At 57.5% G+C, this 40,969-nt stretch carries 49 protein-coding genes, 4 tRNA genes and 2 rRNA genes (2 of these 55 only partly in view); 1 reads left to right on the top strand and 54 read right to left on the bottom strand.

All coding sequences use genetic code 11. From position 1 onward, the window contains the following. Positions 1-514, bottom strand: the 5' end (the start) of a protein-coding gene (locus KU43P_RS24380) for an MFS transporter (protein WP_317660054.1). Its footprint begins 881 nt before the window's first position; 514 of the gene's 1,395 nt are visible here — the first part of the coding sequence; its start codon is at positions 512-514; its stop codon lies beyond the left edge, outside the window. A gap of 129 nt (positions 515-643) precedes the next feature. Between KU43P_RS24380 and uvrA the strand changes: the two genes are divergently transcribed. Then, positions 644-3,478 (top strand): excinuclease ABC subunit UvrA, encoded by a 2,835-nt coding sequence (gene uvrA / locus KU43P_RS24385; RefSeq protein ID WP_317660055.1) that lies wholly within the window; start codon positions 644-646, stop codon positions 3,476-3,478. Between the two features lie 69 nt (positions 3,479-3,547). Here uvrA and bfr read toward each other — a convergent pair whose 3' ends face one another. From bfr to KU43P_RS24650, 53 genes are all read right to left on the bottom strand, one after another. Next, positions 3,548-4,012, bottom strand: coding sequence for a bacterioferritin (gene bfr, locus KU43P_RS24390; protein WP_016393397.1), 465 nt, complete (start codon positions 4,010-4,012; stop codon positions 3,548-3,550). A 163-nt stretch (positions 4,013-4,175) separates the two neighbouring features. Next, the gene (locus tag KU43P_RS24395) at positions 4,176-5,615 is read right to left on the bottom strand and encodes a catalase (RefSeq protein ID WP_317660056.1); all 1,440 of its coding nucleotides are present in this window, start codon (positions 5,613-5,615) and stop codon (positions 4,176-4,178) included. Between the two features lie 171 nt (positions 5,616-5,786). Beyond that, complete coding sequence (gene rplQ / locus KU43P_RS24400; RefSeq protein ID WP_003255451.1) at positions 5,787-6,173, bottom strand: 50S ribosomal protein L17; 387 nt, start codon at positions 6,171-6,173, stop codon at positions 5,787-5,789. Between the two features lie 42 nt (positions 6,174-6,215). Then, positions 6,216-7,217 (bottom strand): DNA-directed RNA polymerase subunit alpha, encoded by a 1,002-nt coding sequence (locus KU43P_RS24405; protein WP_003255452.1) that lies wholly within the window; start codon positions 7,215-7,217, stop codon positions 6,216-6,218. Positions 7,218-7,239: 22 nt separating this feature from the next. Continuing rightward, complete coding sequence (gene rpsD, locus KU43P_RS24410) at positions 7,240-7,860, bottom strand: 30S ribosomal protein S4 (protein ID WP_008089778.1); 621 nt, start codon at positions 7,858-7,860, stop codon at positions 7,240-7,242. Between the two features lie 15 nt (positions 7,861-7,875). Then, the gene (gene rpsK, locus KU43P_RS24415) at positions 7,876-8,265 is read right to left on the bottom strand and encodes a 30S ribosomal protein S11 (protein ID WP_003255454.1); all 390 of its coding nucleotides are present in this window, start codon (positions 8,263-8,265) and stop codon (positions 7,876-7,878) included. Positions 8,266-8,283: 18 nt separating this feature from the next. Next, positions 8,284-8,640 carry a 30S ribosomal protein S13 gene (gene rpsM / locus KU43P_RS24420; protein WP_003255457.1) on the bottom strand — a complete coding sequence of 119 codons (357 nt, stop codon included), beginning with the start codon at positions 8,638-8,640 and terminating at the stop codon, positions 8,284-8,286. A 131-nt stretch (positions 8,641-8,771) separates the two neighbouring features. After that, positions 8,772-8,888 (bottom strand): 50S ribosomal protein L36, encoded by a 117-nt coding sequence (gene rpmJ / locus KU43P_RS24425; RefSeq protein WP_002555468.1) that lies wholly within the window; start codon positions 8,886-8,888, stop codon positions 8,772-8,774. A 28-nt stretch (positions 8,889-8,916) separates the two neighbouring features. Next, complete coding sequence (gene secY / locus KU43P_RS24430; RefSeq protein WP_003255459.1) at positions 8,917-10,248, bottom strand: preprotein translocase subunit SecY; 1,332 nt, start codon at positions 10,246-10,248, stop codon at positions 8,917-8,919. Continuing rightward, on the bottom strand, positions 10,249-10,683 hold the full coding sequence (rplO, locus tag KU43P_RS24435) for a 50S ribosomal protein L15 (RefSeq protein WP_008089796.1): 435 nt from the start codon (positions 10,681-10,683) through the stop codon (positions 10,249-10,251). A 3-nt stretch (positions 10,684-10,686) separates the two neighbouring features. After that, positions 10,687-10,863 (bottom strand): 50S ribosomal protein L30, encoded by a 177-nt coding sequence (rpmD, locus tag KU43P_RS24440; protein ID WP_008089798.1) that lies wholly within the window; start codon positions 10,861-10,863, stop codon positions 10,687-10,689. Between the two features lie 2 nt (positions 10,864-10,865). Then, the gene (gene rpsE / locus KU43P_RS24445) at positions 10,866-11,366 is read right to left on the bottom strand and encodes a 30S ribosomal protein S5 (protein ID WP_003255465.1); all 501 of its coding nucleotides are present in this window, start codon (positions 11,364-11,366) and stop codon (positions 10,866-10,868) included. 3 nt (positions 11,367-11,369) lie between these two features. Then, entirely contained in the window at positions 11,370-11,720 is a 351-nt protein-coding gene (rplR, locus tag KU43P_RS24450) for a 50S ribosomal protein L18 (RefSeq protein WP_009397496.1), read from the bottom strand. Positions 11,721-11,730: 10 nt separating this feature from the next. Continuing rightward, positions 11,731-12,264, bottom strand: coding sequence for a 50S ribosomal protein L6 (gene rplF / locus KU43P_RS24455; protein WP_009681972.1), 534 nt, complete (start codon positions 12,262-12,264; stop codon positions 11,731-11,733). A gap of 12 nt (positions 12,265-12,276) precedes the next feature. After that, a complete protein-coding gene (rpsH, locus tag KU43P_RS24460; RefSeq protein ID WP_008089805.1) occupies positions 12,277-12,669 on the bottom strand; it encodes a 30S ribosomal protein S8 in 393 nt (130 codons plus the stop codon). A 209-nt stretch (positions 12,670-12,878) separates the two neighbouring features. After that, positions 12,879-13,184, bottom strand: a complete 306-nt coding sequence (gene rpsN, locus KU43P_RS24465) for a 30S ribosomal protein S14 (protein WP_012316516.1) — start codon at positions 13,182-13,184, stop codon at positions 12,879-12,881. 13 nt (positions 13,185-13,197) lie between these two features. Next, entirely contained in the window at positions 13,198-13,737 is a 540-nt protein-coding gene (rplE, locus tag KU43P_RS24470; protein ID WP_012316517.1) for a 50S ribosomal protein L5, read from the bottom strand. Positions 13,738-13,757: 20 nt separating this feature from the next. Further along, positions 13,758-14,072: a 50S ribosomal protein L24 gene (gene rplX / locus KU43P_RS24475; protein WP_003255476.1), complete on the bottom strand. Its 315-nt coding sequence runs from the start codon at positions 14,070-14,072 to the stop codon at positions 13,758-13,760. Positions 14,073-14,083: 11 nt separating this feature from the next. Continuing rightward, positions 14,084-14,452 (bottom strand): 50S ribosomal protein L14, encoded by a 369-nt coding sequence (rplN, locus tag KU43P_RS24480; protein WP_008089810.1) that lies wholly within the window; start codon positions 14,450-14,452, stop codon positions 14,084-14,086. Between the two features lie 23 nt (positions 14,453-14,475). Then, positions 14,476-14,742: a 30S ribosomal protein S17 gene (gene rpsQ / locus KU43P_RS24485; RefSeq protein WP_008089812.1), complete on the bottom strand. Its 267-nt coding sequence runs from the start codon at positions 14,740-14,742 to the stop codon at positions 14,476-14,478. Between the two features lie 2 nt (positions 14,743-14,744). Then, positions 14,745-14,936, bottom strand: a complete 192-nt coding sequence (gene rpmC, locus KU43P_RS24490) for a 50S ribosomal protein L29 (RefSeq protein WP_002555481.1) — start codon at positions 14,934-14,936, stop codon at positions 14,745-14,747. Beyond that, positions 14,936-15,349, bottom strand: a complete 414-nt coding sequence (rplP, locus tag KU43P_RS24495) for a 50S ribosomal protein L16 (RefSeq protein ID WP_003255479.1) — start codon at positions 15,347-15,349, stop codon at positions 14,936-14,938. The genes rpmC and rplP overlap by 1 nt, the downstream gene beginning before the upstream one ends. A gap of 12 nt (positions 15,350-15,361) precedes the next feature. After that, positions 15,362-16,048: a 30S ribosomal protein S3 gene (gene rpsC, locus KU43P_RS24500; RefSeq protein ID WP_003255481.1), complete on the bottom strand. Its 687-nt coding sequence runs from the start codon at positions 16,046-16,048 to the stop codon at positions 15,362-15,364. Between the two features lie 13 nt (positions 16,049-16,061). After that, a complete protein-coding gene (gene rplV, locus KU43P_RS24505) occupies positions 16,062-16,394 on the bottom strand; it encodes a 50S ribosomal protein L22 (RefSeq protein WP_003103908.1) in 333 nt (110 codons plus the stop codon). An 11-nt stretch (positions 16,395-16,405) separates the two neighbouring features. Next, positions 16,406-16,681: a 30S ribosomal protein S19 gene (rpsS, locus tag KU43P_RS24510; protein ID WP_003255482.1), complete on the bottom strand. Its 276-nt coding sequence runs from the start codon at positions 16,679-16,681 to the stop codon at positions 16,406-16,408. A 16-nt stretch (positions 16,682-16,697) separates the two neighbouring features. After that, positions 16,698-17,522, bottom strand: a complete 825-nt coding sequence (gene rplB / locus KU43P_RS24515) for a 50S ribosomal protein L2 (RefSeq protein ID WP_012316518.1) — start codon at positions 17,520-17,522, stop codon at positions 16,698-16,700. A 14-nt stretch (positions 17,523-17,536) separates the two neighbouring features. After that, positions 17,537-17,836, bottom strand: coding sequence for a 50S ribosomal protein L23 (rplW, locus tag KU43P_RS24520; protein ID WP_003255484.1), 300 nt, complete (start codon positions 17,834-17,836; stop codon positions 17,537-17,539). Next, positions 17,833-18,435 carry a 50S ribosomal protein L4 gene (rplD, locus tag KU43P_RS24525; RefSeq protein WP_003255485.1) on the bottom strand — a complete coding sequence of 201 codons (603 nt, stop codon included), beginning with the start codon at positions 18,433-18,435 and terminating at the stop codon, positions 17,833-17,835. Before rplD ends, rplW begins: the two co-directional genes overlap by 4 nt. A 12-nt stretch (positions 18,436-18,447) precedes the next feature. Then, positions 18,448-19,083 (bottom strand): 50S ribosomal protein L3, encoded by a 636-nt coding sequence (rplC, locus tag KU43P_RS24530; protein ID WP_003257089.1) that lies wholly within the window; start codon positions 19,081-19,083, stop codon positions 18,448-18,450. Between the two features lie 80 nt (positions 19,084-19,163). Further along, positions 19,164-19,475: a 30S ribosomal protein S10 gene (gene rpsJ, locus KU43P_RS24535; RefSeq protein ID WP_003186070.1), complete on the bottom strand. Its 312-nt coding sequence runs from the start codon at positions 19,473-19,475 to the stop codon at positions 19,164-19,166. Positions 19,476-19,616: 141 nt separating this feature from the next. Next, positions 19,617-20,810, bottom strand: coding sequence for an elongation factor Tu (tuf, locus tag KU43P_RS24540; protein WP_010951775.1), 1,194 nt, complete (start codon positions 20,808-20,810; stop codon positions 19,617-19,619). Between the two features lie 27 nt (positions 20,811-20,837). After that, positions 20,838-22,985: an elongation factor G gene (gene fusA / locus KU43P_RS24545; RefSeq protein ID WP_317660057.1), complete on the bottom strand. Its 2,148-nt coding sequence runs from the start codon at positions 22,983-22,985 to the stop codon at positions 20,838-20,840. A gap of 30 nt (positions 22,986-23,015) precedes the next feature. Further along, a complete protein-coding gene (gene rpsG / locus KU43P_RS24550; RefSeq protein WP_003246741.1) occupies positions 23,016-23,486 on the bottom strand; it encodes a 30S ribosomal protein S7 in 471 nt (156 codons plus the stop codon). 106 nt (positions 23,487-23,592) lie between these two features. Then, the gene (rpsL, locus tag KU43P_RS24555) at positions 23,593-23,964 is read right to left on the bottom strand and encodes a 30S ribosomal protein S12 (RefSeq protein ID WP_003255492.1); all 372 of its coding nucleotides are present in this window, start codon (positions 23,962-23,964) and stop codon (positions 23,593-23,595) included. Positions 23,965-24,175: 211 nt separating this feature from the next. Beyond that, on the bottom strand, positions 24,176-28,375 hold the full coding sequence (gene rpoC, locus KU43P_RS24560) for a DNA-directed RNA polymerase subunit beta' (protein WP_317660058.1): 4,200 nt from the start codon (positions 28,373-28,375) through the stop codon (positions 24,176-24,178). Positions 28,376-28,439: 64 nt separating this feature from the next. Further along, complete coding sequence (gene rpoB / locus KU43P_RS24565; RefSeq protein WP_317660059.1) at positions 28,440-32,513, bottom strand: DNA-directed RNA polymerase subunit beta; 4,074 nt, start codon at positions 32,511-32,513, stop codon at positions 28,440-28,442. After that, on the bottom strand, positions 32,513-32,683 hold the full coding sequence (locus KU43P_RS24570) for a hypothetical protein (RefSeq protein ID WP_317660060.1): 171 nt from the start codon (positions 32,681-32,683) through the stop codon (positions 32,513-32,515). Before KU43P_RS24570 ends, rpoB begins: the two co-directional genes overlap by 1 nt. 49 nt (positions 32,684-32,732) lie before the next feature. Beyond that, positions 32,733-33,098 (bottom strand): 50S ribosomal protein L7/L12, encoded by a 366-nt coding sequence (gene rplL / locus KU43P_RS24575; protein WP_003255496.1) that lies wholly within the window; start codon positions 33,096-33,098, stop codon positions 32,733-32,735. Positions 33,099-33,176: 78 nt separating this feature from the next. Beyond that, positions 33,177-33,677 (bottom strand): 50S ribosomal protein L10, encoded by a 501-nt coding sequence (gene rplJ, locus KU43P_RS24580; RefSeq protein WP_009681245.1) that lies wholly within the window; start codon positions 33,675-33,677, stop codon positions 33,177-33,179. Positions 33,678-33,874: 197 nt separating this feature from the next. Continuing rightward, positions 33,875-34,570, bottom strand: coding sequence for a 50S ribosomal protein L1 (rplA, locus tag KU43P_RS24585; protein WP_176518112.1), 696 nt, complete (start codon positions 34,568-34,570; stop codon positions 33,875-33,877). Continuing rightward, the gene (rplK, locus tag KU43P_RS24590) at positions 34,570-35,001 is read right to left on the bottom strand and encodes a 50S ribosomal protein L11 (protein ID WP_003255500.1); all 432 of its coding nucleotides are present in this window, start codon (positions 34,999-35,001) and stop codon (positions 34,570-34,572) included. Before rplK ends, rplA begins: the two co-directional genes overlap by 1 nt. Before the next feature lie 118 nt (positions 35,002-35,119). Next, on the bottom strand, positions 35,120-35,653 hold the full coding sequence (gene nusG, locus KU43P_RS24595) for a transcription termination/antitermination protein NusG (RefSeq protein ID WP_003255501.1): 534 nt from the start codon (positions 35,651-35,653) through the stop codon (positions 35,120-35,122). A gap of 9 nt (positions 35,654-35,662) precedes the next feature. Next, positions 35,663-36,031, bottom strand: a complete 369-nt coding sequence (gene secE, locus KU43P_RS24600) for a preprotein translocase subunit SecE (RefSeq protein ID WP_008089117.1) — start codon at positions 36,029-36,031, stop codon at positions 35,663-35,665. A 44-nt stretch (positions 36,032-36,075) separates the two neighbouring features. Continuing rightward, positions 36,076-36,151, bottom strand: a tRNA-Trp gene (locus tag KU43P_RS24605). A 54-nt stretch (positions 36,152-36,205) separates the two neighbouring features. Further along, positions 36,206-37,399 carry an elongation factor Tu gene (gene tuf, locus KU43P_RS24610; protein WP_010951775.1) on the bottom strand — a complete coding sequence of 398 codons (1,194 nt, stop codon included), beginning with the start codon at positions 37,397-37,399 and terminating at the stop codon, positions 36,206-36,208. A 79-nt stretch (positions 37,400-37,478) separates the two neighbouring features. Next, positions 37,479-37,554: transfer RNA gene (locus KU43P_RS24615), tRNA-Thr, on the bottom strand. Positions 37,555-37,583: 29 nt separating this feature from the next. Further along, positions 37,584-37,657: transfer RNA gene (locus KU43P_RS24620), tRNA-Gly, on the bottom strand. Positions 37,658-37,681: 24 nt separating this feature from the next. Continuing rightward, positions 37,682-37,765: transfer RNA gene (locus tag KU43P_RS24625), tRNA-Tyr, on the bottom strand. Positions 37,766-37,917: 152 nt separating this feature from the next. Then, on the bottom strand, positions 37,918-38,343 hold the full coding sequence (locus KU43P_RS24630; RefSeq protein ID WP_317660061.1) for a hypothetical protein: 426 nt from the start codon (positions 38,341-38,343) through the stop codon (positions 37,918-37,920). A 7-nt stretch (positions 38,344-38,350) separates the two neighbouring features. Continuing rightward, positions 38,351-39,100, bottom strand: a complete 750-nt coding sequence (locus tag KU43P_RS24635; RefSeq protein WP_317660062.1) for a pantothenate kinase — start codon at positions 39,098-39,100, stop codon at positions 38,351-38,353. Then, on the bottom strand, positions 39,090-40,049 hold the full coding sequence (birA, locus tag KU43P_RS24640) for a bifunctional biotin--[acetyl-CoA-carboxylase] ligase/biotin operon repressor BirA (protein WP_317660063.1): 960 nt from the start codon (positions 40,047-40,049) through the stop codon (positions 39,090-39,092). Before birA ends, KU43P_RS24635 begins: the two co-directional genes overlap by 11 nt. A 157-nt stretch (positions 40,050-40,206) precedes the next feature. Next, positions 40,207-40,322, bottom strand: a 5S ribosomal RNA gene (rrf, locus tag KU43P_RS24645). 136 nt (positions 40,323-40,458) lie between these two features. Further along, positions 40,459-40,969 (bottom strand): 23S ribosomal RNA (locus tag KU43P_RS24650) (it continues 2,381 nt past the right edge of the window).

Consider the following 40,969-nt stretch of genomic DNA (forward strand, 5'->3'; position numbering starts at 1 on the left):
GGAACAATCCTGACAAGCCAAAGGCACGCGTCAGCAAGGGGCCAATCACCATCGCCACCGCGAACGACAGGCCGATGCTCATGCCGATCATGGCCATGGCCTTGGTCCGGTGCTGCTCGCGGGTAAGGTCGGAGAGCAGCGCCATCACGGCGGCGGAAATTGCCCCGGCGCCTTGCAGGATGCGGCCGGCGATCACGCCCCAGATGGAATCGGCTTGTGCCGCCAGCACGCTGCCCAGGGCGAAGATCACCAAGCCCAGGTAGATGACCGGGCGCCGGCCGATACGGTCGGAAATCATCCCGAACGGGATCTGCAGAACAGCCTGGGTCAGGCCATAGGCGCCAATGGCCAGGCCGATCAGCGCGGGCGTGGCGCCGGCCAGGTCCATGCCGTAGGTGGCCAGCACCGGCAAGACCATGAACATGCCCAGCATACGAAAGGCAAAGACCAGGGCCAGGCCGCCAGCGGCGCGGGTTTCGCCGCCACTCATGCGCTCGTTGTGGGTGTCGTGCATGGATTAACCTCGTGTGAACCGGCGGCGATTCTATCAGTCCGACAGCTTGACGGCATCTACGCGACGCTTTGCCGCGTACTGGCAGGGCGCCGTATACTTCCTTGTTTATGCCCGCCGAGCGAGGCCGCAGTGGACAAGATCCTGATTCGTGGGGCACGTACCCACAACCTGAAGAACATCGACCTGACCCTGCCGCGCGACAAGCTGATCGTGATCACCGGCCTGTCCGGGTCCGGCAAGTCGTCGCTGGCGTTCGATACACTGTACGCCGAAGGCCAGCGACGCTATGTGGAATCGCTGTCGGCTTATGCCCGGCAATTCCTGTCGATGATGGAAAAGCCCGACGTCGACACCATCGAAGGCTTGTCGCCGGCCATTTCCATCGAGCAGAAGTCGACCTCGCACAACCCGCGTTCGACGGTCGGCACCATCACTGAGATCTACGACTACCTGCGCCTGCTCTATGCTCGCGTCGGTACGCCACGCTGCCCGGACCACGACATTCCGCTGGAAGCGCAAACGATCAGCCAGATGGTCGACCTGGTGCTGGAGCGGCCAGAGGGCAGCAAGCTGATGCTGCTGGCACCGGTGATTCGCGAGCGCAAGGGCGAGCACCTGGCCGTGTTCGACGAGCTGCGCGCTCAGGGCTTCGTGCGTGCGCGGGTCAACGGCAAGCTCTATGAGCTGGACGAACTGCCCAAGCTGGACAAGCAGAAAAAGCACAGTATCGACGTGGTGGTTGACCGCTTCAAGGTGCGCGCCGACCTGCAGCAGCGCCTGGCCGAATCGTTCGAGACCGCGCTCAAGCTGGCCGACGGCATTGCCCTGGTGGCGCCGATGGACGACGAAGAAGGCGACGAAACAATCTTTTCCGCACGCTTCGCATGCCCGATCTGCGGCCATGCGATCAGCGAGCTGGAGCCCAAACTGTTCTCCTTCAACAACCCAGCCGGCGCCTGCCCGACCTGTGATGGCCTGGGTGTGAAGCAGTTCTTCGACACCAAGCGCCTGGTCAACAGTGAGCTGACCTTGGCAGAAGGCGCGATCCGCGGCTGGGACCGGCGCAATGTCTATTACTTCCAAATGCTCGGCTCACTCGCCGCGCATTACGGCTTCAGCCTGGAGGAGCCGTTCGGCGAACTGTCGGCCGAACACCAGAAGGTGATCCTGCAAGGCAGCGGCAAGCAGAGCGTTGACTTCAAGTACCTGAACGATCGCGGCGACATCGTCAAGCGCTCGCATCCGTTCGAAGGCATCGTGCCGAACCTTGAGCGCCGCTACCGAGAGACCGAATCCGCCACCGTGCGCGAAGAGCTGGCCAAGTTCCTCGGCACCCAGCCCTGCCCCGATTGCCGTGGCACTCGCCTGCGCCGTGAGGCGCGGCATGTGTGGGTAGGCGAAAAAACCCTGCCGGCAGTCACCAACCTGCCTATCGGCGAGGCCAGCAACTATTTCGGCGAACTGACCCTTACTGGGCGGCGTGGCGAGATCGCTGCCAAGATCCTCAAGGAAATCTGCGAGCGTTTGCAGTTCCTGGTCAACGTCGGCCTCGATTACCTCACCCTCGACCGCAGCGCCGATACCCTTTCGGGCGGCGAAGCTCAGCGTATCCGCCTGGCCAGCCAGATTGGCGCCGGCCTGGTGGGCGTCATGTATATCCTTGATGAACCGTCCATCGGTCTTCATCAACGAGACAACGACCGCTTGCTGGCCACCCTCAATCACCTGCGCGACCTGGGCAACACGGTGATCGTGGTCGAGCATGACGAGGACGCTATTCGCCTGGCCGACTACGTCGTCGACATTGGCCCGGGTGCCGGTGTACACGGCGGCCAGATCGTTGCCGAGGGCACGCCGCAAGAGGTCATGGACCACCCTGATTCCCTGACCGGCAAATACCTGTCGGGGCGCAAGAAGATCGTCGTGCCGGCCAAGCGCACCCCGCGCGACAAGAAGTTGCAGCTCAAGCTCAAGGGCGCACGGGGCAACAACCTGCAGAACGTCGACCTGGAGATCCCGATCGGCCTGCTCACCTGCGTGACCGGGGTATCCGGTTCGGGCAAGTCGACGCTCATCAACAACACCCTGTTCCCGCTCGCCGCCACCGCGCTGAACGGTGCAAGCAGCCTGGAGGCCGCGCCGCACAGCAGCATGGATGGCCTGCAGCACCTGGACAAGGTGGTCGATATCGACCAGAGCCCGATCGGCCGCACGCCGCGTTCGAATCCGGCTACCTATACCGGCATCTTCACCCCGATTCGCGAACTGTTCTCCGGCGTGCCGGAATCGCGCTCACGCGGCTATGGCCCGGGGCGTTTCTCGTTCAACGTCAAGGGTGGCCGCTGCGAGGCCTGCCAGGGTGACGGCTTGATCAAGGTGGAGATGCACTTCCTGCCGGACATCTACGTGCCATGCGACGTGTGCAAGAGCAAGCGTTACAATCGCGAAACCTTGGAGATCAAGTACAAGGGCAAGAACATCCACGAGGTGCTGGAAATGACCATCGAGGATGCCCGCGATTTCTTCGACGCGGTACCTGCCTTGGCCCGCAAGCTGCAGACCCTGATGGATGTAGGCCTGTCGTACATCAAGCTGGGGCAGTCGGCGACCACCCTCTCGGGCGGCGAGGCGCAGCGGGTGAAGCTGTCTCGCGAGCTGTCCAAGCGCGATACGGGCAAGACCCTCTACATCCTCGACGAACCTACCACCGGCCTGCACTTTGCCGACATCCAGCAACTGCTCGACGTGCTGCACCGCCTGCGGGACCACGGTAACACCGTGGTGGTGATCGAGCACAACCTGGATGTGATCAAGACTGCCGACTGGCTGGTGGACCTGGGGCCTGAGGGTGGTTCCAAAGGTGGGCAAATCATTGCCAGCGGCACGCCGGAAGAGCTGACCAAGATGAAGCAGTCCTACACCGGGCACTACCTGAAGCCATTGCTGGAGCGTGACCGGGCCTGATCGGCCTGTGGATTAAAAAAGCCCCTGGTACCTAAGGTGCCAGGGGCTTTTTCATGGCTTGTGGATAACTTACATCTGCGACTGCAGGTAGTTTTCCAGGCCGATGGCCTTGATCAGACCTTGCTGCTTCTCAAGCCAGTAAGTGTGATCTTCCTCGGTATCGGCCAGTTGCGCACGCAGGATGTCGCGGCTGATGTAGTCCTTGTGCAGTTCGCACAGTTCGATGCCTTTGCACAGCGCGGCACGCACCTTGTACTCGAGCTTGAGGTCGGCCTCGATCATTTCCGGCACGGTGCTGCCTACTTCCAGGTCGTCCGCGCGCATGTCCGGGGTACCTTCGAGCATCAGGATACGGCGCATCAGCGCATCGGCGTGCTGCGTCTCTTCTTCCATCTCGTGGTTGATACGCTCAAAGAGCTTGGACAGGCCCCAGTCTTCATACATACGCGAGTGAATGAAGTACTGGTCGCGTGCTGCCAGTTCGCCCTTCAGCAACGTGACGAGGTAGTTGATTACGTCCGGGTGACCTTGCATCGCCCTGCTTCTCCCTGTGGAAACTTCAATACCGCATAGTGTGAACCAGGTTTTCGTCGCGGTCACTCAAAAACGCGCAATTAGAAGCAAAAAAACGGTTAAACAGTAGTGATATTCATTGAAAAACCGCCCAAATGAGGGCGGTTCTTCTTATCACTTCGACTTAGACGAGATTCAGCCCCAATGCCTTGGCGATACCATCGCCGTATGCGGGATCGGCCTTGAAGAAGTACTGCAACTGCCGCTGGATCACGTCTTCGCTGACACCGGCCATGGTGCCGGCGATGTTATTGATCAACAGCGCCTTCTGCTCCTCGCTCATCAGGCGGAACAGCGCGCCGGCATGGCTGTAGTAGTCATCGTCTTCACGGTGGTCATAGCGGTCGGCCGAACCGTTGAGGGCCAAGGCAGGTTCCGCGTGGCGAGGCGACTGCTTGGGCGCACCGGCGTAGCTGTTTGGCTCGTAGTTCGGCGCGCTGCCATAGCTGCCGGTAGCCATCGAACCGTCGCGCTGGTAGCTGTTGACCGGGCAACGCGGGGCGTTGACGGGCAACTGCTGATGGTTGGTACCCACCCGATAGCGATGGGCATCGGCGTAAGCGAACACGCGGCCTTGCAGCATGCGGTCGGGCGACAGGCCTACACCTGGCACCATGTTGCTTGGGCCGAATGCAGCTTGCTCGACTTCGGCGAAGTAGTTGAGGGGGTTGCGGTTGAGCTCCAGCACACCTACTTCGATCAGCGGGTACTCCTTCTGAGACCAGGTCTTGGTCACGTCGAACGGGTTCTCGTTGCGGCTGGCCGCTTCGGCTTCGCTCATGACCTGGATGCACACGGTCCAGCGCGGGAAGTCGGCACGCTCGATGGCTTCGAACAGGTCGCGCTGGGCGTAGTCTGGGTCAGTGCCTGCCAGGCGCGCAGCCTCGGCCGGAGCCAGGTTCTTGATGCCTTGCTGGGTCTTGAAGTGCCATTTGACCCAGGTGCGCGCGCCTTGTGCGTTGATCAGGCTGTATGTGTGGCTACCAAAGCCATGCATGTGGCGGTAGCCATCCGGAATGCCCCGGTCGGAGAACAAGATAGTCACCTGGTGCAGCGCCTCAGGCGAGTGCGACCAGAAGTCCCACATCATCTGGGCATCTTTCAGGTTGCTTTGCGGGTGGCGCTTCTGGGTGTGGATAAAGTCCGGGAATTTGAGCGGGTCACGAATGAAGAACACCGGCGTGTTGTTGCCGACGATGTCCCAGTTGCCTTCTTCGGTATAGAACTTCACGGCGAAGCCACGCGGGTCACGCTCGGTATCGGCCGAACCGCGTTCGCCACCTACAGTGGAAAAGCGCAGGAAGGTATCGGTCTGCTTGCCAACATGTTCGAAAAGCCTGGCACTGGTGTATTCAGTGATGTCACGGGTAACGGTGAATGTACCGTAGGCACCCGAGCCTTTGGCGTGCACCCGGCGCTCAGGGATGTTTTCGCGGTTGAAGTGAGCGAGCTTCTCGATCAGGTGGAAGTCGTCGAGCAGCAGCGGGCCGCGCGGGCCGGCGGAGCGGGAGTTCTGGTTGTCAGCTACAGGTGCACCGCTGGCGGTGGTCAGTATCTTGCTCATGGGCTCTCCTTATCGTTCTTCAGGTACCGGCTATCGGCTTGAAGAAGAGTATCGGCGAGCAAGGTCGCACAAACAAATTCATTGATTGACTTGAATCAATAGAAACAAACAATAAATACAGACACAAAAAACCGGGCACTAGGCCCGGTTCTTTGTAGCAGACAGAACGTCTTACTCAGCAGCTTCTACAGCACCGCCGACCGGACGATCAACCAGCTCGACGTACGCCATAGGCGCGTTGTCGCCAGCGCGGAAACCGCACTTCAGGATGCGCAGGTAGCCGCCCTGACGGGTGGCGTAACGCTTGCCCAGGTCGTTGAACAGTTTGCCAACAGCGGACTTCGAACGGGTACGATCGAAGGCCAGACGGCGGTTAGCAACGCTGTCTTCCTTGGCCAGGGTGATCAGCGGCTCGGCAACGCGGCGCAGTTCCTTGGCTTTCGGCAGGGTGGTTTTGATCAGCTCGTGCTCGATCAGCGACACTGCCATGTTCTGGAACATAGCCTTGCGGTGAGAGCTGGTACGGCTCAGGTGACGTCCACTTTTACGATGACGCATGATTCATTCCTTACCAAACACTACGTTCGGTGATTACGACGATCAGGCGGTCGCCTTGTCGTCTTTCTTAAGACTTGCAGGCGGCCAGTTGTCGAGGCGCATGCCGAGAGACAGACCACGAGAGGCCAGGACGTCCTTGATTTCAGTCAGGGACTTCTTGCCCAGGTTAGGAGTCTTCAACAGCTCTACTTCGGTACGCTGAATCAGGTCGCCGATGTAGTAGATGTTCTCCGCCTTGAGGCAGTTGGCCGAACGTACAGTCAGTTCCAGGTCGTCAACCGGACGCAGCAGGATCGGATCGATCTCGTCTTCCTGCTCGACTACGACAGGCTCACTGTCACCTTTGAGGTCGACGAACGCGGCCAGCTGCTGTTGCAGGATGGTCGCAGCGCGGCGGATAGCCTCTTCAGGGTCCAGGGTGCCGTTGGTTTCCAGATCAATGACCAGCTTGTCCAGGTTGGTACGCTGTTCAACACGGGCGTTTTCGACCACATAGGCGATACGACGCACCGGGCTGAACGAAGCGTCCAACTGTAGACGGCCAATGCTCCGGCTTTCGTCTTCGTCGGTCTGACGGGAGTCGGCCGGCTCGTAACCGCGACCACGAGCTACAGTGAGCTTCATGTTCAGGGCGCCATTCGACGCCAGGTTCGCGATTACGTGATCGGGGTTGACGATCTCGACATCGTGATCCAGCTGAATATCGGCAGCGGTAACCACCCCCGAACCCTTTTTCGACAAGGTCAGCGTAACTTCGTCACGACCGTGCAGCTTGATAGCCAGGCCTTTCAGGTTCAACAGGATTTCAATTACGTCTTCCTGTACACCTTCGATCGCGGAGTACTCATGGAGTACGCCATCGATCTCGGCCTCGACTACTGCACAGCCAGGCATGGAGGACAACAGGATGCGGCGCAGCGCGTTGCCCAGGGTATGGCCGAAACCACGCTCGAGAGGCTCGAGCGTAATCTTGGCGCGGGTCGGACTGACTACCTGCACATCAATGTGGCGGGGAGTCAGGAACTCATTTACCGAAATCTGCATGGATGCACCTATTTTCTAGCCCTTACTTGGAGTAGAGCTCGACAATCAGGTTTTCGTTGATGTCGGCAGACAGGTCGCCGCGAGCAGGAACGTTCTTGAAAACGCCCGACTTTTTAGCAGCATCTACGTCTACCCACTCAACGCGGCCACGCTGGGCGCACAGTTCAAGGGCTTGAACAATGCGCAGCTGGTTCGACGACTTCTCGCGAACCGCGACCACGTCACCCGGACGAACTTGGTAGGATGGAATGTTTACAGTCTTACCGTTGACGCTGATCGCTTTGTGCGAAACCAGCTGACGGGACTCGGAACGAGTCGAGCCGAAGCCCATACGGTAAACGACGTTATCCAGACGGCACTCGAGCAGTTGCAGCAGGTTCTCACCGGTTGCGCCTTTTTTCGAGGCAGCAGCTTGGTAGTAACCGCGGAACTGACGCTCCAGAACACCGTAGATACGACGGACTTTTTGTTTCTCGCGCAGCTGGGTACCGTAGTCGGACTGACGGCCACGGCGCTGGCCGTGGATACCTGGGGCTGCTTCGATGTTGCACTTCGATTCCAGAGCGCGAACGCCGCTCTTCAGGAACAGATCGGTGCCTTCACGACGAGACAGTTTGCATTTTGGACCAATGTAACGTGCCATTCTTCTGTCTCCTGATTACACGCGGCGCTTCTTCGGCGGACGGCACCCGTTGTGCGGGATTGGCGTCACGTCGGTGATGCTGGCGATCTTGTAGCCACAGCTGTTCAGTGCACGAACGGCGGACTCACGACCTGGACCTGGACCCTTGACGTTAACGTCGAGGTTCTTCAGACCGTATTCCAGCGCAGCTTGACCAGCACGCTCAGCAGCGATCTGGGCTGCGAACGGGGTGGATTTGCGCGAACCACGGAAACCCGAACCACCGGAGGTCGCCCAGGACAAAGCATTGCCCTGACGGTCGGTGATGGTCACGATGGTGTTGTTGAAAGATGCATGGATGTGGGCGATGCCATCAACCACTGTCTTTTTGACTTTCTTACGAGGACGAGCAGCAGGTTTTGCCATGTCTATATTCCTGGGCGATTACTTGCGGATCGGCTTACGCGGGCCCTTACGGGTGCGTGCGTTGGTCTTGGTGCGCTGACCGCGAACCGGCAGACCTTTACGATGACGCAGGCCGCGGTAGCAACCCAGGTCCATCAAGCGCTTGATCTTCATGTTGATGTCACGACGCAGGTCACCTTCGGTGGTGAACTTCGCGACTTCGCCACGCAGGGTTTCGATTTGCTCGTCGCTCAGATCCTTGATCTTTGCGGCTGGGTTTACACCAGCGTCTGCACAGATCTTCTGTGCAGTTGTGCGACCGACACCATAGATGTAGGTCAGCGAGATAACAGTATGCTTGTTATCTGGAATGTTGACGCCTGCAATACGGGCCATTCAGTGGGACTCCAATTGACAGCTACCTACGCCCCGGAAGCCAAGAAATAGGGCGCGAGATAATATCGCTGTAGAAACGAATAATCAACCCAGCAGCACACTAGCTGCTGGGTTTGAAGCGCAGATCACACTCAGCCTTGGCGCTGTTTGTGACGCGGTTCCGCGCTGCAGATCACTCGTACGACGCCTTCGCGACGGATGATCTTGCAGTTACGGCACAGCTTTTTCACCGATGCACGAACTTTCATTACCGACTCCTCGAACCTTAGGGGCGTATCAGCGCAGCAGACCGCTGCCACCGTAGCCTTTCAGGTTGGCTTTCTTCATCAGGGATTCGTACTGGTGCGAAACGAGGTGCGATTGTACTTGGGACATGAAGTCCATCACAACCACTACCACAATCAGCAACGAGGTCCCGCCAAGGTAGAACGGCACATTTGCTGCCACCACCAGGAACTGGGGCAGAAGGCAGACGGCCATCATGTAAAGAGCACCGAACATGGTCAAACGGGTCAGAACGCCATCAATGTAGCGCGCCGACTGCTCACCAGGACGGATACCCGGAATAAAGGCACCGGACTTCTTCAGGTTTTCCGCTACGTCTTTCGGGTTGAACATCAACGCTGTGTAGAAGAAGCAGAAGAAAATGATCCCTGCACTAAACAGCAGAATGTTCAACGGCTGACCAGGAGCGATCGACTGCGAGATGTCCTGCAGCCAGCCCATACCTTCGGACTGACCGAACCAGGCACCCAGCGAAGCCGGGAACAGCAGAATGCTGCTCGCGAAAATGGCCGGGATAACCCCCGCCATGTTCACCTTCAGCGGCAAGTGGCTGGTCTGCGCGGCGAAGACCTTGCGGCCCTGCTGACGCTTGGCGTAGTGAACGGCGATACGACGCTGACCACGCTCAATGAACACCACAAAACCGATAATCGCTACTGCCAGCAAACCGATTGCGACCAGGGCGAAAATGTTGATATCGCCTGTGCGTGCAGACTCGAAAGACTGCCCGATTGCTCTCGGAAGACCGGCAACGATACCTGCGAAGATCAACATCGAGATACCGTTGCCCACACCGCGCTCGGTGATCTGCTCACCCAGCCACATCATGAACATCGCGCCTGCCACGAACGTGGAGACGGCAACGACATGGAAGCCCAGGCCCGCAGAAAACGCCACGCCCTGGTTGGCCAGGCCAATGGACATGCCAATAGCTTGAACCAGTGCCAGGATAACGGTGCCGTAGCGGGTGTACTGGCTGATCTTGCGACGGCCAGCTTCACCTTCCTTCTTCAACTGCTCCAGTTGCGGGCTGACCGCCGTCATCAACTGCATGATGATCGATGCCGAAATGTACGGCATGATCCCCAGTGCAAAGATGCTCATGCGCTCGAGCGCGCCACCGGAAAACATGTTGAACAAGCTAAGAATGGTCCCCTCATTCTGCCGAAACAGATCCGCCAGACGGTCCGGATTGATGCCGGGAACCGGGATATGCGCACCTATCCGATAGACGATGATCGCCATGAACAGAAAGCGCAGACGAGCCCAGAGTTCCGACATCCCGCCCTTACCGAGCGAAGAGAGAGCACCTTGCTTAGCCATTTATTCCTCGAACTTGCCGCCAGCTGCTTCGATAGCCGCACGCGCACCCTTGGTGGCTGCGATACCCTTGATGGTGACTGCGCGAGTGACTTCGCCAGACAGCATGATTTTCACACGCTGTACGTTCTGGTTGATCACGTTGGCATCCTTCAAGGATTGCACGGAGATCACGTCGCCTTCCACCTTGGCCAGCTCGGACAGACGCACTTCGGCGCGGTCCATGGCTTTCAGAGAAACGAAGCCGAACTTCGGCAGACGACGGTGCAGCGGCTGTTGACCGCCTTCGAAGCCCGGAGCGATCGAACCACCCGAACGGGAAGTCTGACCTTTGTGACCACGGCCGCCAGTCTTACCCAGACCGCTACCGATACCACGACCCGGACGATGCTTTTCGCGACGGGAACCCGGCGCTGGACTCAGATCATTGAGTTTCATCGATTAACCCTCGACGCGCAGCATGTAGTAAGCCTTGTTGATCATCCCGCGGTTCTCGGGAGTATCCTGGACTTCTACAGTGTGACCGATGCGACGCAGACCCAGACCTTTAACGCACAGTTTGTGGTTAGGAATGCGGCCCGAGACGCTCTTGATCAGCGTTACTTTTACGGTTGCCATGATCAGAAGATCTCCTCAACGCTCTTGCCGCGCTTGGCAGCAATGGACTCAGGAGATTGCATGGCTTTCAGACCCTTGAAGGTGGCGTAAACCACGTTCACTGGGTTGGTCGAACCGTAGCACTTGGCCAGGACGTTCTGAACACCAGCAACTTCCAGCACTGCACGCATAGCGCCGCCAGCGATGATACCGGTACCTTCCGAGGCAGGCTGCATGTAAACCTTCGAGGCGCCGTGGGCGGCCTTGGTGGCGTACTGCAGGGTGGTGCCTTTCAGGTCAACCTGGATCATGTTGCGACGAGCAGCTTCCATGGCTTTCTGGATCGCAGCAGGTACTTCGCGCGATTTGCCACGGCCGAAACCGACGCGACCTTTGCCATCACCTACCACGGTCAACGCGGTGAAGGTGAAGATACGGCCGCCTTTAACGGTTTTAGCTACGCGGTTAACTTGAACCAGCTTCTCGATGTAGCCTTCGTCGCGCTTTTGATCGTTATTTGCCATAACTTAGAACTCCAGCCCGCCTTCACGAGCAGCATCAGCCAGCGCTTTGACGCGGCCATGGTACTTGAAGCCGGAACGGTCAAAGGCAACTTGAGATACACCGGCGGCTTTCGCACGCTCAGCTACCAGCTTGCCAACCTTAGTGGCCGCGTCGATGTTGCCAGTGGCGCCATCACGCAGTTCTTTGTCCAAGGTCGAGGCGCTTGCCAGAACCTTGCTGCCGTCGGCCGAAATGACCTGGGCATAGATGTGCTGCGAGGAGCGGAACACGCACAGGCGCACGACTTCGAGTTCGTGCATCTTGAGACGTGCTTTGCGAGCGCGACGCAGTCGAGTAACTTTTTTGTCGGTCATTTGCTAGGCCCTACTTCTTCTTGGCTTCTTTACGACGGACTACTTCGTCCGCGTAACGCACACCTTTGCCTTTGTAAGGCTCTGGCGGACGGAAGTCGCGGATTTCAGCGGCCACCTGACCTACCAGCTGCTTATCGATACCCTTGATCAGGATGTCGGTCTGGCTAGGAGTTTCAGCGGTGATACCGGCTGGCAGTTCGTAGTCCACTGGATGCGAGAAGCCCAGAGCCAGGTTCAGGACGGTGCCTTTAGCCTGTGCCTTGTAACCAACACCGACCAGCTGGAGCTTGCGCTCGAAGCCTTGGCTTACGCCTTGGACCATGTTGTTGACCAGAGCACGGGTAGTACCGGCCATGGCGCGAGCTTGCTGATCACCGTTGCGAGCGACGAAACGCAGTTCGCCGGACTCTTCGGTAACTTCAACAGACGAGTGAACGTTCAGTTCGAGAGTGCCTTTGGCACCCTTCACCGAAAGCTGCTGGCCGGCGAATTTGACTTCGACGCCTGCTGGCAGCTTAACGGGGTTCTTAGCGACGCGAGACATGCCTATCTCCCCTTAGAACACTGTGCACAGAACTTCGCCGCCGACACCGGCAGCGCGCGCAGCGCGGTCAGTCATCACACCTTTGTTGGTGGAGACGATAGACACGCCCAGGCCGCCACGAACTTTCGGCAGGTCTGTGACGGACTTGTACTGGCGCAGGCCAGGACGGCTGGAACGCTTCAGTTCCTCGATGACCGGACGGCCTTCGAAGTACTTGAGTTCGATCGACAGGGACGGCTTGGCCTCACCAGTAACCTGGTAGCCAGCGATGTAACCTTCGTCTTTCAGAACTTTGGCAACCGCGACCTTCAGGGTGGAGGAAGGCATGCTTACGACGGACTTTTCAGCCATCTGGGCATTACGGATGCGAGTTAGCATGTCCGCTAACGGGTCCTGCATACTCATGGGCTAGATGCTCCTGATACAAGAATTATTAGCCTTGCGGCTATCACAACCACCCAAGCAGGCAGGGTAAAAAACCCAGGCTCGGGTGAGCCGGTCATTCTAGACACAAGGTAGAAACGAAACAAGCCCCATATAGGGGCTTGTTTCTTGGCGAGGTCACCGGCGGTCGGAAGATTGCTCCCCTTCCACCGGGATCACACCTGCAGCGATTACCAGGAGGCCTTGACCAGACCTGGTACGTCACCGCGCATTGCCGCTTGACGCAGCATGTTACGGCCCAGGCCGAACTTACGGTATACACCGTGAGGACGACCGGTCAGGCGGCAACGGTTGCGCAGACGCGCAGCGCTGGCATCACGTGGCTGCTTCTGCAGAGCGACAACGGCAGCGAAACGCTCTTCTGGAGAGGCGTTCAGGTTGACGATGGTCGCTTTCAGCTCAGCACGCTTTTTGGCGAACTTGGCTACCGTGAGCTGACGCTTCAGCTCGCGGTTTTTCATGCTCTTCTTGGCCATTTTCCTACTCCAATCAGTTGCGGAACGGGAACTTGAAAGCACGCAGCAGAGCGCGGCCTTCGTCGTCCGAACGAGCAGTGGTGGTCAGGGTGATGTCCAAACCGCGCAGAGCATCGATCTTGTCGTAATCGATTTCCGGGAAGATGATCTGCTCTTTCACGCCCATGCTGTAGTTGCCACGGCCATCGAAGGACTTGGCATTCAGGCCGCGGAAGTCGCGAACCCGAGGCAGGGAGATCGCCAGCAGGCGGTCCAGGAATTCGTACATTTTTTCGCGACGCAGGGTCACCTTGACGCCGATCGGCCATCCTTCACGGACTTTGAAGCCCGCGATGGATTTACGAGCGAAAGTCACAACCGGCTTTTGACCGGTGATCTTTTCCAGGTCGGCAACAGCGTGCTCGATGACTTTCTTGTCGCCGATCGCTTCGCCCAGACCCATGTTCAGGGTGATCTTGGTAACGCGCGGAACTTCCATCACGTTCGACAGCTTAAGTTCTTCCTTAAGCTTAGGAGCGATTTCGTTCCGGTAAATCTCTTTCAGTCGTGCCATGGTCTTCTACCTAGCAGTGTTCAAGCATCAACCGCTTTTTGGGTCGACTTGAAGACACGAATTTTCTTACCGTCTTCTACTTTGAAACCAACGCGGTCAGCCTTGTTGGTTTCGCCGTTGAAGATGGCAACGTTGGAAGCGTGCAGAGGCGCTTCTTTTTCGACGATACCGCCCTGAACGCCCGCCATCGGGTTAGGCTTGGTATGACGCTTGACCAGGTTCACACCACCGATGACCAGACGGTCATCAGCCAGAACCTTCAGCACCTTACCGCGCTTACCTTTGTCTTTGCCGGCGATCACGATGATCTCGTCGTCACGACGAATCTTTTGCATGTCGGATCTCCTTACAGCACTTCAGGGGCGAGCGAGACGATCTTCATGAACTTCTCAGTACGAAGTTCACGGGTCACTGGCCCGAAGATGCGAGTGCCGATCGGCTCTTGCTTGGTGTTCAGCAGAACAGCAGCGTTGCCGTCGAAACGAATGATGGAACCGTCAGCGCGACGTACACCGTGACGGGTACGGACGACAACAGCGGTCATCACCTGGCCTTTTTTGACCTTACCGCGCGGAATTGCTTCCTTGACGGTTACTTTGATGATGTCACCGATGCCGGCGTAACGGCGGTGCGAGCCGCCGAGCACCTTGATGCACATGACGCGACGAGCGCCGCTGTTATCGGCCACATCGAGCATGGATTGAGTCTGAATCATAAAATTTCTCCGACCCCTAGCCCTTAGACTTCAACAGCGCGTTCGAGGACTTCAACCAGTGCCCAGGACTTGGTCTTGGCCAGCGGACGGGTTTCACGGATGGAAACCTTGTCGCCGATTTTGCACTGGTTGGATTCGTCGTGCGCGTGCAGCTTAGTCGAACGCTTAACGTATTTACCGTAGATCGGGTGCTTTACGCGACGCTCGATCAGAACGGTGATGGTCTTGTCCATTTTGTCGCTGACGACACGGCCAGTCAGCGTACGGACGGTTTTTTCAGCTTCAGCCATGATCACTTACCTGCCTGCTGGTTGAGCACAGTTTTCACGCGAGCGATGTCACGCTTAACTTGCGAGAGCAGGTGCGACTGACCCAACTGGCCAGTTGCTTTCTGCATACGCAGATTGAACTGGTCGCGCAGCAAGCCGAGCAGTTGCTCATTCAGTTGCTGTGCAGATTTTTCACGAAGTTCATTCGCTTTCATCACATCACCGTCCGCTTAACAAAGGAGGTGGCGAGAGGCAGCTTTGCAGCAGCCAGGGCGAAAGCTTCGCGCGCCAGCTCTTCAGAAACACCCTCGATCTCGTACAGGACTTTGCCTGGCTGGATCTGGGCAACCCAGTATTCCACGGAACCCTTACCTTTACCCATACGAACCTCGAGAGGCTTCTTGGAGATCGGCTTGTCCGGGAACACACGGATCCAGATCTTACCGCCACGTTTAACGTGACGAGTCAGCGCACGACGTGCGGACTCGATCTGGCGAGCGGTGAGGCGACCGCGAGCAACAGCTTTCAGGGCGAATTCGCCGAAGCTGACTTTGCTACCGCGCAGTGCCAGACCACGGTTGTGGCCAGTCATCTGCTTGCGGAATTTTGTACGCTTTGGTTGCAACATTTGGCGTACCCCTTACTTAGCAGCTTTTTTACGAGGCGCTGGTGCTTGTGGTTTCAGTTCTTCTTGGCGACCACCAATAACTTCGCCTTTGAAGATCCAAACCTTCACACCGATCACACCGTAAGTGGTGTGAGCTTCGTAGGTGTTGTAGTCGATATCGGCACGCAGGGTGTGCAGAGGCACACGACCTTCGCGATACCACTCGGTACGAGCAATCTCAGCACCGCCGAGACGACCGCTCACCTGGATCTTGATGCCCTTGGCACCAATACGCATGGCGTTCTGTACGGCGCGCTTCATGGCGCGACGGAACATTACGCGGCGTTCCAGCTGCTGAGCTACGCTCTGCGCAACCAGCATAGCGTCGAGTTCCGGCTTGCGGATCTCTTCGATGTTGATGTGCACAGGCACACCCATCTGCTTGGTCAGGTCCTGACGCAGCTTCTCGACATCTTCACCTTTCTTACCGATAACGATACCGGGACGAGCGGTGTGGATGGTGATGCGTGCAGTTTGAGCCGGACGATGAATATCGATACGGCTTACGGACGCGCTTTTTAGTTTGTCTTGGAGGTACTCACGCGTTTTCAGATCCTTCAACAGGTAATCTGCGTAAGTAGCACCGTCTGCGTACCAGACGGAGGTGTGCTCCTTGACGATTCCCAGGCGAATGCCAGTGGGATGTACTTTCTGACCCATCTGATCGACTCCGTTACTTGTCCGCAACCTTGACAGTGATATGGCAAGACCGCTTGACGATGCGATCAGCACGGCCTTTGGCACGTGGCATGATGCGCTTCAGCGAACGCCCTTCGTTGACGAAGACGGTGGAGACCTTCAGGTCATCAACGTCTGCGCCTTCGTTGTGTTCGGCGTTGGCAACGGCCGACTCGAGGACTTTCTTCATGATTTCAGCGGCTTTTTTGCTGCTGAAGGCCAACAGGTTGAGCGCTTCGCCCACCTTCTTCCCGCGGATCTGGTCGGCGACCAAGCGGGCTTTCTGGGCGGAGATGCGAGCGCCCGACAACTTAGCGGCTACTTCCATTTCCTTACCCCTTAACGCTTGGCTTTCTTGTCAGCCACGTGCCCGCGATAGGTGCGGGTACCGGCGAACTCGCCCAGTTTGTGGCCGACCATGTCTTCGTTCACGAGAACTGGGACATGCTGGCGACCGTTGTGAACCGCGATGGTCAGACCGACCATTTGTGGCAGGATCATCGAGCGACGCGACCAGGTCTTAACTGGTTTGCGATCGTTCTTCTCCACCGCCACTTCGACCTTCTTCAACAGGTGAAGATCGATAAAAGGACCTTTTTTCAGAGAACGTGGCACTGTCGTATCCCTCTAGTTACTTGCGACGACGGACGATCATGTTGTCGGTACGCTTATTACCGCGGGTTTTAGCACCCTTGGTTGGGAAGCCCCATGGCGATACCGGATGACGACCACCGGAGGTACGACCTTCACCACCACCATGTGGGTGGTCAACCGGGTTCATGGCAACACCACGAACGGTTGGGCGAACGCCGCGCCAGCGTTTGGCACCAGCTTTACCCAGCGAGCGCAGGCTGTGCTCGGAGTTCGAGACTTCACCCAGGGTCGCACGGCACTCAGCCAGTACTTTACGCATCTCACCGGAGCGCAGACGCAGAGTCACGTAGACGCCTTCACGCGCAATCAGCTGAGCCGAAGCACCAGCGGAACGAGCGATCTGAGCACCTTTACCCGGCTTCAGTTCGATGCCGTGAATGGTGCTACCTACTGGGATGTTGCGCAGCTGCAGGGAGTTACCGGCCTTGATTGGGGCCAGGGCACCTGCGATCAGCTGGTCGCCAGCGCTCACGCCTTTAGGGGCGATGATGTAGCGACGCTCACCGTCTGCGTAGCACAGCAGGGCGATGTGAGCAGTACGGTTCGGGTCGTATTCGATACGCTCGACAGTGGCTGGGATGCCATCTTTGTCGTTGCGACGGAAGTCGACCAGACGGTAATGCTGCTTATGACCACCACCAACGTGACGAGTGGTGATGCGGCCATTGTTGTTACGACCACCAGACTTCGATTTCTTCTCGAGCAGCGGTGCGTGAGGAGCGCCTTTGTGCAGCTCCTGGTTGACCACCTTGACCACGAAACGGCGGCCAGGGGAAGTCGGTTTGCATTTAACGATTGCCATGATGCACCCCTTCCTTACTCAGCACTGCTGCTGAAATCGAGATCTTGGCCTGGCTGAAGGGAGACGATCGCCTTCTTCCAGTCATTACGCTTGCCCAGACCACGTGCGGTACGCTTGGTTTTACCCAGAACGTTAACAGTCGACACGTTTTCAACTTTTACGTTGAACAGGCCTTCGACAGCTTTCTTGATTTCCAGCTTGGTTGCATCGGTAGCAACCTTGAATACGAACTGGCCTTTCTTCTCAGCCAGAACGGTAGCCTTCTCGGAAACGTGCGGGCCAAGGAGGACTTTGAATACGCGTTCCTGGTTCATCCCAGCAGCTCCTCGAATTTCTTCACGGCCGAGACAGTGATCAACACTTTCTCGTATGCGATCAGACTGACCGGGTCGGAACCTTGAACGTCACGTACATCGACGTGCGGCAGGTTACGAGCAGCCAGGTACAGGTTCTGATCAACAGCGTCCGAAACGATCAGTACGTCGCTCAGACCCATGCCGTTCAGCTTGTTCAGCAGATCTTTGGTTTTCGGCGCTTCAACAGCGAAGTCCTGAACCACGACCAGACGGTCGCTACGCACCAGCTCAGCGAGGATGCTGCGCAGGGCTGCGCGGTACATCTTCTTGTTGAGCTTCTGCGAGTGATCTTGAGGGCGAGCTGCGAAGGTTACACCACCGCCACGCCAGATCGGACCACGAGTGGTACCAGCACGAGCACGGCCAGTACCCTTCTGACGCCATGGGCGCTTACCGCCACCAGCCACGTCGGAACGGGTCTTCTGCTGCTTGGTGCCCTGACGGCCGCCGGCCATGTAGGCCACGACTGCTTGGTGTACCAGCGTCTCGTTGAATTCGCCACCGAAGGTCAGTTCGGAAACTTCGATCGCCTGAGCGTCATTTACATTAAGTTGCATGTCAGTTTCCCCTTAACCGCGAGCCTTGACAGCTGGACGTACAACCACGTCGCCGCCAGTAGCGCCAGGAACGGCACCCTTGACCAGCAGCAGGTTGCGTTCAGCGTCTACGCGAACTACTTCCAGGGACTGAACAGTCACGCGCTCGGCGCCCATGTGACCGGACATTTTCTTGCCCTTGAACACACGACCAGGAGTCTGGCACTGGCCGATGGAACCTGGGACACGGTGCGACACGGAGTTACCGTGGGTGTTGTCCTGGCCACGGAAGTTCCAGCGCTTGATGGTACCGGCGAAGCCTTTACCTTTGGACTGACCGGTTACGTCTACCAGCTGGCCTGCAGTGAAGAGTTCAGCTTTGATCAGATCGCCAGCCTGGAAATCGCCTTCTTCAAGACGGAACTCCCAAACACCGCGACCAGCGGCAACGTTGGCCTTGGCGAAGTGGCCTGCCTGAGCGGCAGTCACACGCGAAGCACGACGCTCGCCGACAGTGACTTGCACTGCACGGTAGCCATCGGTTTCTTCAGTTTTGAACTGGGTGACGCGATTCGGCTCGATCTCAATGACCGTGACCGGAATGGAGACACCTTCTTCGGTGAAAATGCGGGTCATACCGCATTTGCGACCGATTACACCAATAGTCATGTTGTAAACCTCATGAGTGTACGGGGCTTTCACCCGCTATGGCCGCCCATTTCAGAGCGTTACACGACTAGACCGAAGTCTTAGCCGAGGCTGATCTGTACTTCCACACCTGCCGCCAGATCAAGCTTCATCAGCGCGTCAACGGTTTTATCCGTTGGCTGGACGATGTCCAGAACACGCTTATGAGTGCGAATCTCGTACTGATCACGCGCGTCTTTGTTGACGTGCGGGGAGACCAGAACGGTGAAACGCTCTTTGCGGGTAGGCAGTGGAATTGGACCACGCACTTGTGCACCAGTACGTTTCGCGGTTTCCACGATTTCCTGGGTGGATTGGTCGATCAGGCGATGGTCGAAAGCCTTCAACCTGATACGGATTTGCTGATTTTGCATTGGATTTCAGACTCCAGGCTGTTCCCAACGGACGCACTACGCCCGCTAAAAGGAGGCGTGATTCTATAGACGCCCCAATTTAGTGTCAACCCAATAAAAAAAACCCCCGCTGAGCGGGGGTTTTTTCAATCGGTCGAGTGATTACTCGATGATTTTGGCTACGACGCCGGCGCCGACGGTACGACCGCCTTCACGGATAGCGAAGCGCAGACCGTCTTCCATTGCGATGGTCTTGATCAGGGTGACAGTCATCTGAATGTTGTCACCTGGCATTACCATTTCAACGCCTTCCGGCAGTTCGCAGTTACCGGTCACGTCAGTGGTACGGAAGTAGAACTGAGGACGGTAGCCTTTGAAGAACGGAGTGTGACGGCCGCCTTCTTCCTTCGACAGGACGTAGACTTCTGCGGTGAACTTGGTGTGCGGCTTGACCGAACCTGGCTTGACCAGAACCTGGCCACGCTCAACGTCGTCACGCTTGGTACCACGCAGCAGGACGCCGCAGTTCTCGCCAGCACGACCTTCGTCCAGCAGCTTGCGGAACATCTCAACGCCGGTGCAGGTGGTGGTGGTGGTGTCACGCAGACCAACGATTTCCAGCGGATCCTGAACGCGGACGATACCACGCTCGATACGACCGGTAACAACGGTACCACGACCCGAGATCGAGAATACGTCTTCGATCGGCATCAGGAACGGCTGGTCGATGGCACGAACTGGCTCAGGGATGTAGGCATCCAGAGTTTCTACCAGCTTCTTGACAGCGGTAGTACCCATTTCGTTGTCGTCTTTGCCTTCCAGGGCCATACGAGCCGAACCGATGATGATCGGAGTGTCGTCGCCTGGGAAGTCGTAGGTGGACAGCAGGTCGCGAACTTCCATCTCGACCAGTTCCAGCAGCTCAGCGTCGTCTACCAGGTCAGCCTTGTTCAGGAAGACCACGATGTACGGAACGCCAACCTGACGGGACAGCAGGATGTGCTCACGGGTTTGTGGCATCGGACCATCGGCGGCCGAGCAAACCAGGATCGCGCCGTCCATCTGGGCAGCACCGGTGATCATGTTCTTCACGTAGTCAGCGTGACCTGGGCAGTCAACGTGAGCGTAGTGACGAATGTTCGAGTTGTACTCGACGTGAGCGGTGTTGATGGTGATACCGCGCGCTTTTTCCTCCGGAGCCGAGTCGATCTTGTCGAACTCAACGACTGCCGAACCGAAAACTTCGGAGCAGACGCGAGTCAGAGCTGCGGTCAGAGTGGTCTTACCGTGGTCAACGTGGCCGATGGTGCCGACGTTAACGTGGGGAAGGGAACGATCAAATTTTTCTTTAGCCACGACAGTGAACCTCTTGCCTAAAGGGGATTAGCCTTGTTTTTTAACGAGTGCTTCGACGATGTTCGACGGAGCTTCGGCGTATTTGGAGAATTCCATGGAGTAGCTTGCGCGACCCTGAGACATGGAACGAACGTCGGTCGCGTAACCGAACATTTCTCCGAGCGGTACCTCAGCAGTGATTACCTTGCCGGACACCGAGTCTTCATTACCCTGGATCATCCCGCGACGACGGCTCAGGTCACCCATCACGTCACCCAGGTAGTCTTCCGGGGTTACAACTTCGACCTTCATGATCGGCTCAAGCACCACGCCACCGCCCTTCTGGGCCAGTTGCTTGGTCGCCATCGAAGCGGCGATCTTGAACGCCATTTCGTTGGAGTCGACGTCGTGGTACGAACCGTCGAATACCGTAGCCTTCAAGCCGAGCAGCGGATAGCCGGCAACAACGCCGTTTTTCATCTGCTCTTCGATACCCTTCTGGATCGGGGCGATGAATTCCTTAGGAATCACACCACCAACGACTTCGTTGGTGAACACCAGACCTTCGGTGATGTTGCCCTTCTCGTCGACATCCGGCTCCGAGAAGCGGATCCAGCAGTGACCGAACTGACCACGACCACCCGACTGACGAACGAACTTGCCTTCGATTTCGACGTTGGACTTGGTGATCTTCTCGCGGTACGAAACCTGCGGCTTGCCGACGTTGCACTCGACGTTGAACTCGCGCTTCATGCGGTCAACGAGGATGTCCAGGTGCAGCTCACCCATACCGGAGATGATGGTCTGGCCGGTTTCTTCGTCGGTCTTGACGCGGAACGACGGGTCTTCCTGAGCCAGCTTGCCCAGAGCGATACCCATCTTCTCCTGGTCAGCCTTGGTTTTCGGCTCTACGGAGAGCGAAATTACCGGCTCAGGGAAGTCCATACGCTCGAGGATGATCGGCTTGTCGGCGTTGCACAGGGTGTCACCGGTGGTGACGTCCTTCATGCCGATCAGAGCAGCGATGTCGCCAGCGCGTACTTCTTTGATCTCTTCACGCTGGTTGGCGTGCATCTGCACCATACGACCAACGCGCTCTTTCTTGCCCTTGACCGAGTTGATGACGGAGTCACCGGAGGTCAGGAAGCCCGAGTAGACGCGGACGAAGGTCAGAGTACCCACGAACGGGTCGGTGGCAATCTTGAACGCCAAGGCCGAGAACGGCTCGTTGTCGTCAGCAGGACGCTCGTCGTACTGCTCTTCGGTGACTTCGTCCTTCGGCACGTCGATCAGGTCAGGGTGGATACCCTTGATCGCCGGGATTTCGGTCGGAGCAGGCAGGAAGTCGATAACGGCGTCGAGAACCAGGGGAACGCCCTTGTTCTTGAACGAGGAACCGCAGACAGCAGGAACGATCTCGCTCGCCAGAGTACGGGCGCGCAGACCAGCCTTGATGTCTTCGACGGACAGGTCACCTTCTTCAAGGTACTTGTTCATCAGCTCTTCGTTGGCCTCGGCAGCTGCCTCGACCATGTTGCTGCGCCATTCGTTGGCCAGGTCCACCAGCTCGGCAGGAATTTCTTCCTCGCGGTAGGTAGTACCTTTGTCGTCATCGTTCCAGTAGATGGCTTTCATCTTGATCAGGTCAACCTGACCCTGGAAGTCATCTTCAGCACCGATAGCCAGCTGGACCGGAACCGGGGTGTGACCCAGGCGGTTCTTGATCTGGCCGATAACGCGCAGGAAGTTGGCACCGGCACGGTCCATCTTGTTCACGTAAACAACACGTGGAACGCCGTACTTGTTGGCCTGACGCCATACGGTTTCGGACTGCGGCTCAACGCCGGAGGTACCGCAGAACACAACGACCGCGCCGTCGAGTACACGCAGCGAACGCTCTACTTCAATAGTGAAGTCAACGTGGCCGGGGGTATCGATGACGTTTACGCGGTAGTTGTCGTACTGACCACGGGAACCTTTCCAGAAAGTGGTAACGGCAGCGGAGGTAATGGTGATACCTCGCTCCTGCTCCTGCACCATCCAGTCGGTGGTCGCGGCGCCGTCATGCACCTCGCCCATCTTGTGGCTCAGACCTGTGTAGAACAGGATCCGCTCGGTAGTGGTAGTCTTGCCCGCGTCAACGTGAGCACAGATACCGATGTTACGGTAGCGGTTAATTGCTGTAGTACGAGCCATAAAGCCCTCGCAAAATGATTGATGCTTGAATTAGAAGCGGTAGTGCGAGAACGCTTTGTTGGCTTCAGCCATACGGTGCACGTCTTCACGCTTCTTGACTGCAGCACCTTTGCCTTCGGCAGCATCCAGCAGTTCGCCGGCCAGGCGCAGAGCCATCGACTTCTCGCCGCGCTTGCGGGCGTAGTCTACGAGCCAGCGCATTGCCAGAGCGTTACGACGGGATGGACGAACTTCAACCGGAACCTGGTAAGTGGCACCGCCGACACGGCGGGACTTTACTTCGACCAGCGGAGCGATGGCGTCGAGAGCTTTCTCGAAGATTTCCAGGGGGTCGCTGTTCTTGCGTGCTTTGACGGTATCCAGAGCACCGTAAACGATGCGCTCGGCTACGGCCTTCTTGCCGCTTTCCATCACGTGGTTCATGAACTTAGCGAGGATTTGGGATCCGTATTTAGGATCGTCCAGAATCTCACGTTTTGCTGCTACACGACGTCTTGGCATGATAAGCCCTCAAACGGTCTTCAGGTTAGCCCGGGACGTGGGTCTTCGACCCCTGCCCGACCTTACTCTTATCGACTCAAAAAAATGGATGTCTGCAAACGGCCGATTACTTCGGACGCTTGGTACCGTACTTCGAACGACCCTGGTTACGGCCTTTAACGCCCGAAGTATCCAGAGAGCCGCGAACGGTGTGGTAACGAACACCTGGCAAGTCTTTTACACGGCCGCCACGGATCAGGACGACGCTGTGCTCTTGCAGGTTGTGGCCTTCACCGCCGATGTACGAGGAAACCTCGAAACCGTTGGTCAGACGCACACGGCATACTTTACGCAGTGCCGAGTTAGGTTTTTTCGGCGTGGTGGTGTACACGCGGGTGCACACGCCACGACGTTGCGGGCAGTTCTGCAGCGCAGGAACGTCGGACTTCTCGACCGAACGCTTACGCGGCTGACGTACCAGCTGGTTGATAGTTGCCATCTACTAGCTCCACTGATTGTCTTGCGACTCTATTGTCTTGCAAGAAAGCCAAAAATTGGCGAGACGGAGCCTCACCAAATTTAAGGGTACAAAAGTCTAAAGAGGATCTTGCACCCAGTCAAGACGAGGCCCCGGCCCTCCCCGCCCGATCATCGGTAACATTGGATGTCACCGATGACCGCACGTGGCGTGCCGGGGCCCTGCCCTGTACTTAGTTACCGCTGGAGTTCAGCGCTTCGGTCAGTGCGGCTTCCACCTCACTGGCGCTCACACGCAGCGGCTTGTCGGCATCACGGCGACGCTTGCGCTCGCTGTGGTAGGCCAGACCAGTACCGGCCGGGATCAGGCGACCCACGACCACGTTCTCTTTCAGGCCGCGCAGGTAATCGCGCTTGCCGGTTACCGCCGCTTCGGTCAGTACGCGGGTGGTTTCCTGGAAGGAAGCCGCGGAGATGAACGACTCGGTCGACAGCGACGCCTTGGTGATACCCAGCAGCACACGGGTGAACTTCGAGATGAACTTGTCCTCGGCGGCGAGACGCTCGTTCTCTACCAGCACCTGGGTCAGTTCCATCTGGTCGCCCTTGATGAAGCTGGAATCACCCGACTCAGAGATCTCGACCTTACGCAGCATCTGACGCAGGATGGTCTCGATGTGCTTGTCGTTGATCTTAACGCCTTGCAGACGGTAAACGTCCTGGATCTCGTTGACGATGTACTTCGCCAGCGCGCTTACACCCAGCAGACGCAGGATGTCGTGCGGATCGCTCGGGCCGTCGGAGATAACTTCGCCGCGGTTTACCTGTTCGCCTTCGAAGACGTTCAGGTGACGCCACTTCGGAATCAGCTCTTCGTACGGATCGCTACCGTCGGTCGGGGTAATGACCAGACGACGCTTGCCCTTGGTCTCTTTACCGAACGCGATGGTGCCGCTGACTTCAGCCAGAATCGAGGCTTCTTTCGGACGGCGCGCTTCGAACAGGTCGGCAACGCGTGGCAGACCACCGGTGATGTCACGGGTCTTCGACGTTTCTTGCGGGATACGCGCGATAACGTCACCAACGCCGATCTGTGCACCGTCAGCCACACCCACCAAGGCGTTCGCCGGCAGGAAGTACTGGGCAGGTACGTCGGTACCCGGCAGGTACAGGTCCTTGCCATTGGCGTCGACCATCTTGATAGCCGGACGGATTTCCTTGCCTGCGGCAGGGCGATCCTTGACATCCAGCACTTCAATGTTGGTCAGGCCGGTCAGCTCGTCGGTCTGGCGCTTGATGGTGATGTTTTCTTCCATGCCCACGAAGGTCACGGTACCTTTCAGCTCGGTAACGATCGGGTGGGTGTGCGGATCCCACTTGGCGACGATTGCGCCAGCTTCGACCTTGTCACCTTCCTTGACCGAAATCACCGCACCGTATGGCAGCTTGTAACGCTCACGCTCACGACCGAACTCGTCGGCAATGGCCAGCTCACCGGAACGCGATACGGCAACCAGGTTGCCATCGGCACGCTCGACCTGCTTCAGGTTGTGCAGACGCACCATACCGCCGTTCTTCACCTGGACGCTGTCAGCAGCCGAAGTACGGCTTGCAGCACCACCGATGTGGAACGTACGCATGGTCAGCTGGGTACCCGGCTCACCAATCGACTGCGCAGCGATAACGCCGACAGCTTCACCGATGTTCACCTGGTGACCACGCGCCAGGTCACGACCGTAGCACTTGGCACAGATACCGTAGCGGGTTTCGCAGTTGATCGGCGAACGCACGACAACTTCGTCGATGCTGTTCAGCTCGATGAACTCGACCCACTGCTCGTCGACCAGCGTGCCGGCCGGAACGATAACGTCCTCGGTGCCCGGCTTGAACACGTCACGGGCGATTACACGACCCAGTACACGCTCACCCAGCGGCTCTACAACATCGCCACCTTCGATGTGCGGGGTCATGACCAGGCCCTGGTCAGTGCCGCAGTCGATCTCGGTCACGACCAGATCCTGGGCGACGTCTACCAGACGACGAGTCAGGTAACCGGAGTTCGCAGTCTTCAGTGCGGTATCCGCCAGACCTTTACGAGCACCGTGAGTCGAGATGAAGTACTGCAGTACGCTCAGACCTTCACGGAAGTTCGCAGTGATCGGCGTCTCGATGATGGAGCCGTCCGGCTTGGCCATCAGGCCACGCATACCGGCCAGCTGACGGATCTGGGCTGCGGAACCCCGCGCACCCGAGTCAGCCATCATGTACATCGAGTTGAAGGACTCTTGCTCGACTTCCTTGCCCTCGCGGTCGATGACCTTCTCTTTCGAGAGGTTGGCCATCATCGCCTTGGACACTTCGTCGTTCGCCTTGGACCACAAGTCGATGACCTTGTTGTACTTCTCGCCCTGGGTTACCAGGCCGGAGGCGTACTGGCTCTCGATTTCCTTCACTTCATCCGTGGCATTGCCAATGATGCGGGCTTTCTCATCCGGGATGACGAAGTCGTTCACACCGATGGAAACGCCGGAAATGGTCGAATAGGCAAAACCGGTGTACATCAACTGGTCGGCGAAGATCACGGTCTCTTTCAGACCAACCACGCGGTAGCACTGGTTGATAAGCTTGGAGATCGCCTTTTTCTTCATCGGCTGGTTGACCACATCGTACGGCAGGCCTGCCGGTACAACCTGGAACAGCAGCGCACGGCCGACGGTGGTGTCGACGATACGGGTGTTCTTGGTGACACTGCCATCACGGTCATTCACGGTCTCGTTGATACGGACCTTGATTTTCGCGTGCAGGGCTGCTTCGCCGGCGCGGAATACGCGGTCGACTTCCTGCAGGTCGGCAAATACGCGACCTTCGCCCTTGGCATTAATAGCTTCACGGGTCATGTAGTACAGACCCAGTACAACGTCCTGCGACGGAACGATGATTGGCTCACCGTTGGCTGGCGACAGAATGTTGTTGGTCGACATCATCAGCGCGCGCGCTTCGAGCTGAGCTTCCAGGGTCAGCGGCACGTGAACGGCCATCTGGTCACCGTCGAAGTCGGCGTTGTACGCGGCACAGACCAGCGGGTGCAGCTGGATGGCCTTACCTTCGATGAGCACAGGCTCGAACGCCTGGATACCCAGACGGTGAAGGGTCGGAGCACGGTTGAGCAGCACGGGGTGTTCGCGAATCACTTCAGCGAGAACGTCCCATACCTCTGGCAGTTCGCGCTCGACCATCTTCTTGGCGGCCTTGATGGTGGTCGCCAGACCGCGCATTTCCAGCTTGCCGAAAATGAAGGGCTTGAACAGCTCGAGAGCCATCTTCTTCGGCAGACCGCACTGGTGCAGACGCAGGGTCGGACCTACGGTAATTACCGAACGGCCAGAGTAGTCCACACGCTTACCGAGCAAGTTCTGACGGAAGCGACCTTGCTTACCTTTGATCATGTCAGCCAGGGACTTCAGCGGACGCTTGTTCGAACCAGTGATGGCGCGACCGCGACGGCCGTTGTCCAGCAGGGCGTCGACCGCTTCCTGCAGCATGCGCTTTTCGTTGCGCACGATGATGTCAGGCGCCGACAGATCGAGCAGGCGCTTCAGACGGTTGTTACGGTTGATCACCCGACGATAGAGGTCGTTCAGGTCGGAGGTCGCGAAGCGGCCGCCATCCAGCGGTACCAGCGGACGCAGGTCCGGCGGCAGTACTGGCAGGACAGTCAGGACCATCCACTCAGGCAGGTTGCCCGAGCCCTGGAAAGCTTCCATCAGCTTCAGGCGCTTGGACAGCTTCTTGATCTTGGTTTCCGAATTGGTCTGCGGAATCTCTTCACGCAGGCGGCCAATCTCGTGCTCCAGGTCGATAGCGTGCAGCAGTTCGCGGACAGCCTCGGCACCCATGCGGGCGTCGAAGTCGTCACCAAACTCTTCCAGCGCTTCGAAGTACTGCTCGTCGTTCAGCAACTGGCCCTTTTCCAGGGTGGTCATGCCTGGGTCGATAACGACGTAGCTCTCGAAGTAGAGCACGCGTTCGATATCACGCAGGGTCATGTCCATCAGCAGGCCGATACGGGACGGCAGCGACTTCAGGAACCAGATGTGGGCAACCGGCGAGGCCAGTTCGATGTGCGCCATGCGCTCACGACGAACCTTGGCCAGGGCAACTTCAACGCCGCACTTCTCGCAGATCACGCCGCGGTGCTTGAGGCGCTTGTACTTACCGCACAGGCACTCGTAGTCCTTGACTGGGCCAAAGATCTTGGCGCAGAACAGGCCGTCACGCTCAGGCTTGAACGTACGGTAGTTGATGGTTTCCGGCTTCTTAACTTCACCGAACGACCACGAACGGATCATTTCAGGCGACGCCAGACCGATGCGGATGGCGTCGAACTCTTCGACTTGACCCTGGTTTTTCAGCAAATTCAGTAGGTCTTTCAAGGCCTTTCCTCCTGGCGGAGCAGGGAGCGGGCATTACCTGCCCCACTCCCCTTCGCGTCACGTGTTATTCGGTTTCCAGATCGATATCGATACCGAGCGAACGGATCTCTTTGATCAACACGTTGAAGGACTCGGGCATGCCCGGCTCCATACGGTGATCGCCATCCACGATGTTCTTGTACATCTTGGTACGGCCGTTCACGTCGTCCGACTTCACTGTGAGCATTTCTTGCAGGGTGTATGCCGCGCCGTATGCTTCCAGCGCCCACACTTCCATCTCTCCGAAACGCTGACCACCGAACTGCGCCTTACCACCCAGCGGCTGCTGGGTGACCAGGCTGTACGAACCAGTGGAACGCGCGTGCATCTTGTCGTCCACCAAGTGGTTCAGCTTGAGCATGTACATGTAACCAACGGTCACAGGACGCTCGAACTTGTTGCCGGTGCGACCATCGAACAGCACCATCTGGCCGCTCTCTGGCAGGTCGGCCAGCTTCAGCATGGCCTTGATCTCGCGCTCCTTGGCACCGTCGAAGACCGGAGTAGCCATAGGCACGCCTTTCTTCAAGTTGTTGGCCAGGGCGAGGATCTCTTCGTCGGTGAACTCTTCCAGGTTCTCCTGACGACCACCGATCTCGTTGTAGATCTCGGTGAGGAAGCCACGCAGTTCAGCGGCTTTACGCTGCTCTTCGATCATGCGGTCGATTTTCTCGCCCAGGCCCTTGGCCGCGAGGCCCAGGTGGGTTTCGAGAATCTGACCGACGTTCATACGCGAAGGTACGCCCAGCGGGTTCAGTACGACGTCGACCGGAGTACCGTTGGCGTCGTGCGGCATGTCTTCGACCGGCATGATCACCGAGACGACACCCTTGTTACCGTGACGACCGGCCATCTTGTCACCCGGCTGGATGCGACGGCGGATTGCCAGGTAGACCTTGACGATCTTCAGTACGCCTGGAGCCAGGTCATCGCCCTGCTGCAGCTTGCGCTTCTTGTCTTCGAACTTGTCGTCCAGCAGACGGCGACGATCGACGATGTACTGCTGAGCCTTTTCCAGCTGCTCGTTCAGTGCATCTTCGGCCATGCGCAGTTTGAACCACTGGCCGTGCTCCAGACCGTCCAGCACTTCGTCAGTGATCACGGTGCCTTTCTTCAGGCCCGCGCCACCGTCGACCACCTGGCCGTTCAGGGCAGAACGCAGACGCTCGAAGGTTGCACCTTCGACGATGCGGAACTCTTCGTTGAGGTCCTTGCGGATCTCGTCCAGCTGCATCTTCTCGATGGCCAGGGCGCGGCTGTCGCGCTCGACACCATCACGGGTGAAGACCTGTACGTCGATGACGGTACCCTTGGTGCCGGTCGGCACGCGCAGGGAGGTGTCCTTAACGTCGCTGGCCTTCTCACCGAAGATTGCGCGCAGCAGTTTTTCTTCCGGGGTCAGCTGGGTTTCGCCTTTTGGCGTGACCTTGCCGACCAGGATGTCGCCAGCGCCCACTTCGGCACCTACGTAGACGATACCGGCTTCGTCCAGCTTGTTCAGAGCGGCTTCACCCACGTTCGGGATGTCCGCAGTGATTTCCTCTGGGCCAAGCTTGGTGTCACGCGCCACACAGGTCAGTTCCTGGATGTGGATGGTGGTGAAGCGGTCTTCCTGAACCACACGCTCGGACAGGCAGATGGAGTCTTCGAAGTTGAAGCCGTTCCACGCCATGAACGCGATGCGCATGTTCTGACCCAGTGCCAGCTCACCCATGTCGGTGGACGGGCCGTCGGCCATGATGTCGCCGCGTGCAACCTTGTCACCTTTGCTCACCAGCGGACGCTGGTTGATGCAGGTGTTCTGGTTGGAGCGGGTGTACTTGGTCAGGTTGTAGATATCGACACCGGCTTCACCGGTCTCGACTTCGTCGTCAGCTACGCGAACAACGATACGGCTGGCGTCGACCGAGTCGATCACACCACCGCGGCGAGCAACCACGCAGACACCGGAGTCACGGGCAACGTTGCGCTCCATGCCGGTACCTACCAGCGGCTTGTCGGCGCGCAGGGTTGGTACAGCCTGACGCTGCATGTTCGAACCCATGAGTGCACGGTTGGCGTCGTCGTGCTCGAGGAACGGAATCAGCGAGGCAGCGACGGAAACAACCTGCTTCGGCGAAACGTCCATGAGAGTGACGTCTTCCGGCGCCTTGACGGTGAACTCGTTCAGGTGACGAACCGCTACCAACTCATCGATCAGCTGCTTCTTGTCGTTCATCGCGGCCGAAGCCTGGGCGATGACGTGATCGGCTTCTTCGATCGCCGACAGGAACACGATGTCGTCGCTGACCACGCCTTCCTTCACAACGCGGTACGGGCTTTCCAGGAAGCCGTACTGGTTGGTGCGGGCATAGGCTGCCAGGGAGTTGATCAGACCGATGTTCGGACCTTCAGGAGTCTCGATCGGGCACACACGGCCGTAGTGGGTCGGGTGTACGTCACGAACCTCGAAGCCTGCACGCTCACGGGTCAGACCGCCCGGGCCGAGTGCGGAGACACGGCGCTTGTGGGTGATCTCGGAGAGCGGGTTGTTCTGGTCCATGAACTGCGAGAGCTGGCTGGAACCGAAGAACTCTTTCACCGCCGCCGCAACCGGCTTGGCGTTGATCAGGTCTTGCGGCATCAGGCCTTCGCTTTCGGCCATCGACAGGCGCTCTTTGACCGCGCGCTCGACACGCACCAGGCCAACGCGGAACTGGTTCTCGGCCATCTCGCCAACGCAACGTACGCGACGGTTACCCAGGTGGTCGATGTCGTCGACGATGCCTTTGCCGTTACGGATGTCGACCAGGGTCTTGAGGACCTCGACGATATCTTCCTTGCTCAGAACGCCCGAACCTTCGATCTCGGTGCGACCGATACGACGGTTGAACTTCATGCGGCCAACGGCGGACAGGTCGTAACGCTCGGCACTGAAGAACAGGTTATTGAACAGGGTCTCGGCGGCATCCTTGGTTGGCGGCTCGCCTGGGCGCATCATGCGGTAGATCTCGACCAGCGCTTCCAGTTGGTTGCTGGTGGTGTCGATCTTCAGGGTATCCGAGATGAACGGACCGCAGTCGATGTCGTTGGTGTACAGGGTCTCGATGCGAACAACCTGAGCCTTGGCGATCTTGATCAGCAGCTCGGTGGTCAGCTCGGTGTTGCACTCGGCCAGGATCTCGCCGGTTGCAGGATGCACGATGGCCTTGGCAGTGGTGCGACCCAGGACGTATTCCATTGGAACGTCCAGTTGGTTGACACCGGCCTTCTCGAGCTGGTTGACATGGCGCGCGGTGATACGGCGGCCTTGCTCGACGATGACCTTGCCGCTGCCGTCATGGATGTCCATGACCGCAACTTCACCACGCAGACGCTGAGGCACCAGTTCCAGGCTGAGTTTTTCGCCGGAAATGTGGAACACGTTGGTGGTGTAGAAGGTGTTCAGAACTTCTTCGGTGCTGTAGCCCAGCGCGCGCAGCAGTACCGAGGCCGGCAGTTTGCGGCGACGGTCGATACGCACGAACACGCAGTCCTTCGGGTCGAACTCGAAGTCCAGCCACGAACCGCGGTACGGAATGATGCGAGCGGAGTACAGCAGTTTGCCCGAGCTGTGAGTCTTGCCACGGTCGTGGTCGAAGAATACACCAGGCGAACGGTGCAGCTGGGAAACGATTACACGCTCGGTACCGTTGATAACGAAGGTACCGTTCTCAGTCATCAGGGGGATTTCACCCATGTAGACTTCTTGCTCTTTGATGTCCTTGATCGCTTTGTTCGACGATTCCTTGTCGAAGATGATCAGGCGCACCTTGACCCGCAGTGGGACCGCGAAGGTCACGCCACGCAGGACACATTCCTTCACATCGAAGGCTGGTTCGCCCAGGCGATAGCCTACGTACTCCAGGGCAGCATTGCCGGAGTAGCTGATGATCGGGAATACCGACTTGAAGGCCGCGTGCAGGCCGACGTCGCGGAACTGATCCTTGGATGCTCCCGCTTGCAGGAATTCGCGATACGAATCCAGCTGGATGGCCAGGAGGTAAGGCACATCCATGACGTCCGGCAACTTGCTAAAGTCCTTGCGGATACGTTTTTTCTCAGTGTATGAGTAAGCCATCAGCGTTCCCCAGCTTGGTCACCTGCTTGTTTGGCTTCTCCCGGCGGGAGCAGCCAGAAAATCGTGCAAACCCCTTGGTTTGCGCCACCCACATGGGTGTCTTGCAGCTTGTTATCGGGGCCGATCTGGTCGACCACCAATAACGGAAAAAGGCCGGTGGCATAAGCCACCAGCCATCAGCCTTCGCTCAACGCTCCGGCTGGCGTCGCAAGGTCGAGATTACTTCAGCTCGACTTTAGCGCCTGCTTCTTCCAGCTTCTTCTTAGCGTCTTCAGCGGCTTCTTTCGAAACGCCTTCAGCTACAACCTGAGGAGCGCCATCGACTTTCTCTTTGGCTTCTTTCAGGCCCAGACCGGTCAGCTCGCGAACGGCTTTGATCACGTTCACTTTCTTGTCGCCGGCTTCAACCAGAACAACGTTGAACTCGGTCTGCTCTTCAACAACGGCAGCAGCAGCAGCTGGGCCAGCAGCGGCAACAGCAGCGGTAACGCCGAAGGTTTCTTCCATAGCTTTGATCAGCTCAACAACTTCCAGAACGGTTTTCTGGCCGATTGCTTCGATGATTTGTTCGTTAGTCAGAGACATGACTTAAATCCTGTATTGGGGTGACAGCCTACGCAGCCATCAAATTAAACGTATGATTTTGAAAGAGTTTCGCGTGCCTTAGGCAGCGGTAGCTTCTTTCTGGTCGCGAATGGCTGCCAGAGTACGAGCCAGCTTGCTGGTAGCGCCTTGGATCACGCTCATCAGTTTCGCAATAGCTTCGTCGCGGGTCGGCAGGGTAGCCAACACGTCGATCTGGTTCGCTGCAATGAAATTGCCGTCAAACGCAGCTGCCTTGATCTCGAACTTGTCCTGACCCTTGGCGAACTCTTTGAACAGACGAGCAGCAGCGCCCGGGTGTTCGTTGGAGAATGCAATCAGGGTCGGGCCTTTGAACGCGTCGTTGAGGATCGAAAATTCGGTGCCTTCAACTGCGCGCTTGAGCAGGGTGTTACGTACGACACGTACGTATACGCCAGCTTCGCGGGCCTCTTTACGGAGTCCGGTCATTGCGCCTACAGTCACACCACGGGCATCAGCCACGACAGCGGACAGAGCGACTTTGGCAGCCTCGTTGACTTCAGCGACGATGGCCTTCTTGTCTTCGAGTTTAATTGCCACGGGTTTACTCCTGGTTTTTACCGTTTCATCCAGCCGAAGCCGGATGTCGTTTTGGTGTCTGATTCGGTAACGAATCGGGAGCACCATCTGCGTAGGCTTGAGGTTTAAGGCTTGCGCCGCCTACGGTCTTGGATAGCCCCCGCCAGGCAGGGACCCCAATTTTTGCTGGTGGCACGACATGTCGCGCCACCATCGTCTTACGCGTTCAGCGAGCTCTGATCGATGACCAGACCTGGGCCCATGGTGGTGCTCAGGGTAACGCGCTTGACGTAGATACCTTTCGAGGAAGCTGGCTTGATACGCTTCAGATCAGCGATCAGGGCTTCAACGTTTTCCTTCAGCTTGCCAGCTTCGAAGCCGACCTTGCCAACGGAGGTGTGGATGATACCGTTCTTGTCGGTACGGTAGCGAACCTGACCAGCCTTGGCGTTTTTGACAGCGCCGGCTACGTCTGGAGTCACGGTACCTACTTTAGGGTTAGGCATCAGGCCGCGAGGACCCAGAACCTGACCCAGCTGACCAACAACGCGCATTGCATCAGGCGATGCGATGACGACGTCATAGTTCAGGTCGCCGCCTTTCATTTCGGCAGCCAGATCGTCCATACCTACGCGGTCAGCGCCGGCAGCCAGAGCGGCCTCAGCAGCTGGACCCTGGGTGAAGACAGCAACACGTACGGTCTTGCCAGTGCCGTGTGGCAGCACGGTAGCGCTACGAACGACCTGATCGGATTTACGTGGGTCAACGCCGAGGTTGACGGCAACGTCGAAGGATTCGCTGAACTTCACGGTGGACAGTTCAGCCAGCAGCACGGCGGCTTCTTCGAAATTGTAAACTTTGCCAGCTTCGATTTTCGAAGCGATGGCCTTTTGGCGCTTGGTCAGCTTAGCCATTACACACCCTCCACGTTCAGGCCCATGCTGCGGGCAGAGCCAGCGATGGTGCGTACAGCAGCGTCCAGGTCAGCAGCGGTCAGATCAGCCTGTTTAGCTTTGGCGATATCTTCCAGCTGAGCACGGGTAACGGTACCGACTTTGACGGTGTTCGGACGAGCCGAACCACTGGTCAGGCCAGCAGCTTTCTTCAGCAGAACCGAGGCAGGGGTGCTCTTGGTCTCGAAAGTGAAGCTACGGTCGCTGTAGACAGTGATGATCACAGGAGTCGGCAGACCGGCTTCTTGACCCTGAGTACGGGCGTTGAAGGCCTTGCAGAACTCCATGATGTTCACACCATGTTGACCCAGTGCTGGACCAACGGGTGGGCTTGGGTTGGCCTGGCCGGCCTTAACTTGCAGCTTGATGTAAGCCTGAATCTTCTTAGCCATGAGCTACTCCAATATCGGGTACGAACGCCATAGGCTCCCCGGATTACTTGCGTTTTATCCCAGTGACGACAAAACCCCGCAGCACACAGGGCTGCGGGGTATGGGATGCTGCGTCCGCCTAGACCTTTTCGACCTGGCTGAACTCGAGCTCCACCGGAGTAGAGCGACCGAAAATGAGCACCGCCACCTGAAGGCGACTCTTTTCGTAGTTAACTTCTTCGACACTACCATTGAAGTCAGCGAACGGACCATCAATGACTCGAACCACTTCACCTGGCTCGAACAGCGTCTTCGGCTTCGGCTTGTCACTGCCGTCGGCAACGCGACGCAGGATAGCCTCAGCTTCTTTATCGGTAATCGGCGCAGGCTTGTCTGCAGTACCACCGATAAAGCCCATCACACGAGGGGTGTCCTTGACCAAGTGCCAAGTCCCTTCGTTCATCTCCATCTGGACCAGCACATAGCCAGGGAAGAATTTACGCTCACTCTTGCGCTTCTGGCCATTGCGCATTTCAACAACTTCTTCGGTCGGGACCAGGATCTCGCCGAAACCGTCTTCCATGCCAGCCAGCTTGACGCGCTCAATCAGGGAGCGCATTACATGCTTCTCGTAACCCGAGTAAGCATGCACAACATACCAACGCTTAGCCACGGGACACCTTTAGCCAACGATCAGGGAGACCGCCCAGCCGAGCAGGGAATCAAGACCCCACAGCAGCAGTGCCATAACCAGCACAACAGCCACGACAATCAGCGTGGTCTGGGTGGTTTCCTGGCGGGTCGGCCACACGACTTTACGGATCTCAGTACGAGCTTCCTTCGCCAACGCAAAGAACGACTTACCCTTCGCAGTCTGCAGAGCAACGAAGCCTGCGACAGCAGCCAGGGCGAGAAGTGCGAGGACACGGTACAGGATTGGAGAGGCGGAGTAATACTGATTACCCACTACACCAACAACAACCAAAGCCACTACAGCCAGCCACTTGAACAGATCAAAACGCGATTCTTGGGCTTCAGTTTTGGGAGTCATCGGGGAGGATCCTGTAAGAAGAAAGCCAATCACACTGAGGTGAATGGCAGGTCAGGAGGGAATCGAACCCCCAACCTACGGTTTTGGAGACCGTCGCTCTGCCAATTGAGCTACTGACCTGTAACGCTGTATCAGGCCGGCCATTATACCGGCCTGATCAAGTAAATCAACTACTTATTCAATAATTTTTGCTACGACGCCGGCGCCGACGGTACGACCGCCTTCACGGATAGCGAAGCGCAGACCGTCTTCCATTGCGATGGTCTTGATCAGGGTGACAGTCATCTGAATGTTGTCACCTGGCATTACCATTTCAACGCCTTCCGGCAGTTCGCAGTTACCGGTCACGTCAGTGGTACGGAAGTAGAACTGAGGACGGTAGCCTTTGAAGAACGGAGTGTGACGGCCGCCTTCTTCCTTCGACAGGACGTAGACTTCTGCGGTGAACTTGGTGTGCGGCTTGACCGAACCTGGCTTGACCAGAACCTGGCCACGCTCAACGTCGTCACGCTTGGTACCACGCAGCAGGACGCCGCAGTTCTCGCCAGCACGACCTTCGTCCAGCAGCTTGCGGAACATCTCAACGCCGGTGCAGGTGGTGGTGGTGGTGTCACGCAGACCAACGATTTCCAGCGGATCCTGAACGCGGACGATACCACGCTCGATACGACCGGTAACAACGGTACCACGACCCGAGATCGAGAATACGTCTTCGATCGGCATCAGGAACGGCTGGTCGATGGCACGAACTGGCTCAGGGATGTAGGCATCCAGAGTTTCTACCAGCTTCTTGACAGCGGTAGTACCCATTTCGTTGTCGTCTTTGCCTTCCAGGGCCATACGAGCCGAACCGATGATGATCGGAGTGTCGTCGCCTGGGAAGTCGTAGGTGGACAGCAGGTCGCGAACTTCCATCTCGACCAGTTCCAGCAGCTCAGCGTCGTCTACCAGGTCAGCCTTGTTCAGGAAGACCACGATGTACGGAACGCCAACCTGACGGGACAGCAGGATGTGCTCACGGGTTTGTGGCATCGGACCATCGGCGGCCGAGCAAACCAGGATCGCGCCGTCCATCTGGGCAGCACCGGTGATCATGTTCTTCACGTAGTCAGCGTGACCTGGGCAGTCAACGTGAGCGTAGTGACGAATGTTCGAGTTGTACTCGACGTGAGCGGTGTTGATGGTGATACCGCGCGCTTTTTCTTCCGGAGCCGAGTCGATCTTGTCGAACTCAACGACTGCCGAACCGAAAACTTCGGAGCAGACGCGAGTCAGAGCTGCGGTCAGAGTGGTCTTACCGTGGTCAACGTGGCCGATAGTGCCGACGTTAACGTGGGGAAGGGAACGATCAAACTTTTCCTTAGCCATCGATACAATCCTCCGCAGAAGAAATAGTCACAACGCTGATAAAACAAAGGCAGATATTTTCATATCTGCCTTGTTTATATGGAGCTCTTGAGCGGACTTGAACCGCTGACCTCACCCTTACCAAGGGTGTGCTCTACCAACTGAGCTACAAGAGCGAAACACATTGTGCAAAAACCGGCAAACTTGGAGCGGGTAGCGGGAATCGAACCCGCATCATCAGCTTGGAAGGCTGAGGTTCTACCACTAAACTATACCCGCAGAGCTTGCAGCTCTCGCTAAAACTGGTGGAGGGAGAAGGATTCGAACCTTCGAAGCTCTCGCAACGGATTTACAGTCCGTCCCCTTTGACCGCTCGGGAATCCCTCCAGATGTGGCCGGCATTCTATTTGTCTGCCGTCCTAGTGTCAAGCGTTTTTTCAAATTTTTTCAATCAAATCTGAAACTTAGCTGCTTTGACACCGCTTCCAGCTCTACCACCTGAGTGGTGTTCCCTGTGAAGCGGGCGCCATTCTATCAAGCTATTCGCCAGTTGCAATACCCTGGCAGAAAATAATTTTATGTTTTAAGTCTTTGAAATCATTGGAAAGAGAAGTGAGCACGGGTTGATCTAGCAAACGCTCGCTCTCCTGAGCTATCAGCAGCCAGACACCGTCGGCACCCGGCAACTGCCCGGCGACCGGCACGGCACTGATATCCAGGCTCAACAGCCGCTGACGCAGCGCATCAAGCTTTTCGCGCTCTGCGAAGCCACCCACTACCAGGCACTCATCCCGGCGACGGGGCGGTGCCGACACACCAGCTTCACGCAAAAGGCGGATTTCTTGTTGATTGCCTTTGTATAGCGATAATGGGGCGACATCCTTGGCTTTAAGCGGGGCTTCCTGTTGGTGCCAAACGTAATAGAAGACATTGAGCACCAGCAACAGCAGAAACAACCAGCGCATAAGCACCTCAGTCCAATGGGCAGGCCATTGCCAGGCCAACGAATACCAGGTCGGGAACCACTCGCGCTTGCGTTACCGCATCACGCACCAAGGGCGCATCCCCCCCGGTAAGGAATACCGTGAAATCCTCACCCCACAGCGCACGCGCCTGCTCAAGCTGAGCACAGGCAAAACCTTGGAGCATCAACACGCAACCACGCTCCACGGCTTCGACAGTCGAACGCCCGGGCGCAAGGCTGGCCAATGCCCGCTCGGCAGAAGCATCGTCATAGCGAATGCGACGGGTATGAGTGCGCAGCTGGCTACGCATCAGCGGCATGCCAGGGCAAATGTAACCGCCCAGATGCTCACCGTCTGCAGCAATGAAATCCGCCTTGGCAGCAGTGCCCAGATCGATCACTAGACAGGCGCGCTTGGCCAGATGGAAAGCCCCCAACGCCGCCAGCCAGCGATCCATGCCCAGACGCTGGTAGTCCTCGTATCCGTTCTGCACGCCTGCCATCGCCTGAGCCGGCTGTGCAACTTTGGCTACAACACCGAAAGCCTGGGCTATCAATGTGCAAAGCGCCGACGTCTCATCTTCGCTACGCACACTGACGATTCGGCAAGCAGATAAGCGCACCGACACCAAGGCACTCACCTGGGAAACCAGCGCCTGGTCCGAATCGACGATGCCGCCGCCCACAATGGTCGCGTCGCCAGCGTGGATCACTCGCCACTTGATGAAGCTGTTACCGCAATCGAGCTCAAGAATCATCACGCAACCTCAAACTGAGCTCTCCACCACTAAAGCTCTTTTCAACACCGTCGACTTCAAGACGCAAGCCACCCTGCCCGTCCACCCCTAGCACCACACCTTCAATAGTGTTGCTCCCGGCGATAAGCGATACGTTACGCCCTTGCCAGAGGTGCGCCTGCTCCCACTCTTCCTGGAAAGCGGCAAAACCATAGCGGCGATGGCGCGCCAATTCATGCTGCAGTTGCTGACTGAGCACCGCCACAAGGTGATTGCGATCAATGACTGCAGCAGTTTCACGTCGCATAGAAGTCCACGCCTGGTCGACCTGCTCGTTGACTTGCATGTTCACATTGATACCAACCCCCAGCACGACATGGCAGACATCCGCCGGATCACCCACCAGCTCTAGCAGGATCCCGGTGATCTTGCGCCCACGCACCAGCACATCGTTTGGCCATTTAAGCCCTGCTTCTTTTACACCGAAAGCCTGCAAGGTGCGCATAACCGCCAACCCCACCACCAGGCTCAGCCCCTCGAGCTGACGCATGCCTCCATCGACGCGCATCACTAGGCTGTAATAAAGGTTTTCACCGAAGGGGCTAACCCACTGTCGACCGCGGCGCCCACGCCCCGCGCTCTGGCGCTCGGCCAACACCAGAAAAGGCGCCGCCTGACCATTACCGGCAAGCCTAAGGCCCTCGGCATTGGTCGAATCAATGCTTTCGTGGATAAAAATGGGCCACTGCTCACCCTCGGCGAACTCGGTGATAGCTTGCGCATCAAGCAAAGCCAACGGAGCTGCGAGCTGGTAACCCCGCCCGCGAACCTTGTGAATGGTGAGGTTCAGCTCACTCTCCAGGTGCTGCAGCTGCTTCCAGACAGCGCTGCGACTTACACCGAGGGCTGCCCCCAAGGCTTCACCGGAGTGGAACCGGCCATCCTTGAGGAGATTCAACAACTTCAGCATGCCAGTCTCGACTTGGAATAAGGCTGGCATGATAGCTATGGGTAGTGGGCTTGCATAGGAAAAGGGCACCCTGGAACGGTATCGAGAGGCCAGATTTTCCAAGGTAGAAAGACAAAACCCCTACCTGCTCGCGCAGATAGGGGTTTTGCGAAATGAATCTTGACGATGACCTACTCTCACATGGGGAAACCCCACACTACCATCGGCGATGCATCGTTTCACTGCTGAGTTCGGGATGGGATCAGGTGGTTCCAATGCTCTATGGTCGTCAAGAAATTCTGTTGCCAGAATGTCCAGATGGACAGCCCAGCGAATTCGGATATGCGATATTTGTGATGTTTCTTGCGAACTTTCGGTTCGTTTCGTCTTCAACACCGCAATCTGCGCTAGCAAATTGCTTGGGTGTTATATGGTCAAGCCTCACGGGCAATTAGTATTGGTTAGCTCAACGCCTCACAGCGCTTACACACCCAACCTATCAACGTCGTAGTCTTCGACGGCCCTTTAGGGGATTCAAGATCCCAGTGAGATCTCATCTTGAGGCAAGTTTCCCGCTTAGATGCTTTCAGCGGTTATCTCTTCCGAACATAGCTACCCGGCAATGCCACTGGCGTGACAACCGGAACACCAGAGGTTCGTCCACTCCGGTCCTCTCGTACTAGGAGCAGCCCCTCTCAAATCTCAAACGTCCACGGCAGATAGGGACCGAACTGTCTCACGACGTTCTAAACCCAGCTCGCGTACCACTTTAAATGGCGAACAGCCATACCCTTGGGACCGGCTTCAGCCCCAGGATGTGATGAGCCGACATCGAGGTGCCAAACACCGCCGTCGATATGAACTCTTGGGCGGTATCAGCCTGTTATCCCCGGAGTACCTTTTATCCGTTGAGCGATGGCCCTTCCATACAGAACCACCGG

The organism is Pseudomonas sp. KU43P, assembly GCF_033095865.1.
Classification (GTDB): Bacteria; Pseudomonadota; Gammaproteobacteria; order Pseudomonadales; family Pseudomonadaceae; genus Aquipseudomonas.

Bases quoted from the DNA above. Each gene is read 5' to 3' on its own strand.
- bfr (WP_016393397.1), bottom strand. From the start codon at position 4,012: ATGCAAGGTCACCCGGACGTAATCAACTACCTCGTCACGTTGCTGAAG.
- KU43P_RS24395 (WP_317660056.1), bottom strand. From the start codon at position 5,615: ATGAGCAAGATACTGACCACCGCCAGCGGTGCACCTGTAGCTGACAAC.
- rplQ (WP_003255451.1), bottom strand. From the start codon at position 6,173: ATGCGTCATCGTAAAAGTGGACGTCACCTGAGCCGTACCAGCTCTCAC.
- KU43P_RS24405 (WP_003255452.1), bottom strand. From the start codon at position 7,217: ATGCAGATTTCGGTAAATGAGTTCCTGACTCCCCGCCACATTGATGTG.
- rpsD (WP_008089778.1), bottom strand. From the start codon at position 7,860: ATGGCACGTTACATTGGTCCAAAATGCAAACTGTCTCGTCGTGAAGGC.
- rpsK (WP_003255454.1), bottom strand. From the start codon at position 8,265: ATGGCAAAACCTGCTGCTCGTCCTCGTAAGAAAGTCAAAAAGACAGTG.
- rpsM (WP_003255457.1), bottom strand. From the start codon at position 8,640: ATGGCCCGTATTGCAGGCGTCAACATTCCAGATAACAAGCATACTGTT.
- rpmJ (WP_002555468.1), bottom strand. From the start codon at position 8,888: ATGAAAGTTCGTGCATCGGTGAAAAAGCTGTGCCGTAACTGCAAGATC.
- secY (WP_003255459.1), bottom strand. From the start codon at position 10,248: ATGGCTAAGCAAGGTGCTCTCTCTTCGCTCGGTAAGGGCGGGATGTCG.
- rplO (WP_008089796.1), bottom strand. From the start codon at position 10,683: ATGAAACTCAATGATCTGAGTCCAGCGCCGGGTTCCCGTCGCGAAAAG.
- rpmD (WP_008089798.1), bottom strand. From the start codon at position 10,863: ATGGCAACCGTAAAAGTAACGCTGATCAAGAGCGTCTCGGGCCGCATT.
- rpsE (WP_003255465.1), bottom strand. From the start codon at position 11,366: ATGGCAAATAACGATCAAAAGCGCGACGAAGGCTACATCGAGAAGCTG.
- rplR (WP_009397496.1), bottom strand. From the start codon at position 11,720: ATGACCGACAAAAAAGTTACTCGACTGCGTCGCGCTCGCAAAGCACGT.
- rplF (WP_009681972.1), bottom strand. From the start codon at position 12,264: ATGTCTCGCGTCGCTAAGAACCCCGTTAAGCTGCCAGCAGGCGTCGAA.
- rpsH (WP_008089805.1), bottom strand. From the start codon at position 12,669: ATGAGTATGCAGGACCCGTTAGCGGACATGCTAACTCGCATCCGTAAT.
- rpsN (WP_012316516.1), bottom strand. From the start codon at position 13,184: ATGGCCAAGAAGAGCATGAAAAACCGCGAGCTGAAGCGTCAGCTCACG.
- rplE (WP_012316517.1), bottom strand. From the start codon at position 13,737: ATGGCACGACTGAAAGAGATTTACCGGAACGAAATCGCTCCTAAGCTT.
- rplX (WP_003255476.1), bottom strand. From the start codon at position 14,072: ATGCAAAAGATTCGTCGTGACGACGAGATCATCGTGATCGCCGGCAAA.
- rplN (WP_008089810.1), bottom strand. From the start codon at position 14,452: ATGATTCAGACTCAATCCATGCTCGATGTGGCCGATAACAGCGGCGCT.
- rpsQ (WP_008089812.1), bottom strand. From the start codon at position 14,742: ATGGCTGAAGCTGAAAAAACCGTCCGTACGCTGACTGGCCGTGTCGTC.
- rpmC (WP_002555481.1), bottom strand. From the start codon at position 14,936: ATGAAAGCGAATGAACTTCGTGAAAAATCTGCACAGCAACTGAATGAG.
- rplP (WP_003255479.1), bottom strand. From the start codon at position 15,349: ATGTTGCAACCAAAGCGTACAAAATTCCGCAAGCAGATGACTGGCCAC.
- rpsC (WP_003255481.1), bottom strand. From the start codon at position 16,048: ATGGGTCAGAAAGTACATCCCACTGGCATTCGCCTGGGAATCGTCAAG.
- rplV (WP_003103908.1), bottom strand. From the start codon at position 16,394: ATGGAAGTAGCCGCTAAGTTGTCGGGCGCTCGCATCTCCGCCCAGAAA.
- rplB (WP_012316518.1), bottom strand. From the start codon at position 17,522: ATGGCAATCGTTAAATGCAAACCGACTTCCCCTGGCCGCCGTTTCGTG.
- rplW (WP_003255484.1), bottom strand. From the start codon at position 17,836: ATGAACCAGGAACGCGTATTCAAAGTCCTCCTTGGCCCGCACGTTTCC.
- rplD (WP_003255485.1), bottom strand. From the start codon at position 18,435: ATGCAACTTAATGTAAATGACGCTCAGGCGATCGAAGTTTCCGAACTG.
- rplC (WP_003257089.1), bottom strand. From the start codon at position 19,083: ATGACTATTGGTGTAATCGGTCGCAAATGCGGTATGACCCGCATTTTC.
- rpsJ (WP_003186070.1), bottom strand. From the start codon at position 19,475: ATGCAAAATCAGCAAATCCGTATCAGGTTGAAGGCTTTCGACCATCGC.
- fusA (WP_317660057.1), bottom strand. From the start codon at position 22,985: ATGGCTCGTACTACAGCAATTAACCGCTACCGTAACATCGGTATCTGT.
- rpsG (WP_003246741.1), bottom strand. From the start codon at position 23,486: ATGCCAAGACGTCGTGTAGCAGCAAAACGTGAGATTCTGGACGATCCT.
- rpsL (WP_003255492.1), bottom strand. From the start codon at position 23,964: ATGGCAACTATCAACCAGCTGGTACGTCAGCCGCGTAAGCGTTCGGTC.
- rpoB (WP_317660059.1), bottom strand. From the start codon at position 32,513: ATGGCTTACTCATACACTGAGAAAAAACGTATCCGCAAGGACTTTAGC.
- rplL (WP_003255496.1), bottom strand. From the start codon at position 33,098: ATGTCTCTGACTAACGAACAAATCATCGAAGCAATCGGCCAGAAAACC.
- rplA (WP_176518112.1), bottom strand. From the start codon at position 34,570: ATGGCTAAGCTGACCAAGCGCCAAAAGGCCATCGCTTCGAAAATCGAA.
- rplK (WP_003255500.1), bottom strand. From the start codon at position 35,001: ATGGCTAAGAAGATTCAGGCTTACATCAAGCTGCAAGTTAAGGCCGGC.
- secE (WP_008089117.1), bottom strand. From the start codon at position 36,031: ATGACTCCCAAAACTGAAGCCCAAGAATCGCGTTTTGATCTGTTCAAG.
- tuf (WP_010951775.1), bottom strand. From the start codon at position 37,399: ATGGCTAAGGAAAAGTTTGATCGTTCCCTTCCCCACGTTAACGTCGGC.
- KU43P_RS24630 (WP_317660061.1), bottom strand. From the start codon at position 38,343: ATGCGCTGGTTGTTTCTGCTGTTGCTGGTGCTCAATGTCTTCTATTAC.
- KU43P_RS24635 (WP_317660062.1), bottom strand. From the start codon at position 39,100: ATGATTCTTGAGCTCGATTGCGGTAACAGCTTCATCAAGTGGCGAGTG.
- birA (WP_317660063.1), bottom strand. From the start codon at position 40,049: ATGCTGAAGTTGTTGAATCTCCTCAAGGATGGCCGGTTCCACTCCGGT.